The 57,671-nt window shown below is 69.5% G+C and carries 51 protein-coding genes and 1 tRNA gene (2 of these 52 running past the window's edge); 20 read left to right on the plus strand and 32 right to left on the minus strand.

Going from position 1 to position 57,671, the window contains the following annotated elements; all coding sequences use genetic code 11:
- From H5398_RS00320 to H5398_RS00370, 11 genes are all read right to left on the minus strand, one after another.
- Positions 1-13: the 5' portion of an exopolyphosphatase gene (locus H5398_RS00320; protein ID WP_182798579.1), read on the minus strand. 905 nt of this gene lie to the left of the window's left edge; only the first 13 of its 918 coding nucleotides appear in the window; it begins with the start codon at positions 11-13; its stop codon lies beyond the left edge, outside the window.
- Entirely contained in the window at positions 10-504 is a 495-nt protein-coding gene (locus H5398_RS00325) for a DUF501 domain-containing protein (RefSeq protein WP_182798580.1), read from the minus strand. The genes H5398_RS00320 and H5398_RS00325 overlap by 4 nt, the downstream gene beginning before the upstream one ends.
- Positions 505-516: 12 nt before the next feature.
- Positions 517-1,047, minus strand: a complete 531-nt coding sequence (locus tag H5398_RS00330) for a septum formation initiator family protein (protein ID WP_182781804.1) — start codon at positions 1,045-1,047, stop codon at positions 517-519.
- Between the two features lie 120 nt (positions 1,048-1,167).
- A complete protein-coding gene (eno, locus tag H5398_RS00335) occupies positions 1,168-2,448 on the minus strand; it encodes a phosphopyruvate hydratase (protein ID WP_182781803.1) in 1,281 nt (426 codons plus the stop codon).
- A 76-nt stretch (positions 2,449-2,524) separates the two neighbouring features.
- Positions 2,525-3,133: a MazG family protein gene (locus tag H5398_RS00340; protein ID WP_182781802.1), complete on the minus strand. Its 609-nt coding sequence runs from the start codon at positions 3,131-3,133 to the stop codon at positions 2,525-2,527.
- A gap of 17 nt (positions 3,134-3,150) precedes the next feature.
- On the minus strand, positions 3,151-3,654 hold the full coding sequence (locus tag H5398_RS00345) for a hypothetical protein (RefSeq protein ID WP_182781801.1): 504 nt from the start codon (positions 3,652-3,654) through the stop codon (positions 3,151-3,153).
- 91 nt (positions 3,655-3,745) lie between these two features.
- Positions 3,746-7,231 (minus strand): transcription-repair coupling factor, encoded by a 3,486-nt coding sequence (gene mfd / locus H5398_RS00350; protein WP_182798581.1) that lies wholly within the window; start codon positions 7,229-7,231, stop codon positions 3,746-3,748.
- 22 nt (positions 7,232-7,253) lie between these two features.
- Positions 7,254-7,838 carry an aminoacyl-tRNA hydrolase gene (gene pth / locus H5398_RS00355; RefSeq protein ID WP_182781799.1) on the minus strand — a complete coding sequence of 195 codons (585 nt, stop codon included), beginning with the start codon at positions 7,836-7,838 and terminating at the stop codon, positions 7,254-7,256.
- The gene (locus H5398_RS00360; protein WP_182781798.1) at positions 7,835-8,437 is read right to left on the minus strand and encodes a 50S ribosomal protein L25/general stress protein Ctc; all 603 of its coding nucleotides are present in this window, start codon (positions 8,435-8,437) and stop codon (positions 7,835-7,837) included. The genes pth and H5398_RS00360 overlap by 4 nt, the downstream gene beginning before the upstream one ends.
- A 141-nt stretch (positions 8,438-8,578) precedes the next feature.
- The gene (locus tag H5398_RS00365; RefSeq protein ID WP_182781797.1) at positions 8,579-9,472 is read right to left on the minus strand and encodes a GTP-binding protein LepA; all 894 of its coding nucleotides are present in this window, start codon (positions 9,470-9,472) and stop codon (positions 8,579-8,581) included.
- 81 nt (positions 9,473-9,553) lie between these two features.
- Positions 9,554-10,585, minus strand: coding sequence for a LacI family DNA-binding transcriptional regulator (locus H5398_RS00370; RefSeq protein ID WP_182781796.1), 1,032 nt, complete (start codon positions 10,583-10,585; stop codon positions 9,554-9,556).
- 147 nt (positions 10,586-10,732) lie between these two features.
- Between H5398_RS00370 and H5398_RS00375 the strand changes: the two genes are divergently transcribed.
- From H5398_RS00375 to H5398_RS00405, 7 genes are all read left to right on the plus strand, one after another.
- Positions 10,733-13,507, plus strand: a complete 2,775-nt coding sequence (locus tag H5398_RS00375; RefSeq protein ID WP_182798582.1) for a glycoside hydrolase family 78 protein — start codon at positions 10,733-10,735, stop codon at positions 13,505-13,507.
- A gap of 152 nt (positions 13,508-13,659) precedes the next feature.
- Positions 13,660-14,997, plus strand: coding sequence for an ABC transporter substrate-binding protein (locus tag H5398_RS00380; protein WP_182781794.1), 1,338 nt, complete (start codon positions 13,660-13,662; stop codon positions 14,995-14,997).
- Positions 14,998-15,147: 150 nt separating this feature from the next.
- Positions 15,148-16,080, plus strand: coding sequence for a carbohydrate ABC transporter permease (locus H5398_RS00385; protein ID WP_182781793.1), 933 nt, complete (start codon positions 15,148-15,150; stop codon positions 16,078-16,080).
- 5 nt (positions 16,081-16,085) lie between these two features.
- Positions 16,086-16,910 carry a carbohydrate ABC transporter permease gene (locus H5398_RS00390; RefSeq protein WP_182781937.1) on the plus strand — a complete coding sequence of 275 codons (825 nt, stop codon included), beginning with the start codon at positions 16,086-16,088 and terminating at the stop codon, positions 16,908-16,910.
- A gap of 101 nt (positions 16,911-17,011) precedes the next feature.
- Positions 17,012-18,028 (plus strand): LacI family DNA-binding transcriptional regulator, encoded by a 1,017-nt coding sequence (locus tag H5398_RS00395; RefSeq protein WP_370586015.1) that lies wholly within the window; start codon positions 17,012-17,014, stop codon positions 18,026-18,028.
- An 85-nt stretch (positions 18,029-18,113) separates the two neighbouring features.
- Positions 18,114-19,274 carry an L-rhamnose isomerase gene (gene rhaI, locus H5398_RS00400; RefSeq protein ID WP_182781792.1) on the plus strand — a complete coding sequence of 387 codons (1,161 nt, stop codon included), beginning with the start codon at positions 18,114-18,116 and terminating at the stop codon, positions 19,272-19,274.
- On the plus strand, positions 19,274-21,772 hold the full coding sequence (locus tag H5398_RS00405) for an FGGY-family carbohydrate kinase (protein ID WP_182798583.1): 2,499 nt from the start codon (positions 19,274-19,276) through the stop codon (positions 21,770-21,772). The genes rhaI and H5398_RS00405 overlap by 1 nt, the downstream gene beginning before the upstream one ends.
- A gap of 31 nt (positions 21,773-21,803) precedes the next feature.
- Here the strand turns inward: H5398_RS00405 and H5398_RS00410 are convergent, their stop codons facing one another.
- Positions 21,804-22,778 (minus strand): ribose-phosphate diphosphokinase, encoded by a 975-nt coding sequence (locus H5398_RS00410; RefSeq protein WP_182798584.1) that lies wholly within the window; start codon positions 22,776-22,778, stop codon positions 21,804-21,806.
- 5 nt (positions 22,779-22,783) lie between these two features.
- A complete protein-coding gene (gene glmU, locus H5398_RS00415; RefSeq protein ID WP_182798585.1) occupies positions 22,784-24,265 on the minus strand; it encodes a bifunctional UDP-N-acetylglucosamine diphosphorylase/glucosamine-1-phosphate N-acetyltransferase GlmU in 1,482 nt (493 codons plus the stop codon).
- 163 nt (positions 24,266-24,428) lie between these two features.
- On the opposite strand from glmU, the gene H5398_RS00420 reads away from it, so the two are divergent.
- From H5398_RS00420 to H5398_RS00440, 5 genes are all read left to right on the plus strand, one after another.
- On the plus strand, positions 24,429-26,510 hold the full coding sequence (locus H5398_RS00420) for a glycoside hydrolase family 36 protein (RefSeq protein ID WP_370586016.1): 2,082 nt from the start codon (positions 24,429-24,431) through the stop codon (positions 26,508-26,510).
- On the plus strand, positions 26,503-27,525 hold the full coding sequence (locus H5398_RS00425; protein WP_182798587.1) for a substrate-binding domain-containing protein: 1,023 nt from the start codon (positions 26,503-26,505) through the stop codon (positions 27,523-27,525). The genes H5398_RS00420 and H5398_RS00425 overlap by 8 nt, the downstream gene beginning before the upstream one ends.
- The gene (locus tag H5398_RS00430) at positions 27,515-29,950 is read left to right on the plus strand and encodes a hypothetical protein (protein ID WP_182798588.1); all 2,436 of its coding nucleotides are present in this window, start codon (positions 27,515-27,517) and stop codon (positions 29,948-29,950) included. The genes H5398_RS00425 and H5398_RS00430 overlap by 11 nt, the downstream gene beginning before the upstream one ends.
- A gap of 186 nt (positions 29,951-30,136) precedes the next feature.
- Positions 30,137-31,231, plus strand: a complete 1,095-nt coding sequence (locus H5398_RS00435) for a ScyD/ScyE family protein (RefSeq protein WP_182798589.1) — start codon at positions 30,137-30,139, stop codon at positions 31,229-31,231.
- 204 nt (positions 31,232-31,435) lie between these two features.
- On the plus strand, positions 31,436-32,833 hold the full coding sequence (locus H5398_RS00440) for a hypothetical protein (protein WP_182798590.1): 1,398 nt from the start codon (positions 31,436-31,438) through the stop codon (positions 32,831-32,833).
- A 167-nt stretch (positions 32,834-33,000) separates the two neighbouring features.
- On the opposite strand, the gene H5398_RS00445 is transcribed toward H5398_RS00440, so the two are convergent.
- Both H5398_RS00445 and H5398_RS00450 read right to left on the minus strand, forming a co-directional pair.
- A complete protein-coding gene (locus H5398_RS00445) occupies positions 33,001-33,501 on the minus strand; it encodes a DUF427 domain-containing protein (RefSeq protein WP_182781783.1) in 501 nt (166 codons plus the stop codon).
- A 45-nt stretch (positions 33,502-33,546) separates the two neighbouring features.
- Complete coding sequence (locus tag H5398_RS00450) at positions 33,547-34,767, minus strand: Gfo/Idh/MocA family protein (RefSeq protein ID WP_182798591.1); 1,221 nt, start codon at positions 34,765-34,767, stop codon at positions 33,547-33,549.
- Positions 34,768-34,958: 191 nt separating this feature from the next.
- Here H5398_RS00450 and H5398_RS00455 point away from each other — a divergent pair, with 191 nt between their 5' ends.
- Positions 34,959-35,963, plus strand: a complete 1,005-nt coding sequence (locus H5398_RS00455) for a LacI family DNA-binding transcriptional regulator (protein ID WP_182798592.1) — start codon at positions 34,959-34,961, stop codon at positions 35,961-35,963.
- Between the two features lie 30 nt (positions 35,964-35,993).
- Here H5398_RS00455 and H5398_RS00460 read toward each other — a convergent pair whose 3' ends face one another.
- The 10 genes from H5398_RS00460 to H5398_RS00495 all read right to left on the minus strand — a co-directional run bounded on the left by H5398_RS00460 (position 35,994) and on the right by H5398_RS00495 (position 44,928).
- Complete coding sequence (locus H5398_RS00460) at positions 35,994-36,620, minus strand: response regulator transcription factor (protein ID WP_182798593.1); 627 nt, start codon at positions 36,618-36,620, stop codon at positions 35,994-35,996.
- Complete coding sequence (locus tag H5398_RS00465) at positions 36,617-38,317, minus strand: histidine kinase (protein WP_182798594.1); 1,701 nt, start codon at positions 38,315-38,317, stop codon at positions 36,617-36,619. The genes H5398_RS00460 and H5398_RS00465 overlap by 4 nt, the downstream gene beginning before the upstream one ends.
- Positions 38,318-38,345: 28 nt before the next feature.
- Positions 38,346-39,092, minus strand: coding sequence for a hypothetical protein (locus H5398_RS00470; RefSeq protein ID WP_182798595.1), 747 nt, complete (start codon positions 39,090-39,092; stop codon positions 38,346-38,348).
- Between the two features lie 186 nt (positions 39,093-39,278).
- Positions 39,279-40,184, minus strand: coding sequence for a glycoside hydrolase family 43 protein (locus H5398_RS00475; protein ID WP_370586017.1), 906 nt, complete (start codon positions 40,182-40,184; stop codon positions 39,279-39,281).
- A 101-nt stretch (positions 40,185-40,285) separates the two neighbouring features.
- Positions 40,286-40,885, minus strand: a complete 600-nt coding sequence (locus H5398_RS16990; RefSeq protein ID WP_370586018.1) for a carbohydrate ABC transporter permease — start codon at positions 40,883-40,885, stop codon at positions 40,286-40,288.
- Complete coding sequence (locus H5398_RS16995; protein WP_255443429.1) at positions 40,852-41,118, minus strand: hypothetical protein; 267 nt, start codon at positions 41,116-41,118, stop codon at positions 40,852-40,854. The genes H5398_RS16990 and H5398_RS16995 overlap by 34 nt, the downstream gene beginning before the upstream one ends.
- Complete coding sequence (locus H5398_RS00485) at positions 41,118-42,080, minus strand: carbohydrate ABC transporter permease (protein WP_182798597.1); 963 nt, start codon at positions 42,078-42,080, stop codon at positions 41,118-41,120. The genes H5398_RS16995 and H5398_RS00485 overlap by 1 nt, the downstream gene beginning before the upstream one ends.
- On the minus strand, positions 42,080-42,205 hold the full coding sequence (locus tag H5398_RS17000; RefSeq protein ID WP_255443430.1) for a hypothetical protein: 126 nt from the start codon (positions 42,203-42,205) through the stop codon (positions 42,080-42,082). The genes H5398_RS00485 and H5398_RS17000 overlap by 1 nt, the downstream gene beginning before the upstream one ends.
- Entirely contained in the window at positions 42,202-43,404 is a 1,203-nt protein-coding gene (locus tag H5398_RS00490) for an ABC transporter substrate-binding protein (RefSeq protein WP_255443431.1), read from the minus strand. The genes H5398_RS17000 and H5398_RS00490 overlap by 4 nt, the downstream gene beginning before the upstream one ends.
- A 21-nt stretch (positions 43,405-43,425) precedes the next feature.
- Positions 43,426-44,928, minus strand: coding sequence for an alpha-N-arabinofuranosidase (locus H5398_RS00495; protein WP_182798598.1), 1,503 nt, complete (start codon positions 44,926-44,928; stop codon positions 43,426-43,428).
- A 136-nt stretch (positions 44,929-45,064) separates the two neighbouring features.
- Here H5398_RS00495 and H5398_RS00500 point away from each other — a divergent pair, with 136 nt between their 5' ends.
- Positions 45,065-46,090 carry a LacI family DNA-binding transcriptional regulator gene (locus tag H5398_RS00500; protein WP_182798599.1) on the plus strand — a complete coding sequence of 342 codons (1,026 nt, stop codon included), beginning with the start codon at positions 45,065-45,067 and terminating at the stop codon, positions 46,088-46,090.
- A 549-nt stretch (positions 46,091-46,639) separates the two neighbouring features.
- Here H5398_RS00500 and H5398_RS00505 read toward each other — a convergent pair.
- Positions 46,640-46,718: transfer RNA gene (locus tag H5398_RS00505), tRNA-Gln, on the minus strand.
- Between the two features lie 173 nt (positions 46,719-46,891).
- Between H5398_RS00505 and H5398_RS00510 the strand changes: the two genes are divergently transcribed.
- The 4 genes from H5398_RS00510 to H5398_RS00525 all read left to right on the plus strand — a co-directional run bounded on the left by H5398_RS00510 (position 46,892) and on the right by H5398_RS00525 (position 50,247).
- The gene (locus H5398_RS00510; RefSeq protein WP_182798600.1) at positions 46,892-48,259 is read left to right on the plus strand and encodes a DUF222 domain-containing protein; all 1,368 of its coding nucleotides are present in this window, start codon (positions 46,892-46,894) and stop codon (positions 48,257-48,259) included.
- Between the two features lie 171 nt (positions 48,260-48,430).
- The gene (locus tag H5398_RS00515; protein WP_182798601.1) at positions 48,431-49,000 is read left to right on the plus strand and encodes a DNA-3-methyladenine glycosylase I; all 570 of its coding nucleotides are present in this window, start codon (positions 48,431-48,433) and stop codon (positions 48,998-49,000) included.
- A 252-nt stretch (positions 49,001-49,252) separates the two neighbouring features.
- Positions 49,253-49,465 (plus strand): hypothetical protein, encoded by a 213-nt coding sequence (locus H5398_RS00520; protein WP_182798602.1) that lies wholly within the window; start codon positions 49,253-49,255, stop codon positions 49,463-49,465.
- Positions 49,466-49,566: 101 nt separating this feature from the next.
- Complete coding sequence (locus tag H5398_RS00525; RefSeq protein ID WP_220489073.1) at positions 49,567-50,247, plus strand: TetR/AcrR family transcriptional regulator; 681 nt, start codon at positions 49,567-49,569, stop codon at positions 50,245-50,247.
- Here the strand turns inward: H5398_RS00525 and H5398_RS00530 are convergent.
- The 5 genes from H5398_RS00530 to rsmI are packed head-to-tail and all read right to left on the minus strand — an operon-like array spanning position 50,214 to position 54,205.
- Positions 50,214-50,702, minus strand: coding sequence for a MarR family winged helix-turn-helix transcriptional regulator (locus tag H5398_RS00530; RefSeq protein WP_182798604.1), 489 nt, complete (start codon positions 50,700-50,702; stop codon positions 50,214-50,216). The two genes, H5398_RS00525 and H5398_RS00530, sit on opposite strands and share 34 nt — an antisense overlap.
- The gene (locus H5398_RS00535; RefSeq protein WP_182798605.1) at positions 50,699-51,598 is read right to left on the minus strand and encodes a 4-(cytidine 5'-diphospho)-2-C-methyl-D-erythritol kinase; all 900 of its coding nucleotides are present in this window, start codon (positions 51,596-51,598) and stop codon (positions 50,699-50,701) included. The genes H5398_RS00530 and H5398_RS00535 overlap by 4 nt, the downstream gene beginning before the upstream one ends.
- Before the next feature lie 45 nt (positions 51,599-51,643).
- The gene (rsmA, locus tag H5398_RS00540; protein ID WP_182798606.1) at positions 51,644-52,498 is read right to left on the minus strand and encodes a 16S rRNA (adenine(1518)-N(6)/adenine(1519)-N(6))-dimethyltransferase RsmA; all 855 of its coding nucleotides are present in this window, start codon (positions 52,496-52,498) and stop codon (positions 51,644-51,646) included.
- The gene (locus tag H5398_RS00545) at positions 52,491-53,357 is read right to left on the minus strand and encodes a TatD family hydrolase (RefSeq protein ID WP_182798607.1); all 867 of its coding nucleotides are present in this window, start codon (positions 53,355-53,357) and stop codon (positions 52,491-52,493) included. The genes rsmA and H5398_RS00545 overlap by 8 nt, the downstream gene beginning before the upstream one ends.
- A complete protein-coding gene (gene rsmI / locus H5398_RS00550) occupies positions 53,354-54,205 on the minus strand; it encodes a 16S rRNA (cytidine(1402)-2'-O)-methyltransferase (RefSeq protein ID WP_182798608.1) in 852 nt (283 codons plus the stop codon). The genes H5398_RS00545 and rsmI overlap by 4 nt, the downstream gene beginning before the upstream one ends.
- On the opposite strand from rsmI, the gene H5398_RS00555 reads away from it, so the two are divergent.
- Positions 54,204-55,784 (plus strand): dolichyl-phosphate-mannose--protein mannosyltransferase, encoded by a 1,581-nt coding sequence (locus tag H5398_RS00555; protein WP_255421954.1) that lies wholly within the window; start codon positions 54,204-54,206, stop codon positions 55,782-55,784. The genes rsmI and H5398_RS00555 overlap by 2 nt on opposite strands.
- A 12-nt stretch (positions 55,785-55,796) precedes the next feature.
- On the opposite strand, the gene H5398_RS00560 is transcribed toward H5398_RS00555, so the two are convergent.
- Positions 55,797-56,882: an FAD-dependent oxidoreductase gene (locus H5398_RS00560; RefSeq protein WP_182798609.1), complete on the minus strand. Its 1,086-nt coding sequence runs from the start codon at positions 56,880-56,882 to the stop codon at positions 55,797-55,799.
- A gap of 93 nt (positions 56,883-56,975) precedes the next feature.
- On the opposite strand from H5398_RS00560, the gene H5398_RS00565 reads away from it, so the two are divergent.
- A protein-coding gene (locus tag H5398_RS00565) for a uracil-xanthine permease family protein (RefSeq protein ID WP_182798610.1) crosses the window boundary here: on the plus strand, positions 56,976-57,671 show its beginning. The gene runs 738 nt beyond the window's last position; the window shows 696 of its 1,434 coding nt (coding positions 1-696); it begins with the start codon at positions 56,976-56,978; its stop codon lies beyond the right edge, outside the window.

A 57,671-nucleotide genomic window follows, 5' to 3' on the forward strand; every position in this document is an offset into this window, starting at 1 on the left:
CGGCGGTGGTCATGCGTCCTCCTGGAGGCAGGGGGTGGTCCAGAACTCGCCCAGCAGCGCGAGCGCCTCGTCGCCGAGGGGATTGACGCCCGGTCCGGCGGCGAGGGCGTGCCCGACCAGCACGTGCAGGCACTTGACGCGGGTGGGCATCCCCCCGGCCGAGATGCCCTCGATCTCCTGGACGTGCCCCAGCTCAGCGCGGTCTGCGAGGTAGGCCTCGTGGGCGCTCCGGTAGCGGGCCGCCAGGTCATCGTCCTCGGCGAGGCGCTGCGTCATCTCCGCCATCAGGCCGGAGGCCTCGAGGGTGGAGCATCCGGCGACGGCGCGCTGGCAGGTGAGGTAGTAGGTGGTGGGGAACGGCGTCCCGGTGGGCAGGCGCGGGTGGGTCTTGACCACGCCGGGCTTTCCGCACGGGCAGCGCCACGCCACCCCAGCGACCCCGCGTGGCTCGCGTCCGAGCTGTGCTTCGACCGCGGCGAGGTCCGCCTCTGTGGGCTCGATCATTGGCAGGGACTCCTAGCTTTCGGGCTCTGGGCTGGGCGCGACGGTCCGGTCCGGGTCAGCCGCGGGCGCGCTCTCCTCGACGGGCTGGTCCGCGAGCGCCACCGAGCCCCACATCCGCTCCCACCACAATCCGGTGCCCGCCGGGTCTGGGGCCTCGATGCTGGCACCGTCGAGCGGCTGCCCGTCCGCGCCGATCACCCGGTACCCCACCTCGCCGGGCATCACCCAGCCGAGCCGCACCCGCGCGACGGCGCGCACGTACTCGGGGTCGTTCCAGCGGTTGAGCTTGTCCTCCAGGTCCGCGATCTGCTCCTGCTTGAGGGCGATGTCCGCCCGGACGGCGGCGATCTCCTGGGACTGCGCGAAGTACACCCGCAGCGAGTGGGCCAGCACCAGCCCCACCCCGGCAACGACGACGAGGAGGATGGCGAGCCGCCAGGTGGCCGACAGAGCCCGCTGCGCGCGCGGCAGCGGACCCGGCTTCGGATCGAGGGCGGCCTTGGCCTCGGTGTCGGGCAGCGGCTCCACGCGCGGGCGCTGCACACGCTCCCCCGGACGCGCAGTGGTCCGGGCCCGCGGGGTTCCGCGACCCGGACCACTGGTGGTCGGTTTGTTCCGAGGAGTCTGAGGCACTGATCCAGTGTGCCGGATCAGGCCCTCAACTCAGCCCTTGAAACGCGGGAAGGCCGAACGACCGGCGTAGACGGCCGCTTCGTCCAGGTCGTCCTCGATGCGCAGCAGCTGGTTGTACTTGGCCACGCGGTCCGTCCGGGCCGGGGCGCCTGACTTGATCTGGCCGCAACCCAGGGCGACGGCGAGGTCCGCGATGGTGACGTCCTCGGTCTCGCCGGAGCGGTGCGACATCATGGTGCGGTAGCCGTTGCGGTGGGCGAGGTCGACTGCGTCGATGGTCTCGGTGAGCGATCCGATCTGGTTCACCTTCACCAGCAGCGCGTTGGCGGTGGCGGTGTCGATGCCCCGCTGGATGCGGGTGACGTTGGTGACGAAGAGGTCGTCACCGACGATCTGGACCTTGTCGCCGAGGCGATCGGTCATGGCCTTCCAGCCGTCCCAGTCCTCCTCGTTGAGCGGATCCTCGATGGAGACCAGCGGGTAGGCGTCGACGAGTTCGGCGTAGTAGTCCACCATTTCGTCGGCCGTCTTGGTGGCGCCCTCGAAGGTGTAGCCACCGTCCTCGAAGAACTCGGACGCGGCCACGTCCAGGGCGAGAGCCACGTCGACGCCGGGCTCGTAGCCGGCCTTCTTGATGGCCTCGAGGATCAGGTCGAGAGCTGCACGGTTGGACTCGAGGTTGGGGGCGAACCCGCCCTCGTCGCCGAGGCCGGTGTTGAGGCCCTTCTCCTTCAGGACGGACTTCAGCGCGTGGTAGACGCCGGCGCCCATCTCGACGGCCTGAGCGAAGCTCTCGGCGCCGATGGGGGCGATCATGAACTCCTGGATGTCCACGTTGGAATCGGCGTGCGACCCACCGTTGAGGATGTTCATCATGGGGACGGGAAGGATGTGGGCGTTCGGGCCGCCGACGTACTTGTACAGCGGCAGGCCGGCCTCTTCGGCCGCGGCGTGCGCGACGGCCAGGGACACGCCGAGGATGGCGTTGGCGCCGAGCTTGGCCTTGTTGTCCGTGCCGTCGAGCTCCAGCATGGCCATGTCCACCAGCCGCTGCTCGGAGGCGTCGATGCCGAGGATCTCCTCGCCGATCACCTCGGTGACGTTCTGGACGGCGGTGAGGACGCCCTTGCCGCCGAAGCGACCCTTGTCGCCGTCGCGGAGCTCAACGGCCTCAAAGGCGCCTGTGGAGGCACCCGACGGGACGGCGGCGCGGCCGCTCGCTCCCGAATCAAGCTCGACCTCGACCTCGATGGTCGGGTTGCCTCGGGAATCGAGGATTTCGCGGGCCTGGATGAATTCGATGGATGCCATGTGCTCCCTTTCAAGAGTGGTTCTCTTTCGTGGCCCAGCCTAGCTTCCACAGGGTGGGAAGCAGTGGCGGGACGGTTTAACTTTCCGCGCTCCGGACGCGGTTCTCGAGCTCGCGCAGCGCCTCCCTGGCAGCCGCATCGGCGTCGATCCCGTGCGCCTGCGCCCGGGCCACGAAATCCAGGATCCCGCGGCCCACGCTCTGCGCGTCCAACGGCTCGTCCGGCAACTCGACGGGGACCCCATGGGAGCGGCTGCGTGAGATCACCTTGTGAGCGCGGCCGAGCACACTGAGCGATTCGGCGATGCCCTCCAGCGCGGAGGATCGCCCCTTCTCAGCGCGCTTGCGCTCCTCCCAGCTCTGCCACATGTTCTGGGGCACGTCCTCGTCGGCGAACACGTGCGGATGCCTGCGGATCAGCTTGTCCGCGATGCCGGCGGCCACGTCATCGAGGGTGAAGCGACCCTCGTCCTCGGCGATGCGCGCATGGAAGTAGACCTGAAGGAGGAGGTCACCCAGTTCTTCCTGGAGCTCGACGTCGTTTCCGGTCTCGACGGCGTCCACCACCTCGCAGGCCTCCTCGATGAGGTGGTTGAGGAGCGATCGGTGCGTCTGCTCGGCGTCCCAGGGGCATTTGAGCCGCAGCTCGGCCATCACCTGGCGGAGCCGCTCGAGCTCAGAGGTCATGTGGTGCGAGGCTCCGGTCAGGAGGGGACCGACATCGAGCCGGTGCCGGTGACGCCCTCGCCCGCCGGGTCCCACTGGCCGTAGCGCGGGTTGAGGTCCACGTCCACGTCTTCGAACATCTGCTGGAGTACTGCGATGTCCGCGTCCTCGCCCAGCTTGGCGACCAGGATCTGCAGCTTCGAGCCCGCCGCCGCGATCCTCGCGCACTCCGGGTCGTTCAGCGCGGGGCTCTCGCCGGCGGTCTCGCGCAGCACGGCGAGCGCCTCTTCGTCGGTGACGGTCTGATCGAGATCTGCCGCGATCTCCACCGCGACGGCGCCCAGGATCTCAGACATCACCAGCGTGCGGCGATCAACCTGATCCGGGCCGATGCCGACGGACTCACAACTGGCGACGACGCCGTCCACCTGGGCCTCGGAGATGCGCGTGTCCCCCACCTGAACGGCCGTGCTCGGCATGGGGCTGCAGCCGGCGAACAGGGCCGCGGCGGCGACCAGCGGGACAACGCGCTTCAGCAACATGTGTGACCTTTCACCGAACCTTCGACCGTGCCCCAGGGCACCGCGGTCAGCCTAGCGCATCGCCCTCGGCGAGCCCGAGGCCGCCGTCGGCTCAGCCGAACAGCTGGCCCAGCAGCGTGGTGGCCCACGTCAGGTGGTCGCCCTCCGGTTTCGGGACCAGCAGCTGATCCTGGGCCGGCTTGAGCGAGGCGCCCGGATAGAGGCGCTGCAGCCTGATCTGCCGTGATTCGGGCAGGTGGACCGGTGAGAACCGCACCACCTTGCCTTGGGGCACGATCTCCTGGATGCCGTGCGCCCGGGCCAGCATTCGAAGGCGTGCCACGCCGAGCAAGGCCTCGACGGGGGCCGGCGGCTGGCCGTAGCGATCCGTCATCTCGGCGCGCACCGCCTCCAGGTTGGCCTCCGTGCGGATCTCGGCGATCTCCTTGTACATCTCCAGCCGCAACCGCTCCGAGGAGATGTAGTCCTCCGGGAGGTGCGCGTCGATGGGCAGCTCCACGCGCATCTGGGGCTCGGTCTCGGTGTCGTCGCCGCGATAGCTGGCCACGGCCTCGCCCACCATGCGCAGGTACATATCGAAGCCGACGCCCTCGATGTGCCCGGACTGGTCCTCGCCGAGCAGGTTACCTGCGCCGCGCAGCTCGAGGTCACGCATGGCGATGGCCATCCCGGAGCCGAGGTCCGTGTTGGCGGCCATCGTGGCGAGGCGCTCATGGGAGGCCTCGGTGAGCGGCTTGTCCTGCGGGTAGAGGAAATAGGCGTAGCCACGCTCCCGGGAGCGGCCCACACGCCCGCGAAGCTGGTGCAGCTGGGACAGGCCCAGGGTGTCAGCGCGGTCGATGATGAGGGTGTTGGCGCTCTGGATGTTGAGGCCCGCTTCGATGATGGTGGTGGAGACGAGCACATCAGCCCGGCGCTCCCAGAAGTCCAGCATCACCTGTTCGAGGCGGCTCTCGCTCATCTGGCCGTGGGCGGTGACCACCCGCGCCTCGGGGATGAGTTCGCGGAGGTGGGCGGCCGTCTTCTCGATGGTGCCCACCCGGTTGTGCACGAAGAAGACCTGGCCCTCGCGCGCCAGCTCGCGACGGATGGCGGCCTTCACCTGCGCGTCGTCGTGAGGCCCGGCGAAGGTCAGCACCGGGTGTCGCTCCTCGGGCGGGGTGGCGATGACGCTCATCTCCCGGATGCCGGTGATGGCGATCTCCAGGGTGCGCGGGATGGGGGTGGCGGACATCGACAGCACGTCCACGTTGACCCGCATGGCCTTGAGCCGCTCCTTGTGTTCGACGCCGAACCGCTGCTCCTCGTCGATGATCACCAGGCCGAGGTCCTTGAACTGGATCTCCTTGCTGAACAGACGGTGGGTGCCGATCACCACGTCAACCCGGCCCGTGGCCAGGCCGTCGATCACCTTCTTGGACTCGGAGTCGCTCTGGAAGCGGGAGAGTTGCGCCAGGTGCACTGGGAAGCCGGCGAAGCGCGAGGCGAAGGTCTGGTAGTGCTGCGTGACCAGGAGGGTGGTGGGCACCAGCACCGCCACCTGCTTGCCGTCCTGAACTGCCTTGAAGGCGGCCCGGACGGCGATCTCCGTCTTGCCGTATCCCACGTCGCCGCAGATCAGCCGGTCCATGGGGATCAGCTTCTCCATGTCCGACTTCACCTCGGTGATGGCGGCGAGCTGATCCGGGGTCTCGACGAAACTGAAGGCGTCCTCCAGCTCCCGCTGCCACACGTTGTCCGGCCCGAACGCATAGCCCTTGGTGGCCTGCCGGGCCGCGTACAGCTTGATCAGCTCGGCGGAGATCTCGCGGACGGCCGAGCGCGCCTTGGCCTTGCGCTTGGTCCAGTCCCCACCGCCCATCTTGTCCAGTGCGGGCGCCTCGGAGCCGACGTAGCGGCTGAGCTGGTCCAGCTGGTCCATCGGCACGTAGAGCCGGTCCCCGGGATGCCCTCGCTTGCTGGGCGCGTACTCGACGACGAGGTAGTCGCGGACCGCGCCCTGGACGGTGCGCTGCACGAGTTCGACGAACCGGCCCACGCCGTGCTGCTCGTGCACGACGGGATCCCCGGACTTCAGCTCCAGTGGAGCGATCGCGGCCTTGCGTCGGGCGGGGAGCTTGCGTTCCGTCCGGTCGGTGACCGTCTGGCCCGTCAGCTCGGCGGCGGTGATCACCTCGAGCTTCGCCTCGTCGGCGCGCCAGCCCTGACGCAGCGACGACGTCACCACCGCGACGCGGGCGGGCGTGGGCGGCCTCTCGAGGTCGTCGAGTGAGGCTGGGATCCCGGCCTCCTCCAGCACCTCGATCATGCGGGCCGCCAACCCGCGACCCTCGACGCAGAGGATCACGCCCCAGCCGTCGGCGAGCTTGGCCGAGATGTGGCGGGTGGCCACCTCGGTGTCTCCGTGGAAGGACTCCGTGGTGGTCACCTTGATGGTGCGGGAGTGCACCGAATCGGCGTCGAAGGCGTGCGGCTCGTCGTCGGCGGCGAACGGCGACAGTGACCACCAGCGGTGCCCGATCGCCAACGCGTGCTGCCGCACGTCGGAGAGGCCACAGTAGGCGGAGGCACCCAGGTCCACGGGAGATTTCCCGCCGCCGGCCGCAGCCGCCCAACTGGCCTCCAGGAACTCCTGGCTGGTCTGGACGAGCTCCGCGGCGCGCGCCCGGATCAGCTCGGGCGAGCTGGCGAGGATCAGCGAGCCCTTCGGCAGCACGTCGACGAGCAGCTCAAGCCCGTCCACCAGCACCGGAGTGAGCGCCTCCATGCCCTCGACGGCCTGGCCTTCGGCGATGCGGCCCAGCATGTCCCCGAGCTCGGGGTGCTCCGCGGCCAGCCGCTTGGCGCGGGCGCGCACCGCCGTCGTGAGGAGGAGCTCGCGGCAGGGCGGCGCGATCACCGACGATGTCGTCTCGCCCGTGGAGCGCTGGTCCGCGACGGTGAAGGACCGGATGTCGTCCACGTCGTCGCCGAAGAAGTCCACCCGGACCGGATGCTCGGCGGTGGGCGGGAAGATGTCGACGATGCCGCCGCGGACGGCGAACTCGCCGCGGCGCTCCACCAGATCCACGCGGCTGTAGGCCGCGCCCGCAAGGTCCGCCAGCAGGGTCGAGAGGGGGTACTCCTCCCCGACGACGATCCGCACGGGCGCCATGTCCGCCAGCCCCTTGACCTGGGGTTGGAGGATGGACCGGATGGGTGCGACGACGACCTGCGGCGGGGGCTGCTCGCCCTTACCCGCGAGGCGGCGGAGCACAGCGAGGCGGCGCCCGACGGTGTCAGCTCTGGGCGACAGCCGCTCGTGGGGCAGGGTCTCCCAGGCGGGGTAGTAGGCCACCGCATCCTCGCCGAGCAATCCGCCCAGCTCCGTGGTCACCTGCTCCGCCTCGCGGTAGGTGGAGGTGATCATCAGCACCGTCTGACCGGACCCCTCCGCGATGGCGGCGGTCAGCAGAGGGAAGAACGGCGTCACTGCCGTGACGTCGAGCGCGGTGACGCCCGAGCGGCGCGAGTCTGCGAGGGTGGCCGCAAGGGCGTGGTCGCGCTCGAGTGCCGTCAGTAATCCGGGGAACTTCACGCGATCATCCTTGCACCGGGTCTCAAGAGTTGAAGCGGTTCTGCGTGGCGACGAGGCCCTCGCGCACCAGCAACTCGACGGCGTCGGCCGCCACGGCCGCGTCCACCCGCAGGCCCTCGAGGTCTGCCGGCTTCATCTTCGCCAGCACCCAGGCTGCCGCGTCCTGCCTGCCCGGCGCCCGGCCGATGCCGACACGAACGCGGTAGAAGTCGCCGGTGCCGAGGTGGGCGCGGATGGATTTGAGCCCGTTGTGCCCGTTGTCCCCGCCGCCGAGCTTCACGCGCAGCCGTCCAGGATCCAGATCCAGCTCGTCGTGGACGGCGATCACGTGCGAGGGCTTGATCTTGTGGAACGCGGCGACGGCCTTGACCGCGGACCCGGAGTCGTTCATGTAGGTGGTGGGCCTGGCCAGCACCAGCTTGACGGGCGACGGCCCGGGGAGTGTCACCGTCGCCAGCTCGGCGCGCATCCGGGATTGGGAGGAAAAGGAGGAACCGTAGCGGTCCGCGAGGTCCGCTACGGCCCAGAACCCGACGTTGTGCCGGGTGGCCTCGTAGGTCGGGCCCGGGTTGCCGAGCCCGACGACGAGGTAGGTGGAATCGGTCACTCGGCCGCGACGGCGCCCTCAGCGGCAGCAGCCTCGGGCTCGTCGCCGAGGTCCTGCACCGGCGCCTGGCCGACGCTGACCACCACGACGTCCAGCGGGACGGCCGCCTCGACGCCCTCGGGCAGCGGGATGTCCCCGACCGTCAGGTGCGAACCGGAGGAGAGGCCTTCGATCGACACGACGAACTCGGTGGGGATGCTGGCGGCCGGGGCCAGGACGCTCAGGTTGTTGAGCTCGTGGTTGACCAGGGTGCCGCGCTCGGCCTCGCCGGTGAACGTCAGCGGGACGTCGACTGTGACCTTCTCGCCCGCCTTGATGAGCACGAGGTCGATGTGGTCGATGGAGTGCAGGATGGCGTGGCGCTGGACCTGCTTGGGCAGCGCGAGGAACGGCGTCTTGTCGCCCTCCACGGTGATCTGAAGCAGCACGTTGGGCTGACGCAGCGCGAGGAAGGTTTCGCGAGCCGGCAGCGCCAGGTGCACGGGATCGGTGCCGTGACCGTAGAGGACGGCGGGGGTGGAGCCGGCGCGGCGGAGCCTGCGCGAGGCGCCCTTGCCGAACTCGGTGCGGGTGGTGGCGGTCAGGTTGACGTCTGCCATGGTGAATCTCCTCAAGCTGTGGATATCTGCGCGTGCGGGCGCCGAGCGAGGAATAGAGCTAGTCGATCACGGACCCTGGGGGTCCCTCGCCAGGCAGCCCGGCAAGCTTACCCCAGCCCCTCTGGGGCGTGCCAATCGGATCTACAGGACGACCTGGTTGGGGCGCGGGGCATCGAAGCTCTTGCTGCCGCGATACATCTCCACGGACTCGCGCAGCGCTTTGAGGAAGTAGGGCGGGAAGTCCATGCCCTTCTCGTTGGCCCACAACAGCTTTGCCTCGAGGCGCCCGATCTCGCGCGCGTAGATCTCGATCTCGGCGTCGATGCCGAGCTCGGCCATCACACCGCCGAACTCCTGCTGGTAGTACTTCACGTAGTCGACACCCACCATCGTGAACGATTTCGAGCGCAGCAGCCGCGCCACCTGCACCTGCCAGGGCTTGAGCTCCTCGTCCTGCACCATCTTCTCGGCGCTCATCCTGTAGAACGCGAAGTGCCCGGGCTCCTGCTGCTTGATGGGGTGGATGATCGTCTCGGCGATGGCCGTCTCCCCCATGCGGGTGAGCTCCTTGATCAGCGACGAGTAGGCCAGCACCGCCTGCCGCTCTGTCGACGCGCCGGTCAGGTAGTAGAGCATGCGCGAGATGTCGTGGATGGGCTCCCAGTGCGCGAGCGCGCCGAGCAGCTTCATCCGGAGCGGGATGCTCATGAAGGGCTCCTGCGGCTCCATCCCGAGGTCGCCTTGAAGCTGATCCAGGAGGTAGCCGTGGGCCATCTCCTGGTCGTACCAGACGTCCTGGTAGAAGATGCGGTCCACCTCGCTCACGTTCGGCAGGACGGTCAGCAGCTCCAGGACGTTGCGGTCCACCTCGAGCTCGACGCGGGCCAGGTAGTCGATGACGTGCGCGAACCGGGTGCGGACCAGCTCCGGGTTGCGCACGGTGCGGTCCGCGGAGGCCAGGCGGATAGGTGGGTGCTTGTCACCCAGCTGGAGCACGAAGGTCCGAAGAGATGCCTCTGTGATCTTCGCGGCCATGACAGCACTCCCCTCGTTCCGCCTCAAGCATGGACCATCTCCCCAAGTGGGATGAGGTCTCGTCCACCGTGTGAGCCGGCGTCAGCGGGCCAGCGCGGCCGTGGACGAACGCTCGATCAGCTCCGGTCGGATCACGTGACGGGTCGGCGGGCGAGTGGGGTCGGCCAACTCGTCGAGCAGGATCTGGGCCCCGACGGACCCCATCTCGTCGCCGTGCTGGGCGACGGTGGTGAGCGTCACGGGGCCACCCCAGGCGTTGATGTTGGCGTCGCAGCCCATCACCAGCACCTCACCGGGCACCGGCACGCCCCCGGCCGCCAGAACCTGGATGATGGCCATGCCGGTGAGGTCGGCCACGCACACGACACCGTCAGGGCGCAGCTGAGGATCCATGGCCAGCAGCTGACGCCCGGCGACGATGCCACCCGCGATCTGCAGATCGCTGGTCTTGATGTCGAGCAGGTCGACGGCCTGCGACTCCGCGACCGCCCGGGCGACGCCCCGCCGACGCTCGTCGGCCGGCTGGAGCGATTCGGGGACCCCGACGAAGGCGAGGCGGCGACAGCCACGGCCGATCAGATGGCTGGCCGCGAGGTAGCCCACGTGCTCGTTGTCCACCAGGACCGTGGACCACGAGGCACCCGGTGTGTCGTGGTTGAGGACGACGACGCGTCGGCCGTGGGAGCCGAGCCGATCGATGTCATCGTCGGGGTCGAACTGGGGCGCCAACAGGATGCCTGCCACCCGCGTCTCGTCGAAGTAGTCCAGATGCTCGCGCTGCTGGCGCTGGTCGGTGTCGGAGTCGGTGATCACCAGTTGGTGGCCCCGCTCCCGAATGGTGGCCTGAGCGCCTCTGGCGATGTCCACGAAGAGGCTGTTGCTGAGGTCGAACACGTTGAGCCCGATGGTGTGCGAGGTAGCCCCGACGAGGGAGCGGGCATTGAGGTTGCGCACGAAGCCGAGGCGGGTGATCGCGGCCTGCACCCGCTCGACGGTCTCCGGTCGGCAACCCTGCGGCTTGTTGAGCACGTTGGACACCGTGCCGAGAGAGACGCCCGCCTCGCGGGCGACGTCGTTCATGCTGGGCAGGCGCCCCCCGGCGCGCGGATTCATAGGCAGCAATGTAGGCGCTCCGAAGATGAAACGCTCCATCCACCGCGAAACGGAACCCAGAACAGGGCTTGACGAACTCCTCCCCTCGGGCCACCATAAGATGAAACGTTTCACGAGGAAGCGTCAGTCTCAACGTCGAGGAAGCAGATGACCACCACCACACGACTCCGAGTCGAGAACCGCCCCGTCTCCCCCACTGTCCTGGGCCTGGGCGATCCCTCCCCCCGCCTCTCCTGGCAGGTCACCGACGCCCCCGACGGCTGGGCGCAGGCCGGGTACGCCGTCGAGATCGAGCGGGACGGGGCCGCCACGGTGCACGAGGCAGAGTCCGCCGAGCAGCTGTTCGTCGCCTGGCCGGAGGCGCCGCTCACCTCGCGCGAGCGTGTGGTCGTGCGCGTGCGGGCACAGGGCGCTGACGGCGAGTGGGTCGCCTGGAGCGAGCCGGTGGCCGTCGAGGCCGGGCTCCTCGAGACCACCGACTGGAAGGCCTCGTTCATCTCCCCCGCGACCCTCGGTGGCATCCTCACCCCGGCACCCCTGCTCACCACCGAGTGGGACCTCCCCAGCGAGATCGTCAGCGCACGCCTCCATGTGACGGCGCACGGCCTCTACGAGATGAGCCTCAACGGTGAGCGCGTCGGCGACGAGTACCTCGCGCCCGGTTGGACCACCTACACCCACCGTCTGCGCTACCAGACCCACGACGTCACCGGCCTGCTGCGGGAGGGCGCCAATGACGTGAGCGCCCTCCTCGGCAACGGCTGGTTCCGCGGGCGGCTCACCTGGGGCAACCGGCGAGCGCTGTACGGAGACAGGCTCTCCCTCCTCGCCCAGCTCGAGGTGGTCACCGCCGACGGCACCCGGCACATCCTCGGCACCGACGACACCTGGCGCGCCCACACCTGGCGCGTCCTCGCCGACGACATCTACGACGGCTGCACCACCGATCTGCGGATCACCGAGCCCCAGGGCGACGACGCCGTCGAGATTGTCGACGCCGACCTCAGCCTGCTGGTGGCCCCCGACGGCCCGCCCGTGCGCGTCACCGAGGTGGTGGCAGCCCAGAAGACGTGGCGCTCCCCGTCGGGCGCCCTTCTCATCGACTTCGGCCAGAACGTCGTCGGCTGGGTCCGCCTCATCGTGCGCGCGGAGTCCGGCCGCGAGGTGACCGTCACGCAGGCCGAGGTGCTCGAGCACGACGAGCTGGGCATCCGCCCTCTCCGCACCGCCAAGGCCACCGACACCTACTACCTCGCCGGCACCGGCGACGAGGTGCTGGAGCCCACCTTCACCTTCCACGGCTTCCGCTACGCCCGCATCGACGGCGTCGACGAGGCCGAGATCGTCTCCGCCGAGGCCGTGGTCATCCACAGCGACATGGAGCGCACCGGCTGGTTCGACTCCTCCCACGAGCTCCTCAACCGGCTGCACGAGAACGTGGTGTGGGGCATGCGCGGCAACTTCGTCGACGTGCCCACGGACTGCCCGCAGCGCGACGAGCGCCTCGGTTGGACCGGCGACATTCAGGTGTTCACGCCCACCGCCGAGTTCCTCTACGACAGCACAGGCTTCCTGCGCTCCTGGCTGCGCGACCTCGAGGCCGACCAGTTCGACGACGGCGGCGTGCCCATCGTGGTGCCCAACGTCCTCGGCGCCATGGTGGCCACCGCGTGGGGCGACGCTGCGGCGATCGTGCCGACGGTGCTGCACGAGCGCACCGGCGACGAGGCCGTCCTGGCCCGCCAGCTGCCGAGCATGCGCCGCTGGGTGGAGTTCCTGGACAACGCCGCCGGCGAGGACGGCGTCTGGTCCGGGGGCTTCCAGTTCGGCGACTGGCTGGACCCGACGGCGCCGCCGGAGGAGCCTGCCCGCGCCAAGGCGGATCCGGACGTCGTCGCCACCGCGCACGTCTACCGCAGCGCCGACTTCACGGCCCGAGCCGCGGCCATCGTGGGCGACGCCGACATCGAGGCCTACGCCCGTTCCGTGGCAGACCGGGCCCTGGCCGGCTTCCGGCGCGAGTTCGTCACCCCAGGCGGGCGGATCCTCAGCGACGCGCAGACCGTGTACGCGATGGCGCTGGTGTTCGACCTCCTGGAGAACGACGCGCAGCGCGAAGCTGCCGCCTCGCGACTGGCCGACCTGGTGCGGATCTCAGGATTCCGGATCTCGACGGGCTTCGTCGGCACCCCCCTGGTCACGGACGCTCTGGCCGACAACGGCCACGTGGAGACCGCCTACCGGCTACTGCTGCAGACCGGCTGCCCCTCGTGGCTCTACCCGGTGACCATGGGCGCCACCACCATCTGGGAGCGTTGGGACTCGATGCTGCCCGACGGCACCATCAACCCCGGCGAGATGACCTCGTTCAACCACTACGCCCTGGGCGCGGTGGCGGACTGGCTGCATCGCACCGTCGCGGGCCTCGCCCCCGCCGCACCGGGCTACCGGCGGATCCGGATCGCGCCGCGCCCCGGCGGCGGCCTCACCCACGCCTCCGCCCGCCACCTGTCGCCCTTCGGCGAGATCGCGGTGGGCTGGAAGCGAGAGGGCGACGAGGTGGTGGTCTCCGCGACGATCCCCCCGGGGGTGACGGCGGAGGTGGAACTGCCCGGCGTCGCCGTCGAAGTTGGTTCCGGCACCCACGAGTGGCGCGTCAGGTCGCCCGAGCCCGCCTACGGCCCGCCCGCGACCGTGCGCGATCTCATGGACGATCCCGCCCGATGGGACCGCTTCGTGGAAGGCACCATCGCCGCGCCCCTGCGGGGCATGGTGCACTTCACCGACGAGGCCTCGGTGGCCGACCGGATGGCGGCGCACCTCGATGACCGCGTGGAGGTCCTGGTGGACGCCTTCACCCTCGGCGGGAGCGACGACGGCCGCGACGAGATCCTGGCCGTGGTGCGCGAAAGCCTCACCTGACGAAACCTCAGTTGGCTACGGTCGACGCCTCACGGCGTCGGCCGTGACCAAACTGAGACCTACAAACGCTTGACAGGCCCAGGGCCGACATTTTAACCTTTCAACATGCAGATGAAACGTTTCATCTGATTGAGTCCAACGGAGGGCACTACATGAATCTCAAGAAGACCGGAATCGCCAGCATGGCGATCGTCGCGGCCGCAGCACTGGCCGCCTGCAGCCCCGGATCTCTCGGCTCCGCCGAAAGCGAAGCCCCCTCGGGGAGCGGCGCCCCTGCCGCTGAGGCCGTCGAAATCACCCTGCTCGTCGACAACTCCGAGACGTCCCTCAACACTGCCAACGCCATCGCCGAGGGCTTCAACGCGGCGCAGTCAGAGGTGGTCGTCGAGGTCGAGTCCCGCCCGCAGGGCGCCGACGGTGACAACATCGTCAAGACCCGCCTCGCCACCGACGAGATGAGCGACGTGTTCTGGTACAACTCCGGATCACTGCTCCAGGCACTGGACCCCACCACCACGCTGGTCGACCTCTCCGGCGAGGCCCTTGCCGAGCGTGTCGACGACACCTTCAAGACCGCCGTGAGCAGCGGCGACGCCATGTTCGGCGTCCCCGTCGGCCAGGCCATGGGCGGCGGCATCCTCTACAACAAGGCCGTCTACGCGGACCTCGGCCTCGAGGTCCCCACCACCTGGGACGAGTTCATGGCCAACAACGAGGCCATCAAGGCAGCCGGCATCGATCCCGTCATCCAGAGCTACGGCGACACCTGGACCTCGCAGTTGTTCATTCTGGCCGATTTCTACAACGTGACCGCGGTTGAGCCCGATTGGGCCGAGCAGTACACCGCCAACCAGGCCAAGTACGTCGACGAGCCCGCGCTCAAGGGATTCCAGCGGCTCCAAGAGGTCTACGAGGCCGGCTACGTGAACGAGGACTTCGCCACCGCGAAGCTGGATCAGGCGCTGAACCAGCTGGTGACCGGCTCCGGCGCGCACTACCCGATGCTCTCCTTCGTGATCAACACCTACGTCGGCCTGTCGGACGACGCCGCTGAGAACATCGGCTTCTTCGCCCAGCCGGGCGACGACGCGGCCAAGAACGGCCTCACCGCCTGGACCCCGGCCGGTCTCTACATCCCTAAGACCACCGAGGGCGATCAGCTCGAGGCGGCCAAGAAGTTCGTGGACTGGGTGGCCACCCCCGAGGCCTGCGACGCGCAGACCGCCGCGGTGACCCCCACCGGCCCGTACCTGGTCGAAGGCTGCGAGCTCCCCGCCGACCTGCCGGCCGCAGTGGGAGATCTCCAGACCTACTTCGACAACGGCATGGCCAGCCCGGCTCTTGAGTTCCTGTCCCCCGTCAAGGGCCCGAACCTCGAGAAGATCACCGTCGAGGTCGGCTCCGGCATCCGCTCCGCCGCTGACGGCGCCCAGCTCTACGACCAGGACGTCGAGAAGCAGGCCCAGCAGCTGGGCCTCGAGGGCTGGTGATCCACCCCGGCCCGTGAGGGCCGGCACACACCCGCGGAGGGTGGGGGTCGTTCGCTCCTCCCCCACCCTCCTCCCTTGTCCCCGCGACACTGAAACCAGCGGCACCGCAGCCGCCCACGACGACGTGACCTTCAGCCATCAGGAGCCTCCATGTCCGCCATCCACTCCCCACCGCGCGCGGCTGCCGGGCCGCAGTCGGCCGCCAAACCTCGCATCTCCCCCGTGCACATCGACAAGAGCTACCCGCTGTGGTTCTTCCTACCGGGCGGCATCGTGTTCATCGCCCTCTTCATCGTCCCCACCGTCCTGTCCTTCTACTTCGCGTTCACCAGGTGGACGCTGTTCAAGGCCACGTTCGTCGGCTTCGACAACTTCGTCACCTTCTTCAGCGAGCCCGGCCTCGTCGGCGCGCTGATCAATACGCTCATCTACGCGTTCGTCACCTCGGGCGCCAAGGTGGTGCTGGGCATGCTGCTGGCCGTCATCCTGGTCCAGCAGATCTGGGCGCGCGGCTACCTGCGCTCGGTCACCTTCTTCCCGGTGCTGGTCTCGGCCGTCGGCGTGGGCCTCACGTTCCAGGTGCTGCTCAACCCCACGTCGGGCGTGGTCAACGCAGCCCTGGGCGTGGTCGGCATCGAGGGCCCCCGTTGGCTCGTCGACCCCAACATCGCGCTGCTCACCGTGGCGGCCATCGACGTCTGGAAGGGCATCGGCCTGGCCACACTGATCTACATCGCCGGCCTGGTGGCCATCCCCCAGGAGTACTACGAAGCCGCCAAGGTGGACGGCGCCAGCGCGTGGGACATCTTCCGCAGCATCATGCTGCCGCTCTCGTTCCCCGCCACCTCGACGGTGATCATCCTGTCGCTGATCGGCGGCCTGCGCTCCTTCGACCTCATCTGGACCACCACCCAGGGCGGTCCCGGCTTCGCCTCGGACGTCATCGCCTCGGTGATCTACAAGCAGTACCAGGCGGGCTTCTACGGCCTCTCCACCGCGGGCAACGTCATCCTCTTCATCGTCGTGACCGCGATCATCTACCCGCTCTCGCGGTGGCTCAACTCAAAGGAGGTGGCCCAGTGACCAGGATGAAGCCCATCGGCTACATCATCGGGATCATCGGGATCGCGCTCACCAGCGTCATCTTCCTGCTCCCCTTCGCCTTCATCCTGCTCACGGCCATGAAGCCGCAGAAGGAGGCCAACCTTCTGCAGTTCTCCTGGCCCGAGCAGATCGTGCTGTGGGAGAACATCGTCACGGTCATCCAGACCCGGGACTTCATGCTCATCATCGCGTTCATCAACTCCACCATCCTCACCGTGGCCAGCGTCACGCTGATGGTGATCTTCGGCGCGATGGTCGCCTACGTGCTGCAGCGTCGCAAGAGCTGGCTGAACCCGTGGATCAACGGTCTCGTGCTCGCCGGCCTCATCATCCCGCCCGCCGTCGTGCCCACCATCTGGGTGATGCAGACGCTCGGCATCTTCAAGACGCTGCCCGGCCTGATCCTCATCGAGGTGGCGTTCGGCCTGTCGTTCACCGTCCTCATGATGCGTGCGTTCATCGCCGGGATCCCCAAGGAGATCGACGAGGCGGCCATCGTCGACGGCGCCGGGCCGATGCGGCTGTTCTTCCAGGTGGTCCTCCCGCTGCTCCGGGGCGTCATCATCACCGTCGTGGTGGTGCAGTCGGTGTTCGTGTTCAACGACTTCCAGAACCCGCTCTACTTCCTCCCGGGGGACCAGAACGCCACGGTGCAGCTGACGCTGTTCAACTTCCAGAGCCAGTTCAACACGTCCTACAACCTGCTGTTCACCAACATCATGCTCATCACCATCCCGCCGCTGATCATGTACATCTTCTTCCAGCGCCAGATCGTGGCCGGGATGACATCGGGAGCGGTGAAGGGATGACCATCGCGACGGGGTCGTCGTCGCGGCGCCCTCGTCGTCCGCGGCCCGAGGGGGGTCGGCGCGTAAAGTATGCGCAGCCCCCCGAATCCGAACGGAGTCCGGTGAACCATCCGCGCCTCAGCATGCGTGACGTGGCCGAGATGGCGCGCGTGTCCATCGGCACCGTGTCCAACGTCATCAACAACCCCGAGCGGGTACTCCCGGCAACCCGTGAGCGCGTGGAAGAGGCCATCCGCCACCTTGGCTGGGCGCCCAATCAACAGGCTCAGGCGCTGCGGGCCGGGAAGAGCAAAGTAATCGGGCTGGCCGTGATGGACGTGGCCAACCCGTTCTTCGCCGACGTCCTGCGCGGCGCCCAGGGCAGGCTGGAGGAGGCGGGCTACGCGGCCACCATCGGTGACTCGGACAACCGCCCTGAGCGGGAGGCCTCCGCGCTGCGCTCGTTCCGGGACCAGCGGGTCCGGGGCGTGATCCTCGGGCCGATCGGCGCCACGCCACCAGAGGTCGACGCCCTGCTCCAGGCGCGCATCCCCACAGTGCTGGTGGACCGGGCCCACGGCGGGACAGGCTGCACCGTCGGCGTCGACGACGTGGCGGGCGGGCGGATCGCCGCCGAGCATCTCATCGCCCAGGGGCACACGGCGCTCGCCTTCGTCGGCGGCCCGTCGTCGCTGGCGCAGGTCAGGGATCGACGCGAGGGTGCCGAGCGGGCCGCGGCTGCGGCCGGCGTCAGCATTCTCGCGATCTCCGTCGACGCGCTGGACTTCGCGTCGGGCCGTGCGGCGGCGGAGCAGCTGGCGCTGCTGTCAGCCTCGGAGCGCCCCACGGGGATCTTCTGCGCCAACGACATGATCGCGATCGGGCTCCTGCAGGGCCTGGTGGCGGCCAGGATCAGAGTCCCGCACGACGTTGCCATCGTCGGCTACGACGACATCGACTTCGCCGCCGCCGCGGCCGTGCCGCTGTCTTCCGTGGCGCAGCCGAGACGCGAGCTGGGGTCATCCGCGGCAGAACTTCTGCTGCAGGAGCTGGAGGACCAGGACCACGGCCGCCCGCACGAGCACCGCACGATCACCTTCACCCCCACCCTGGTAGCCCGGGCGTCAAGCGTCTCGTAGTCCCCCGACGTTGACCCCACACCCACAGAGTTGTATCGTTTCAATCAATCGCCTGAAACGATTAAAGCGCGAGGAGGCGCCCACCATGATCAGCACCATCAGCAAGCAACTCGAGGACCAGGTCATCGAGGTCCCGTCGTGGGCCTACGGCAACTCGGGCACCCGGTTCCGCGTGTTCGGCACCCCCGGCACCCCCCGGACCATCCAGGAGAAGCTGGCCGACGCCGCCCAGGTGAACCTGTACACCGGCCTGTCGCCGAAGGTCGCCCTGCACTACCCCTGGGACAAAGTCGAGGACTGGAGCGCGCTCAAGACCTACGCCGCCGATCTGGGCGTCGAGCTCGGCACGGTGAACTCCAACACGTTCCAGGACGAGGCCTACAAGTTCGGCAGCCTCGCCCACAACGACCCAAAGGTCCGCCAGATGGCGATCGACCACCACCTCGAGTGCCTGGGCATCATGACCGAGATCGGCTCGCAGGACCTCAAGATCTGGCTCGCGGACGGCTCCAACTACCCCGGCCAGGGCGACATCCGCCGTCGTCAGGACTGGTTGGCAGACTCCCTGGCCAAAATCTACAGCCAGCTCGGCGCGGAGCAGCGCCTGGTGCTGGAGTACAAGTTCTTCGAGCCGGCCTTCTACCACATGGACGTGCCGGACTGGGGCACCTCCTACGCGCACGTCAACGCGCTCGGCGACCGCGCGCTGGTCTGCCTCGACACGGGCCACCACGCGCCTGGCACCAACATCGAGTTCATCGTCGCCCAGCTGCTGCGCCTCGGGAAGCTCGGCTCGTTCGACTTCAACTCGCGCTTCTACGCCGACGACGATCTCGTGGTGGGCGCGGCCGATCCGTTCCAGCTGTTCCGCATCCTCTGGGAGGTGCGCCGCGGCGGCGGCCTCGACCCGGCCAACGGCGTGGCGTTCATGCTGGACCAGTGCCACAACGTCGAGGACAAGATCCCCGGCCAGATCCGCTCCGTGCTCAACGTCCAGGAGATGACGGCCCGCGTGCTGCTCGTCGACGCCGACGCCCTGCAGGACGCCCAGGACTCCAACGACGTCCTCGGCGCCAACGCCATCATGATGGACGCCTTCTACACCGACGTGCGGCCCATGCTGGCCGAGTGGCGCGAGTCGCGGGGGCTGGCTGGCGACCCCATGAAGGCGTTCGCCGATTCGGGCTACCTCGCCAAGATCGCTGAGGAGCGCGTGGGCGGGGCTCAGGCGGGCTGGGGAGCCTGATGCCGAAGCAGTCCGTCATCGCGGTGGACCTCGGCGCGACGAGTGGCCGGGTGGTGCTGGCCACGTTCGCCGAGGGTCGCGTCTCGCTGAACGAGGTGCACCGCTTCTCCACCGCCGCCCGCCAGACCGACGACGGGCTCCGGCTCGACGTGGTGGCGCTTTTCGACGAGATCCAGGCGGGCATCGGCCGCGCGATGGAGGCCGCCCCGGACGGGGTGGCCGCGCTCGGCATCGACTGCTGGGCCGTCGACTACGGGCTCATCGGCGCTGACGGACTGCTCGAACTCCCCTTCAACTACCGCGACCCCCGCACCGAGACAGGCCGCGCCCTGGTCCGGGAGAGGATCTCCGAGGAGGAGCTGTACTCCCGCGTCGGCCTGCAGGACGTGCCGTTCAACACCGTCAACCAGCTGGCCGACGACCTGGCCTCCGGCCGCCTGGAGCGCGCCACCCGCTTCCTCATGCTGCCCGACCTGCTCGGGTACTGGCTGACGGGCCGGCAGGTGGCCGAGCGCACCAACGCGTCGACCACCGCCCTGCTCGACCCCCTGACCGGCCAGTGGGACTGGGACCTGATCGAGCGCCTGGGCCTCCCCCGCCGGATCTTCGCCGACGTGGTCGAGCCGGGCGCCGTCGTCGGTCCGATCACGACGGGTCCGGCCGCCGGCGTGCCGCTGGTGGCGGTGGGCTCGCACGACACTGCCTCCGCCGTCGTCGGCGCACCGCTGGAGGCCGACGACGTGTTCATTTCGTCGGGCACCTGGTCTCTCGTCGGCATGGAGCTCGACGCGCCGATCCTGACCGAGGAGTCGCGGCAGGCCAACCTCACCAACGAGGGCGGCGTGGACGGCACCGTCCGCTACCTCAAGAACGTGATGGGGCTGTGGATCCTGTCCGAGGCGGTCCGCACCTGGGCGGCGTCCGGCCGCGAGTACGCGGTCCCGGACCTGGTGGAGGCCGCCCGCGCCGTCACCGACGCCCCGCACTTCGACGCCACCCACCCCAGCCTCCTCCCACCTGGCGACATGGTGAGCAGGGTCAAGGCGCTGGCCGGCGGCGACGGGCGGCTCGAGGACCCCGCTGTGTTCACGCGCGCCCTCATCGAGTCCCTGGCTGATGCCTACGCCGGCGTGATCTCCGAGCTCGCTGCGATCACCGGCCGCTCCCCGCGCCGCGTCGTCGTGGTGGGCGGGGGTAGCCAGAACAGGCTGCTCGCGCAGCGCACTGCCGACCGCACATGCCTTCCCGTCTCGGCCGGCCCCGTCGAGGCCACCGCACTCGGCAACTGCCTGATCCAGGCCCGCTCCGTCGGCATCCTCTCCGGCTCCCTCTCAGACCTCAGAAAGACCGTGATGGCTTCCACCACCGTGACCCAGTTCCTTCCCCGCCCCGAGCTCGAGCTCGCCGAGATCACCGCGCTGTCCCACGAGTTCGGCGCGAATCCCGCATTCACCCGCGCGGGCGGCGGCAACTCGTCGGCGAAGGCCGACGGCGTGCTGTGGATCAAGCCGAGCGGCGTCTCGCTGGCCTCGATCACCGCCGAGGACCTGGTGCCGCTGGACATGCAGGTGCTGCTGAATTCCCTCGACGCCCCGGACCCCGACCCGAGCCTTGGCGACCCGGTCAACCACATCGCCGGGCTCGCCCGCCGCGACGACGGCCCCCGCCGTCCGTCGGTGGAGATCCTGTTTCACGCGCTTATCCCGGACACCTACGTGTTCCACACGCACCCGCTGCTGATCAACGCCATCACCTGCAACGCCGACGGCGAGCACCTGACTGCCGAGATGTTCGGCAACGACGTGCTCTGGGTGTCCTACGTGGACCCCGGCCTTCCGCTTGCCCGCGAGATCGCGGCGCGGCGCGAGGACTTCACCTCACGTACCGGCCAGCCGGCGCCCAAGGCGACGTTCCTCATGAACCACGGCCTCATCGTCGCCGGCGACAACCCGGACGACGTGCGCGCCGAGAGCTACCGGATCCTGGCCAGGATCGAGGAGGCGGTGGCCTCGGCGTCCGCCGGCGAGCCCTCGACTCCGTCCGGTGCGGACCTGGGCGCCGTCGCGGAGGCGTTCCGCGCGGCCCTGGGCGCGGTGGCTGTGGCCACCGACGAGGGCGGCATCGCCCGCAGCTTCCCGGCCACCGAGGCCGGTGCGCGGTTCCTGATCGAGGGCCCGCTGATCCCGGACCAGATCGTCTACGCCGGTTCGTTCCCGCTCGTGGTGACTACTGCCGACGAGCTGCCGGGCGCGCTGGCCGCGTTCCGCGAGGCGCGCGGGGTGGACCCGGTGATCGTGGTGGTGCCCGGCGCCGGCGTGGCCGCGGCGGGCGACTCCGAGAAGTCCGCCACCACGGCGCTCCAGGTCTATGTCGACGCCCTGACCGTTGGTCAGGCGGCTACGGCGCTGGGCCGCGTGCGGGCCCTCAACGAGGCCGAGCGCCGCTTCATCGAGACCTGGGAGGCCGAGGCGTACCGCCAGCAGGTCGCCAAGGCCTGACGGCGCCCTCGCGGCGACGCGGCGGACGAAACTACGAGACGCCCCCGAAGAGCGAGGTGACCGAGCCGTCGAGGAACACCGCGTTGATGGCCTTGGCGATCAACGGAGCGATGGACAGCACCGTCAGGTTGTTGATGGGCTGCTCCGTGCGGATGGGCAGCGTGTTGGTCACGATGATCTCCGAGACGTTCGCGGCGTTGAGCCGCTCGACCGCGGGGCCGGAGAAAATGGCGTGCGTTGCGGCGGTGATCACCTTGGACGCACCCCGGTCATGCAGGGCCTGGGCTGCCTGCGCGATGGTGCCGGCCGTGTCGATCATGTCGTCGACCAGCAGGCACACCTTGCCCTCGACATCGCCCACCACCTCATGCACGGCCACGGTGTTGGCCTTGTCGTGGTCACGCCGCTTGTGGACGATGGCCAGCGGGGTGCCGAGCACGTCGGTCCACATGTCGGCCAGCCGCACCCGGCCCGCGTCAGGCGAGACCACGCACATGTTGCCCACGTCGTAGTTCTTCTTGACGTAGTCCGAGAGCACTGGCAGCCCCCACAGGTGGTCGACGGGGCCGTCGAAGAAGCCCTGGATCTGGGCGGCGTGGAGGTCTACGGACATGATCCGGTTGGCGCCTGCAGCCTTGTACAGGTCCGCGACGAGCCGCGCCGAGATGGGCTCGCGGCCGAGGTGCTTCTTGTCCTGGCGCGCGTACGGGTAGAAGGGCGCCACCACCGTGATCCGCTTGGCGGAGGCCCGCTTCAGCGCGTCCACCATGATGAGCTGCTCCATCAGCCACTCGTTGACCGGCGCGGTGTGGGACTGGATGACGAAGGCGTCGCAACCGCGCACGGACTCCTCGAACCGGACGTAGATCTCGGAGTTGGCGTAGGTGAGCGCCCGCGTGGGCACGATGGGCTCGTCCATCAGGGTGGCCACCTCCTGCGCCAGCTCGGGGAAGGCCCGCCCACTGAAGAGCATGAGGTGCTTGTTGTTCTTGGCGATCTGGGACACGTCGATCAGGCCTTCTTCTTCGCTCGGGACTCCAGCACAGCCGGGTGGATGCTGCCGTCGTGCTCGGCCGCCGCGGCGGCCGCCTTCGAACCAGGACGGCGATCGGCCGTCCAGCCGTCGATGTTGCGCTGTCTGCCGCGCGCCAGCGCGAGGCTGCCGGCCGGCACGTCATCGGTGATCGTGGAGCCGGCGCCCACCAGGGCACCCGCCCCGATGTCCACCGGTGCGACGAGCACCGTGTTGGAGCCGACGAAGGCGTTGCGCCCCACGTGGGTGGTGGACTTGTACACCCCGTCGTAGTTGGCGAAGATCGTGCCGGCGCCGATGTTGACGCCCTCGTCGATGACGGCGTCGCCCGCGTAGGTGAGGTGCGGCACCTTGGCGCCGTCACCGATCACCGCGTTCTTGGTCTCGACGAAGGTGCCGATCTTGCCGCCCTTGCCCAGTTCGGTGCCGGGCCTCAGGTACGCGAACGGGCCGACGGTGGCGTTCTCGCCGATCACGGCGAAGGACCCGTGCGTGCGAATCACCTCGGCACCGGGGCCCACCTCGACGTCCATGAGCGTGGTGTCCGGGCCGATGATGGCGCCCTCCCCCACCGTCGTGGCCCCTTGGAGGATGACGCCGGGCATGAGCACGACGTCGCGGGCGAGGTCCACGTCCACGTCGATCCAGGTGCTGGACGGGTCCACCATGGTGACCCCGGCCATCATCCACGCGTCGCGGATCCGGCGGTTCATTTCGAGGTTGATCCGGGCCAGCTGGACGCGGTCGTTGACGCCCTCGGTCTGCCACACGTCATCGATGAGGTGGGCGCCCACGCGCTGCGAGCGTGAGTGGGCGTAGGTGAGCACGTCGGTGAGGTACTGCTCGCCCTGGGCGTTGTCGGTGGTGAGTGAGGCGAGGCCTTCGCGGAGCGTGGCGGCATCGAAGACGTAGATGCCGGAGTTGATCTCGTCGATGGCGCGCTGCTCGTCGGTGGCGTCCTTGTGCTCGACGATCCCGGTCACCGCGTCCCCGTCGCGGATGATGCGGCCGTAGCCGGTGGGGTCCTCGACGCGCGCGGTCAGCACCGTGACCGAGTGGTGATGGGCGCGGTGCACGGCCACCAACTGGCGGAGGGTGTCTCCGGTGAGCATCGGCACGTCCGCGTAGGTGACCACCACGTCGCCCTCCAGCTCACCGAGACCCGCGAGCCCGCAGGCGACGGCGTGTCCGGTGCCCAGCTGGTCGTCCTGGACCGCCGTGGTGACCGCCTCGGAGAGCTTCTCGAGGTGGTCAGAGACCTGTTCGCGCAGATGCCCCACCACCACGACGAGGTGAGCCGGGTTGAGCGCGGCGGCCGCGGAGACGGCGAAGCTCAGCATCGGCTTGCCCCCCACCTCATGGAGCAGCTTCGACTTGGCGGACTTCATGCGGGTCCCGCCGCCTGCGGCGAGGACGACTACGGCCGCGACGGGCGCGAGGTCGCTGTCAGTGGTGGACACGGGTGTTTCTCCTTCGGTCGCCGACCGCGAGCTCCCCCCGGGGCTCACCCGGTCAAAATACCAGCCCCGCGCCCGCCACTGCGCGGACTCCGGGCGGGCCGTCCTTGAAACCGTTATCAGAGATGTGGTTGACTGGCCGCGACCGCGCGACAAGGGAGTGACCGTGACCGAACTGACCTGGGGGCACGCAGGGCTGGCGCTGACCTTCACCACGGCGCCGGAAGGGCCGGTGGCACTGACGTCGGCAGTGGCTGACGGCTTGGAGGTCACCTCCGCCGAGCCTGTCGGCCTCGTGCAGATCCTCACCACCACCTCGGGGCACGCGCTGGCCAGCACCCGCGTCGGCATGACAGCCCTGGGCGAGCGGCTGCGCTACCTCACGCATGAGGCGACCACGGACGGAGCCTGGCACCGTCTCCGCCTCACCCTCTCCGGCGACGGGATCCAGGCCGACGTGCTCCTGGCCTCCCCGGACGGCGTGGCCGCGTTCTCCTCCGAGGTCACCGTCACGGCCACCGGGGAGGCGCCGGTCTGCCTGCGGTCGGTCTCCTCCTGGGCCGCGCCTCTGGGCGTGCGCGACGCGGGCTCCTGGGAGTTCCACAGCGCCGCCAGCGACTGGCTGGCCGAGTCGCGGTGGAGCGCCCGCCCCTTCCGGCCGGACCTGTTCCCGGCCATCGCGGCCCACCTCACCGGCGTCCGGCCGAGGGGCGCCGCGACACTCGTCTCCCGCGGCACCTGGTCCAGCGGAGAGCACGCCCCGGTGGCCGCCGCGGCCTCGGACTCCGACGGCGCGGCCTGGCTGTGGCAGGTGGAACACAACGGGCCGTGGCGGATCGAGGTGGGCGAGGAGCACGACGACTTCGCCGTCGCCCTGTCGGGCCCCACGGAACTGGACCACGCCTGGTCGCTCGTCATCGCCCCCGGCGAGTCCTTCACCACCGTCAAGGCCGCCGTCGCACTCGGCGCCACCCTCGACGACGCCGCCGCCGCGATGACCCGCTACCGACGCGCCGCACGACGGCCGCACCCGGACAACCAGCTCATGCCGGTGTGCTTCAACGACTACATGAACACGCTCAACGGCGACCCCACCACCGACAAGCTCCTCCCCCTCATCGACGCCGCCGCGGAGGTGGGCGCGGAGGTGTTCTGCGTGGACGCCGGCTGGTACGACGACTCCGGCCACTGGTGGGACAGCGTCGGCGAGTGGCTGCCGTCGACCACCCGCTTCCCGGGGGGGCTCGACGAGGTGCTCGGCCGGATCCGGGGCCACGGCATGACGCCCGGCCTCTGGCTCGAACCCGAGGTGATCGGCGTGCGCAGCCCGATGGCGGACCGGCTGCCCGCTGAGGCGTTCCTGCAGCGGCACGGGCAACCGATCGTCGAGCAGGACCGCTACCACCTGGACCTGCGTCACCCCGCGGCACGCGCCCACCTCGACGGCGTCGTCGACCGTCTGGTGGGCGACTTCGGCGTGGGCTTCTTCAAGCTGGATTACAACATCAACCCAGGTTCGGGCACGGACCACGCGGCGCCCAGCGTCGGCCACGGCCTGCTGGAGCACTCGCGCGCCGTGCTGGCCTGGCTCGACGGCGTGCTCGACCGACACCCCGGGCTGATTCTGGAGAACTGCGGCTCCGGAGGCATGCGGGCGGACTTCGCCATGCTCAGCCGCCTTCAGCTGCAGTCCACCTCGGACCAGCAGGACTTCCGGCTCTACCCGCCGATCGCGGCGTCGGCGCCGATGCAGATGCTCCCCGAACAGGCCGCCAGCTGGGCCTACCCGCAGCACGGGATGGACCCGGAGGAGATCGCGTTCTGCCTGGTCACCGGCCTGGTCGGCCGCATCTACCTCTCCGGCTACCTCAACACCATGTCGGGTCCGGAGCTGGCGCTGGTGCGGGAGGCGGTGGACGTGGCCAAGGCTCTCCGCTCCGAGCTCCCGCACGCGCTCCCCTTCTGGCCGCTCGGGCTGCCTGCGTGGACGGACCCGTGGGTCGCCGTCGGACTCCGCACCGGAGACGACGCCCTCGTCGCGTTGTGGAAGCGGGAGGAGGCCGACGGCGTGGCGCTGCCGGTCCCCCGCCTCGCGGGCCGCCCCGCGACCGTCACGACGGTGTTCCGCCAAGCCGCGGACGGCTGGGACCTGAGCTGGGATGCCACCTCCGGGACCCTCCACGCCGACACCGCCCTGACCACCAGCGCCCGCCTGATCCGGCTCACGCCCTCGGACCGCCGTGGGTGAGGCGACGGCACCCCCCGCGACCATCAAGGACGTGGCCGCGCTGGCCGGGGTCTCGGTGCCGACGGTGTCGCGGTACCTCACCGGCGCCGCGCGGATCAGCGACGACAAGCGCGCCCGCGTCGCCGCCGCCGTCGCGAAGCTGAACTTCACGCCCAATCCCGCCGCCCGGGCGCTGGGTGGGCGGGCGCCCGGGGTGGTCGCGGTACTGGCGGGCAACACGTCGCGCTACGGCTACGCCGAGACCCTCCGGGGCATCGAGGAGGCGGCGCGGGCCGACGGCCACCTCGTCACCATCACCGCGCTCGACGGCGCCGGGGAGAAGGAGCTGGGCGCCGCCGTCGGCCTGGCGTTGTCCCAGCCCGTGGCCGGGGTGATCGTGCTGGCGTTCGACCCGGCGGGCGTGGCGGCCCTCAATGGCCTGCCCGGAGGGGTGCCGGCCGTGGCCCTGTCCGGGGGTCGTTTCGACGGGAGGGCGCAGATCGTGATCGACGAGGACGCCGGCGCGTTCGCGCTGACCTCCCACCTCCTCTCCCTCGGACATCCGACGGTGCACCACGTGCGCGTCCCCTCCCCTGAGGGCGAGGGCGGCCGGACCGAGGGCTGGCGGCGGGCGTTGCTCGCGGCGGGCAGGCCGGTGCCCGCCATCATCGAGGCGAGTTGGGAGCCTGCCGAGGCGCGCCCCCTCGGCCGAGCGCTCGCCGGGCGCGACGAGGTGACAGCCGTGTTCTGCGGCAACGACGAAGTGGCCATGGGGGTGATGGCAGGCCTCCGCGACCGCGGGGTCAGGGTTCCGCGGGACGTGAGTGTCGCGGGGTTCGACGACCATCCCCTGGCGCAGCTGTGGGACCCGGCGCTCACCACCGTCGCGCAGGACTTCGCCGAGCTGGGCCGCCGCGGCTGGCAGCTCCTCCGTGACCGTGCCGTCGGAGAGTCCCTGATCACCCTCACCCCAGACCTCATCCTGCGCGCCAGCACCGCCGCACCCCGCCCCGGAAGGCCCGCCCGTGACCATTGACCGACTCCTCGTGGATTGCGCCTCCCCCGTGGGCTCCTTCCGCGGCGGGGCCTCCGGGACCCTGTACGGCCTGGGCGACGACGGCGTCCCCACCGCCGCGCTGCTCAACGGCGCCCACCTCACCAACACCAGCCAGAAGGCGCCGTTCGGGACGCAGCACCCCAGCGGCGACGCGCTCGCCGTCGAGGGCGCCTTCTTCGCCAAGCACGGCCGCGACATGTACATCTACATCCAGGACCACTACCCGGACTGGCCCTACCACGGCGGCCGGCGCCCCGGCGATGGCCCGGACGACGCCTGGGCCTTCCTCGAGGTGGTGGAACGGATCACCGAGGCCGTCGCCACCCGCTCGGCCCGGCCCCGCGACTACGTGCTGATCCCCTTCAACGAGCCCGACGGGGGCAACTGGTACCCGGAGTGGCCGGAGCATCGGGAGCAGTTCCTCGCCGACTGGCTGACAGTCGTCGGCGTCATCCGCGGGGTCTGGGCGCGTCACGGCCTCGGCGAGCCGAGGATCGGCGGGCCGGGCGACATGCAGTGGCAGCCGGAGCGCACCGCCGACTTCCTGGACTTCGCCGTCGTGCACGGCTGCCTGCCGGAGGTGTTCATCTGGCACGAGCTGGGCATCGACAACCTCGGCACCTACCGCGGCCACCTGCGCGAGTACCGCGCGATGGAGGCCGAGCGCGGGATCGAGCCCATCGACGTCAACATCACCGAGTACGGCATGCTCCGCGACTTGGCCGTCCCCGGCCAGCTGATCCAGTGGCTCGCCATGTTCGAGGACACCAAGGTGGACGCCCAGATGGCCTACTGGAACTACGCGGGCAACCTGTCGGACAACACCGCCCGCGCCCACGGCGCCAACGGGGGCTGGTGGATGCTCAAGTGGTACGGCGACCTCGAGGGCTCGACGACGGTTGCCGTGACGCCGCCGGAGCCGGACGCGCCGGACACGCTGCAGGCGATCGCGGCCGTCGACGCGGCCAATGCGCGCGCCACGGTCCTGTTCGGCGGGACGGACCGGAAGGTGCTGCTGGAGGTCTCCGGGCTGGACCCGGCGTTGTTCGGTGGCCGCGTCGACGTCGAGGTGCGGGAGGCGGTGCTCACGGGGGTTGACGGTCTCCATGCGGCGCCGCGGTTGGTGTCGTCGGGTCGCGGGGTGCCCGTGGCCGACGGTGGGTTCAGCCTCACCGTCGCCCCGTACGACCGGCACTGCGCCTATCAGGCGCTCATCACCGCCGCCGCGGCCGGGGCGTCGGCCCCTGATCCGTGGTGCGCGACGGTGGAGGCGGAGGACACGATCCTCACGTCGGCCGAGGTGTCGCGGTACGATCCGAAGGCCGCGGAGGGCTGGCAGTTCCTGGCCTCGGGTGGCGCGGACGTGTCGTCGTTCCGGGAGGTCTCCTCGTCGGCCGCGTGGACGGTCGAGGTGCCCCGCGACGGGACATATCGCTTCCAGGCGATCGGCAGCGCCGCAGGCGAGGCCGGGCGCCACGCGCTGTTCGTCGACGGCATGTTCGCGGCCTTCGTCGAGTATCCGGCGAGCCTCGCGCTCAACGAGCGGTCGCGGGGGAAGTACCGCGGGAGCGCGGAGACGATGGTGCGGCTGGGCGCGGGGCGGCGCGAGTTGTCGCTGCGGACGAGCATCGACGGGGTCTCGCTGCTCCCGGGTGCCGAGGTGACGCTGGACCGGCTGGTGCTCATGGATGCCACCGACGGCGATCCCGCCACCTACCCGGCGAGCACGTTCAGGCTGTTCGACGGCGCCCAGCTGGAGTGGCCGACGGGGGGCGCCGGCGGGGCCAGGCTGGCTGGGGCCGGGCGGGCCGACGTGTACGCGTCGGCGTGGAAGTCTGGCTATCACGATCTGGCGGTGCGGATGGTCGACGACGGCGGGTGTGGGGTCTCGCTCCGGGTCAACGGCCAGGACGGCGGAAGCGTCGGTGTCGCGGCGGGAGCGGCAGCCGGCGTCGCCCGGGTGTTCCTGGCCCAGGGCATCAACGAGATCGAACTGAGCTGCCCGGGCGGGACCGCCCTGGTGCGGTCGCTGGTGGTGACGCGTACCGCTGACGTCGATGTGGTCCGGGTGCCCTGGCACGGGGGCGCCACCCTCCCCCGCGACGGGGCCCTGGCGGCGGCCGGCGAGTTCGTCGTGGTGGTCACCTACGCCAACGCGGAGCTGCGGGGCAGCCACGACTACAACCCCCAGGTGGTGGACCGCCGCCTGGAGGTGTGGGAGGGCGCGAGCCAGGCGGGCGACGCCCACGTCCGCTACACCTACTCCTGGGACAACTTCTGGGAGCGGGCCATCCCCGTGACTCTGACCACTGCCGACCAGCCGCTGCGTCTGCTCAATCCCACCGGCGAACCGCCGCTCATCCGGGAGGTGGGAGTCGCACGTCTGAGGCACCCGACGCACTGATCCTCACGCGGATATGGGCGGCGACGGAACGAACGGTGGCTCAGTTCCCCGCTGGCGTCCGCATACCCCACCCGGGTTGCACCGGGATACCTTGACACCAGCGCGCCTCCCCACAAGCCTTCCCCTCAGGGGGCTTGAGCATGATGTGGGCCCGGGCTCCCACAGTCACCGACCAGAGGAGCCTCGATGAAGAAGCGCACACTGGCGGCTGTGCCGGCCGCCCTGATGGTTCTCGCCTCCGCCTCACTCGCCCAGGCGGCCCCGCCTTCGGGCGATCCGACGACGCTGGCCGATGGGCTCGTCACCCCACTGCACCTGGCAGTCGGCCCCGGCAAGGCGGTCACCGTCTCGGAGGAGTTCGTCGGCAGGCTCACCACCGTCGCCGGTGGCGACACGACGTCGCTCTATGACGCACCGGACTGGGATGTCGCCGGCAGCGACTACCGCGGCAGCAGACTCTTCTTCGTAGAGAGCCAGGGCGCGGGCCCTGAGGACCCAAGGCCGATGGTCGGCTCGCTGAAGTCCATCGACTCCCACGGCGTCGTGATGACGATCACCGACCAGCTGGCCCAGTACGAGATCGACAACAATCCCGACCAGGACGTGCAGTACGGCCTGTCAGCCGAGGATGCGGCGGCCAACCAGGAGTGCGTTTCGGAGCTGGACGCGCTGGGCATCCCTGCCAGCTACACAGGCGCCGACGTCGACGTGGACAGTCACGTCTACGCGGTGGCGGTGGCGGGCAATACCGCCTACGTGGCCGACGCGGGAGCCAACGCGGTCTTCTCGGTGAACCTCAGGTCAGGAGCGATCAGCACCCTGATGGTGCTGCCCGCCAGTATGGCAACCATCACCGAGGAGGCGGCCGAGGCCCTCAATGTGCCATCGTGCGCGGGTCTCAGCTACGGCTTCGAGGGGGTGCCCACGGACGTCGAGGTCGGCCCCGGCGGGCGGCTGTTCGTGTCGGCGCTGCCCGGGGGCCCCGAGGACGCGAGCCTCGGCGCTCGCGGCTCGGTGTACCGGGTGAACGCGGCGACGGGCGCGTACAGCCAGTACGCCGACGGCCTGATCACCCCCACTGGCATCGCGCTCGATGGCGCCGGCAACCTTTACATCGCCTCCCTCTTCGGCCCAGGAATCTTCATGGTCCCCGCCGGTGGTGGCGCCGCCGGCCTGTTCCTGGAGGCTGAGGGCGCCGCGAACGTCGAGGTCAGCGGGTCGACGCTCTACGCGACCGTCGGAGCCTTCGGCAACGGGACCCTGATCTCGCAACGCCTCTAGGGACCTGGGAGACCCGAGTGGGGTCTGATCAGGCATTACTCGTCAATACTACGTTCGGTAGGAGTTGGTTGCCTGTTCGCCTCCTGTGATGATCGTGTTCACCTGGACCCGTTGGGATGACGGTGAACCACCTCGCAGATCCGACGCCCGCCTCCCAGGCGGAGACCGCCGGATGCGGGACCGATCACCACAGGAGGATTCCCCATGTCCCGACGTCACTTCAGCCTGGTCGCGGCCGCCGTCGCCGGCATCCTTGCGCTCACCGCGGTACCGATGGAGGCCAGCGCCACCACCACCGATCTCGACTACAAGGTCACCAGCCCCTACGCGGGTGTCGACTGGAGCTGGTACCAGTACAAGGCCGGCTTCCACAACCACACCACCGAGTCCGACGGCGGCAACACCGCCCGCCAGATGCTCGAGCAGGCCTACGCCCTCGGCTTCAACGTCTACTCCATGACGGATCACAACTTCGTCAACACCACCTGGGACCGCACCGACACAGCCAAGGCGATCGCGAATCCCGAGTACTACCTCACCACCGAGCGCATGATCGAGATGAACACCGGCGCCGACCGCGGCGGGCTGCCGGGCATGATCGGCACCGGACACTCCGACGAACAGTCGGTCAAGGACCACCTCAACACCTTCTGGACCGACTGGAACAACGGGAGCCACGCGACGCTCGAGTCGAAGATCGCCTACGTCGACGGGCTCACCGCGGCCGAGGGCGCGCTCGAGCCCATCATGCACATCAACCACCCCGGCCGGTACTACGGCGGGAGCAACACCGCCACCGGCGGGGCCGCCGCCACCGACCCCGTGAAGGTGGCCCGCTACGTCGGCCTGTTCGAGGCCTACCCGGACACGTTGGTGGGCATGGAGATCGTCAACAAGGTCTCCGACGGCGACTCCTATTCCGACCGGATCCTGTGGGACTCCGTCCTCCAGGAGACCATGCCTGAGCTCAACGTGCCCGGCTTCGCCAACGACGACGCCCACTCCACGGGCGCGCTCGGTTACGACTACAACCGGCTGCTCATGCCGGAGCTGACGGAGGCCGACGTCCACGCCACCATGCGCTCGGGCGCCTTCTACTCCACCGCCCTGGTGGCGAAGCGCGAGTTGGGCGCCAACTTCAGGGGTGACCGCACGCTGCCCGCCCCGACGATCACGAACATCGAGGTCGACGAGGTGGACGACACCATCACCATCGAGGGCACCCACTACACCTCGATCGAGTGGATCGCCGACGGTGAGGTGGTGGCCACCGGCAACACCGTGGATCTCGACGACGTCGCAGCCGGGGCGGACAACTACATCCGCGCGCAGCTCAAGGGCGACAACGGGATCTCGTTCACCAACGCGTTCGGACTCCAGGTGAACGCCTCCTCGAACAACGGCTCGTTCCTCTCCGACTCCGAGGCAGCCGTGGCAGCCCTCGCGACGATGGACCGCACGACGGCGCAGGTGAAGGTGACCCGGAAGTTCGGCGCCAAGCAGGGCGCAAAGCTCTTCGAGGTGGAGATCACCACCATCGTCGACGGCGAGCCCGAGACCACCCTGGTCAAGGTGGACGCCGTCTCCGGCGCGATCGTCTGATCTCTCGTCGGCGCCTCCGGGGACCCGTCTTCATGACCGGGCCCCCGGAGGCGTTGCCGCCGGCGGGGCCTTCGAGCTGGAGGTGGCGTGAGCTGATCCTCAGGTGAGATGACCCCAACCGGCCCGCGCGGAGTTCCCTCCCCGCGGGCCGGTCCAGTCTTGGGTGTTCACCAACCCATGGAGCCGGGCACGCCCTTGAACGGGCCGGTCACGGCCGAGGTGACCCAGCCCCCGTAGAACCCGCCCGGCTGGGGCGTCACCGTCTCCCCGCCCACCACGCAGGCATCCATCGGGCCGGCGTAGAGGGCAACGTGATCGAGGAGCGCGGCAAAGGGGGCCGTCGGCGTCGGGTAGTACCATGCGGCCGACGGCGCCGTGCGACCACCGCCGTGCACGTCGAGGTAGCGGGCCGCGCCCTTCCACTCGCAGAACGATCGGCCGTCGGCCGGCCGCAGGGCGCCCTCCACGAAGCTCGTCCTGGGCAGGTAGTACGTCGGTGGGTGGCTGGTCTCCAGGACCTGCCAGGATTCCGACGTCCTACAGATGACCTCGCCGCCGAGCACTACCTCGATCGGCAGGGCGCACTTCCGCAGGGCCGGTGGGCGGGGGTAATCCCATACCGACTCCTGCCCGGGGCCGGTCCGGTCGGGACGTGGTCTGAACACCATGCCTCGACGATAGCTCGGGCGCTCAGACCGCCCCCGGGTGTTGGGTCAGTCCCAGCCGGGATCGGCCGGGCCGTCGCCGTGGTCCGGGATGGGGAGCCGTGCCCCGTTCTGGCGTGCGGACTCGAAGGCGATCACGCCGGGCAGGGTAAACCGGGCTGCGCGCCACGCGTTCACCGGGGGCTGAGTGCGGGTGGTCACGGCGCGGACGAAGTCGTCGGCGAGGTAGTGGTGGCTGCCCTCGTGGCCGTTGTGGGCGCCGTCGAACTCGCGCGGGAGCCGCGAGCGGTCCTGGACCTTGGCGCTGCCTGAGGCGAAGCTCTGCATGAGCGCGGGGTCGACGTCGCCGAAGCCCTCGGGCAGCTCGCCGGGGCCGGTGGCGAGGAGGTCGCTCACGTCGAGGGTCTCGCCCTTGGCGTAGTCCTCGCCCTCGGTCTTGACGCTCAGGGTGGCGCCGTCGCCGGACTGCTCGAAGACCTCCTCGGTGCCGTAGAAGCGGAATCGGGACTCGTGGCCCTTCCAGTAACCCACTCGGCGGAACTCGTTGGTGCGCATCGCGCCGCCGTCGGCGAGTTCGAACAGCGCGGTCATGTTGGAGAAGTCGTTGCCCCAGCGGGAGATGGACTTGTCGAAAATGCCGTCGGCTCCGTGGTCGACGATGCCGAGGCACGACACGGAGGTGGCGTAGGTGGGCAGCGCCCCGAGCACCCCGCCGACGGCGTGGGTCGGGTAGAGCATGGGCGGGAAGCTCGCGGTGGGCTTCCAGTCCTCACCGCCGCTGAACTGGTAGGCGGCGGAGAAGCCGTTGTCCATGTCGTGGACGTAGTCCCCCTCGGAGTAGAAGACGCGCCCGAAGGCCCCCTCGGCGATCCGCGCGCGGGCGTAGATCACGGCCGGGTTGTAGTAGCTGGTCTCCCCCATCATGTAGATCAGCCCGGTCTCCTCGACCTTGGCGACGATGGCGGAGATCTCCTCGGCGCTGATGGCCATCGGCACCGCTGAGTAGACGTTCTTGCCCGCCTCGAGCGCCTTGAGAGCCAGCTCACCGTGGCTCCAGCGTTGCGTCATGATGGCGACGGAGTCCACGTCGGAGGCCAGCAGCGCGTCGACGTCCGGGAAGCTGCCGGCGAGGCCGTACTGCTCGACATGCTGCGCGGCCCGCTCCGGGACGAGGTCGGTCACGTAGACCTCCTCCACGGCAGGGTGCAGCTGCCAGAGGCTGATGAAGCTCCGGGCGAACTGCCCGGTTCCGATGACACCGATCTTCATGAGTGTGCAGTCCTTTCGACTGAAGGCGTGGGGGTGTGGATGCGTGGGCCGCTGCGACGCGGTGCCCACAAAGTTACCCGGGTAACCATGTGTGACGCAAATTCCCTTAGGATGGCCTGGAACGCCAGCCCAGACAGGGAGGTTGACCGGTGACCTCGGAGCCCACCCCGCCCCGAAGCAGGCCGCGCGCCGTGACGCGGACAGATGTCGCGCGCTACGCGGGCGTCAGCACGGCGGTGGTCAGCCACGTCGTCAACGGCGGCCCGAAGAAGGTATCGGAGGCAACCGCGCGGCGGGTCCGTGAGGCGGTGGACCACCTGGGGTACCGCCCGAACCGGACCGCGCGCGCCCTGTCCCTGGGCAGCACCAGCACGCTGGGCCTGGTGGTGGGTGACACCACCAACCCGTTCTACGCGGAGTACACCAGGGAACTGCAGCAGGCCGCAGCCGATGTGGGCTACGCCCTGCTCATGACCGCCGGTGGACCCGGCCCCGACGCCCACCTCCGTTCGATGCTCGACCTCTGCGACCGCCAGATCGACGGCCTGATCGTGACTCGGGCCACGGCGATGGGCGGGCTCGACGAGCTGCGCCGCCTCGGCGCAAGCCAGCCTGTGGTGATCATCGACTCGGCCTCGCCCGTCCCCGATTGCGCCACCGTCGGACCGGATGCCGCCGATGGGATGGCGATGGCGGTCGGGCACCTGCTGCGCGTCCACCACCATCAGAGCGTCTCCCTGATCATCGGTGAGTACGTCACACCGGAGGCCGACGGCCGAGAGGAAGGCTGGATGCGGGCGCATGCCGGGCACGAACAGCACCCCGGCCGGGTGGCGCGCACCTCCTTCACGCGCGACGGCGGTTACCGCGCCGGGCTTGGGCTCCTGGGCAGCGATGACCGGCCGACGGCTGTTGTGACGAGCTCCGACCTGCAGGCGATCGGCCTGTTGAGGGCTTGCGGTGACCTGGGCCTGCGGGTCCCGGAGGACGTCGCCATCGTGAGCTTCGACGGCACCGAGGAGACCCGGTTCACGGCACCTCCATTGACCACGGTGCGGCAACCTGTGGCGGCGATGGCCACTGAGGCGATCGACCTTGTGGTCCACGCACGCCCGGCTGCCCACGAGACGTTCCCGATGGATCTCGTCGTCCGCCGCTCCTGTGGGTGCCAGCCCCCGCTCCCCGGCGGGAGTTGAACAATGCCGGTGCCACTGTGCGCGAGGTCCCTAGGGGTTGAGGTGGGCGCGGATGATCCGCGCCGCATCCGCTCGGTCCGTCGCGGCGAGCTTGAGCAGGATCGTGCTGACGTAGTTGGCGACGGTCTTGGTCGACAGGCCGAGCCGTGCGGAGATCGCGGGATTGGCCAGGCCTCGTGCGAGCAGGTCGGCGACGACGAGCTCGCGGGCTGTGAGCCCGCCCGGCAGCGCTGCATGCTCGCTGCCCGGGCGCGCCGCGAACGAGGGTCGCTCAACGCCGCGACCGATCCACAACGCGCCGGCACTCGCGGCCTCCACCGCAGCGATGAGGTGCTCGGGCTCGGCGTGCTTGCCGAGGTAGCCGGCTGCCCCTGCGTGTAGGGCCCGGGCCACCGAGGCCTCGTCGGAGAACAGGGTCACGACGACGACGGCCACGTCAGGGTGTTCCGCCGTGATACGGGCGGTCGCTTCGAAACCGTCTCCGTCGGGCATCGACAGGTCCATCAGCACGACCTGCGGCTTGACCTGCGCCACGACGTCGAGGGCCTCGAGCCCGCCGCGTGCCTGCCCGATGACCTCGTGCCCCGCTGCCGTCAGCAGAGCGACCAGGCCTCGGCGGAAGACGGGGTGGTCGTCGACGACGACCACGGTGGTCATGACGCCTCGACCGGGAGGTCGACGAGCAGGTGGCACCCGCGCACGGTCCGGTCGTAGCGGGCCGTGCCGCCGACCTCGTCGGTGCGCTCTGTGATCGACAGCATGCCGATGCCGGCGCGCACGTCAGGGGGCAGCCCCGGGCCGGCGTCGCTCACCCGCAGCCTGAGGTGCCCGTCGTCCAGTCGCAGCTGGATGAGCACCGGTGCGGCACCGTGCTTGCGGGCGTTGGTGACGGCTTCCTGGATGATCCGCAGCGCCGCGAGGTCGACCGAGGCAGGCAGGTCGAGGTCGTCGGGCGCGTCGATCCGCACGTCGGGCCCGCCGACGCGGTCGCGCAGGGCCGCGACGAGCCCGTGGTCATCGAGCACCGGCGGCCGCAGGCCGTAGGCCAGCTCGCGGGACTGGTCGACGGCCATCCGCAGCTCCCGGTGCAGCTGTGAGGCCTCGGGGTCGCCGGTCCGCGTGGCCAGGGCCGCGGCGCTCAACGCGATTCCCGACAGCGTGGGGCCGAGGTCATCGTGCAGCTCACGACGGATGCGGCGCCGTTCCTCCTCGCGGGCAGCGACCGTGCGGGCGCGGGACTCGCGCAGCGCCACGACCGTGCGCGCCGCGTCGAGCGCGGGGGCGGCCTGGGCGAGCAGCCCGTCGACGACTCGACGGTCGCGGCGCGTCAGGGTGCTCTCGCCGCGCCGGGGCGGCAGCTCGAGCACGGCCAGCACCTCGCCTCGGTACTCGACGGGGAAGCTCTCCGAGTCTGAGGTTGTGGACGCGTCCGATCCCAGCCCGACGGGCTCGAACCACGAGCCGCTGATGCGCCCGCGGTCAAGGAACAGGGCGCCGGTGAACGCCTGCAGGACCGTGCTCGGAGTGTCGTGCTGGCCGATGGGCGTGTTGAGCGCCGACAACATCCGGGTGACGGCGCGGTCGGGGTCCGGCCGCCCCCGGTAGAGGAGCCAGTCCCCGACGTGCAGCATGCCGAGCGCCACCGGTGCCGCGACGACGGCGACGACGACGAGGCGCACCCACGTGGGCCCTGGTAGGACGAGCATGACGACCGCCAGCGCGGCTACGGTCCCCAGGGAAACCACCGTCGCCCGCAGGAACTCGTCGACGTCCAGCGCACGCGGGGCGAGCACCCCCACGGCAACCGCGACGAGCAGGGGGAGCACGGCCAGCTGGGCGGCGACCGCGGAGCCGGTCGACCCCTCGCCGATGGACCCGTACGCGGCCTGGGTGGCCGCGTACGACGCCATCGTCAGCAGAGTGCCGAGGATGACCCAGCGGACCGCCGCTCGCTCCTCGGTGGAGGAACGGCGACGGTAGCGGTGGACCTGGGCGAGGAGCAGCAGCAGCTGGCCGTTGACGACCAGCGCCCACCACGGACTCTCGCTCCACGTTCCGCCCGTGGCGAGGTCACCCACTGCCGCGACGGCCAGGGCGCCCACTGGGAGCCACAGCCACCGCGGGGTCATCACGCCGTCGGGATAGACGCCGACGAGGAGCGGGAAGGCGGCGAACCACAGGGCGGCTGCACCCGGTACGACGATCGCGGCGAACAGGAGCAGGCACGCGAGCACAACGAGCCACTGAGGGCCGCGCGGCATCCGGCGCAGTGACCCGAGCAGAAGCACGGCCAGGACGAGCACGACCGCCGTGGTGACGATCCCGCTCGCCTCGACCAGCGCGTCGTGGGTCATGGGCCGATGATGACATCTACGGCCGCGCTCAACGCCGTTTCCGTGACTTCACGAGCAGGGCGATGCCGAGGACGAGGGATCCGAGGACGGCGACGAGGATCGGCCATGGAGTCGCGAAGGGGACAACGGCCTGGTAGAGCGGGATCGCGGCGAACACGCCGAACACGACGCTGAGCGGCCGGCCGATGAGGCCCGAGCGTCGCCCGGTCGTTGCCAGCAGGGCGTTCCAGCCGACCGAACCGATCCCCACGACGAGCAGCCCCGCCGTGACGGCCAGGTAGGAGGCCTGGAGTGACGCAGCCTGGATCTCGCTGTCCGAGGAGACGTCAGCCAGGCCGGCGCCCACCGAGGTGTACATGCTCAGCCCGTGCCCGGCCACCCAGAACCACGCGCTGGCACCGACGAGCGCCATGGCGAACCCGACACTGCTGAGGACGCCGTTCGCGGCACCTGTGAGGCGCATCGCACGCCACAGGGCGAGGACCATGACGAGTGAGGCCGCGCCGATGGCCGAGAACACCACGGCATCGAAGCCGCCGACCCACGACACAGCCTCGAGGGCCGCCATGTCAGGGGTGTCGTCGGCCCCGCTGCTCGCGAGCCAGCCGACGAGGAGCGGCTGGAACAGCCAAAGGGCGAACACGGCGATGCCGGCCCACCCGGCCATCCGGGTCAGGGACCTGACCTCGTCCGAGTCCTTCGCTGCGTGCGTGCCTGGGTGGGTGGAGGTGTCGCGGTGGGGCTCGGCGTTGCCGAGCAGATCTGCGGCGCTCACGGGAGCATCCCCTTTCGTCGGAAGCGATGGCTTCAGACTCCAGGAGAGTGTTCCCGGGAGAGAAGTGACACTGGATCACAACTTCACCGCGACGGCGTGCCCAGCAACCGCCCGTTCTCGATCTGGGACGCTGACAAGGACCGGTGGGTCCCGATCAAGAGCCGCTACGACCTGCTGTTACTCCCGCTAGTCCTGGAGGTCCAGTTCTCTGGCCGGGGGGTCCACCTCGACGGAGGCCCCGTCGAAGCTGACCCTGGACAGCCACATCTTCCGCCCCTCAAGGGAGTCACCGACGAAGCCTGGCTTCCAGGCGTGGTACACCATCCACCACTGCCCCTCCCTTAGAAAGAGCTGGCAGTGTCCCGGTCCCGCGGCCACCTCGTTGGTGGACAGCACCGGCTCGGGGTCCTTCACGAAGGGGCCCAGCGGCGAGTCTGCCACGGCGTGCCCCACCGCGTACTTGTCAGATCCGTAGTCGTTGGCTGAGTAGAGCATGTGATAGACGTCGTCGACCTTCACGACAGCCGGCCCCTCCACCAGATGACCCTCCCAGTACAGGTCCTGCTTGAACAGGTCGGTCACCTCACCGTCGATGGCCATGCCATCAGCGCTGAGCGGAGCGACCTTGATGAAGGTGTCGACACCGATGGCGTTGCCGTCGTTCTTCCAGTAGAGGTAGGGCGTGCCGTCCTCGTCGAGGAAGGGTGACGCGTCGATGGAGCCTCCCTCGTCGATCTCACAGATCAACGGCTCAACCGACTCGTCGACGTACGGCCCGGCCAGCGTCTCCGACGTGGCGACGCTCACGCACCGCCAGGCGGGGTCCGGCGCCTTGGTGGTGTAGTAGAGCCGGTAGGTGCCGTCCGACCATTCGATGATCTCCGGCGCCCACACCTTGCCGGACGAGGACCACGGAGCCACGCTCGGCAGCGCGTCGACTCCCTGGCTCCATTCGACGAGATCGTCGCTGTGAATGGTCTGGACGTTCATTCCGTTGCCGTTGGTGGCGATGGCCAGGTAGCCGTCGGCATCCAGCAGCACCTGAGGATCGGGGAAGTCGAGCGGGTAGACGGGGTTGGTGGGCTGCGCCACGGCAGAGTCTCCTTCCGGGGAGGGTGTTGGCGTCGCTTGAGCACCACACGCCGTGAGCAGCGAAATGCCGATCAGGGCGACCAGAGGTCGACGGGTGCGGGTCACTTGATCCCCGAACTCGCGACGCCCTCGATGATGTAGCGCTGTACGAACACGTAGAGGAGCAGGACGGGGACCGCCGCGATGGTCGCGCCCGCCATGATCACCGGGTAGTCGATCGTGTAGGCACCCTGGAGACGCGAGAGCCCGATCGGGATGGTGAGCATCTCGGTGGAGAACATCACGTACAGCGGCCACACGAAGTCGTTCCAGTTGGCGAGGAACGAGATCACCAGCAGCGTCACCACGGCCGCCCGGGCGTTGGGCAGCACGATGCTGAAGAAGATCCTCCACGGTCCTGCCCCATCGATGCGGGCGGACTCTTCAAGCTCCATGGGCAACCCCAGGAAGAACTGGCGCATGAAGAAGACGCCGAAGGCCCCAGCTGCGCCCGGCACGATGAGGGCGAGGAATGAGTCCAACCAGGTGAGCCGCGACATCATCTCGAAGTTGGGCATGAGGAAGATGAAGCCGGGCACGAACAGCGTGGAGATGATCACACCGAACATGATGTTCTTGCCCGGAAAGGTGAGCCTGGCCAAGGCGTAGCCGGCCATGGAGCAGACCGTCACCACGAGGATCGCGTGGCCCGTGGCAGCCACCATCGAATTGAGGACCAGCGCAGCACGGGCGTGGTGGAATCGGCCGCGAAAAGCACCTCGTAGGCGCGCATCGTCCACTCCTGCGGCAGGATCGTCGGCGGCAGACTCTGCGATTCGATCCTCGTCTTGAAGGAGGTAAGAATCATCATCGCGACCGGTCCGACGAACACGATGGCCAGGAGGGCCAAGGCGAGCCAGAAGAACGGGTTGCGGTTTCGATTGCTGGCCTTCATCAGAGGGCCCCTTCCTTGACGTCGAGCTTCCGCTGTCGCTTGAGGTCCTTCGCCTCACGCGCGGCGTCCTTGTCACGCATCAGCCAGAAGTTGAGCACGGAAACAAGCGCCAGAGCGATGGCCAACAGGTAGCTCATCGCAGCCGCCTGCCCGGCCCGGTTCTGCCCGAAGCCGACGCCGGTGATGACCATGATGGCCGTCATCGTGGACTCCGTAGGACCACCCTGGGTGATCAGGTAGGACTGGCCGAACATGTTGGCGCTGGCGAGGACGGTGGTCACCATGATGAAGATCAACACCGGGCGCAGGCCTGGCAAGGTGACATGGATGAACCGCCTCCACGGGCCGGCGCCGTCGAGGGCCGCCGCCTCGTAGAGGTGGGGCGGGATGTCACTCAGGCCCACCATGTAGATGATGGCGTTGAAGCCCATGGTCCACCAGACCGTGACGCCCACGAGCGCGATCCAGGCCCACGGCTGATCGGTGGTCCATTGGATGCTGACCCCGAAGATCGCGTTGATGAGGCCGAAGTTGCCGTCCAGCAGGTAGCGCCACATGACGCCGATCACCGCGACACCCAGGACGTAGGGAACGAAGTAGACGGCGCGGAAGAAGGTGCGGCCGGGGAAGGCCGAATTGAGCAGAACCGCCAGGCCCAGTGGGACCGCCACGAGGAAGGGGACGCTGGCCAGGGTGAAGATCGCCGTGTTGCTCATGCCGCGCCAGAAGGGCTGGAACTGCACCGCCAGCGGGTCGAACAGGTCGGCGTAGTTCAACAGGCAGATGAATGGGCGCGCCTCCAGGGTGAAGTCCCAGTCGTGCAGCGACATCCAGAACCCGTAAATGGCGGGCAGGACGACGAACACGCCGAACAACAGCAGGTAGGGCGCCAGGAAGAGGTACGCGGTCAGCGGCGACCCGCCGGCGCTACCTCGGCGCCGGCGGGTCGGGCTGGTGGTCATCAGGCGTACTTCTTCGCGTTCGCCTCGAGGATCTTGTTGGCGCGCTCGGAGGACGCGTTGAGCGTCGTCGCCACGTCCTTCATCCCCAGCGTGATCTCGTTGACTGCCTTGTCGAACTCGATCATGGCATCGCTGATTCCGGCCACGGCCGGCGTGAAGCGCAGGTCGTCGATCTGCTTGGCCAACTCGGCCTGGTGGGTGAGCTCGGCGAACTCGGGCGATTCGCGCACCGAGTTGCGAGCCGGGATCTGGCCGCCCTTGGCCCACTCGAGCGACTGCTGGGAGATCCAGTTGAGGAACACCCGCGAAGCCTGGCCTTGTTCTCGTCGGCCGACTTCTGCGTGGGCAGCACGAACTGGTGAGAGCCAGCCCAGGCCGCCTTCTCGCCGCCGATGTTGGGCAGGACGGTGACGCCCCACTCCAGGTCCTTCTTCTCCGAGAGCGTGTTGATGGACCAGATGCCGTTCCAGTTGAAGGCGGTCTGACCGTTCTGGAGCGCGATGAAGTCCGCGTCCTGACCCACCTTGGGGTTGGAGTAACCCTCCTTGACGAGGTTCTGCCACCAGGTGAGTGCCTTGACCGCCCCCTCCTCGCCCCAGGCCGCCGTGGTGGCGTCCTCGGAGAACAGGCTGCCGCCGAACTGGTAGATCAGCGACTGGCGGGTCAGTCCACCGGTGAAGGGGAACGGCGAGGCCCAGTGACCGGCGATGCCCTTGCTCTTCAGTGCGTCAAGGGCGGACATGTAGGCGTCGTTGTCCATCGGAGGGGCTTCGGGATCGAGCCCCGCGCTCTCCATGACCGTCTTGTTGTAGAAGAAGCCGAGCGGGTGCACGTCCAGCGGGATCGCGTAGCGGACGTCCTTGAACACGCCGGCCTCCCACGGCACCGGGGCGAAGTCGTTCTCGGTGAGCTCGAGCGCGGTGGCCACGTCGTCGAGCGGCTGGATGACCTTGCGGGCTGCGTTGGTGGCCACCGAATCGACGTGCATGACTGCGATGTCGGGCCCGTTGCCGGACTGAACCGCGGTGGGCAGCTTGGTGTAGTAGTCGCCCCACTGCATGGTCTGCATGGTGACTGCGATGTTCTCGTGCTCGGTCTGGAACTGGTCCACGAGCGTCTTCATGTACGCGCCGTCACCACCGGTGAAGCCGTTCCAGAAGGCGAGCGTGACAGCAGGGCCGTCGTACCCGGCCGCGCCTCCGTCACCGGTGGCCGAGGCGCCGGTGGTGGGAGTGGTGGCGCTCTGTCCACAGGCTGCGAGTCCGGCGGTGGCACCGATGGCGAGGCCGGTGCCGAGCAGTCCACGTCGACTGATCGAATTCATGAGTGTTCCTTTCCAGGGTGTTCAGGCTGACCGGACGGACAGCCGGACGCAGTGCCACGACACTGCGGGGAGGGTGAGTGTGAGGAGGGATTCGTTGATGGAGCTGGCGCCCTGCTTCGGGGCCACCCGCTCGTTGCCGGCGGTATTGGTGAGGGAGGGGTCGTCCTCGTGGAGCAGGATGTGCTCGACGAGCTCCACCTCGCCAAAGGCGCTGAGGTCGACGGTGGAGGTGAGGTCGTCGTGCTCGGAGCGATTGACGCAGAACAGGACGAGGTCGCCGGTGGCTTCGTCGATGGTCGCGGTGGACCAGATCTGATCCACCTCACCGAAATACGGGGTGTCGATCTTCGGGCATTCGACGCGTAGGTCGAGGACGTCCCCGCGGGCGTATCTGCTGGTCAGGGCGAACGGGTGGAAGATCGTCTGCCGCCACGCCGGGCCGTCGGGTTCGGTGCGGATGGGGGCGATGATGTTGACGAGTTGTGCCTGGCAGGCCATGGCCACCCGGTCGGTGTGGCGCATGAGCGTGATCAGCAGAGACCCGACTACGACGGCGTCAGCGACGCTGAAGACGTCCTGGATCAGCGGGGGCGCCTCTTGAACCTCGATGGAGCGCTCGCCGTCGAAGCGCTCCTGGAACCAGACGTTCCACTCGTCGAAGGAGACGGAGACCTTCTTGTCCACCTTCCGGGCCGCAGCCACCGCATCCGCGGTGGCGGTGACGGAGCGGATGAACCGGTCCATGTCCTCAGCGCATGCCAGGAACGAGGTCATGTCGCCGCCGACCGGCTCGTAGTAGGCGTGTGCTGAGATGTGGTCCACCACGTCAATCGAGCGGTCAAGAACCTCGTGCTCCCACGCGCCGAACGTGGGAATCATCCGGTTGGAGGAGCCGCAGGCCACCAGCTCGAGCGTGTCGTCGAAGCGCCGGAACGCGCTGCCCACCTCCTCTGCTGCCCGCCCGTAATCGGCAGCGGACATGTGCCCGATCTGCCACGGCCCGTCCATCTCGTTGCCGAGGCACCACACCTTCACACCCCAGGGCTCCTCGCGGCCATTGGCGGCCCGTTGAGCAGCGAGCGTGGTGCCGGTGCCGTTGACGTAGTCCAGGTACTCGACGGCGTCCTCCAGCCCGCGAGTGCCGAGGTTGACCGCGAGCATGGGCTCGATCTCCAACCGTTCGCACCAGGCGAGGAAGTCATCAGTGCCAACCTGGTTGGTCTCGATGGAGCGCCAGGCGAGGTCCAGGCGACGGGGCCGCTGGTCCTTCGGGCCCACCCCGTCCTCCCACTTGTAGTTGGAGACGAAGTTGCCGCCGGGATAGCGGACGATCGTCGGCGCCAGTTCGCGGACCAGCTCGGCCACGTCCTGACGGAAGCCGTGTTCGTCTGCGGTGACGTGCGTGGGTTCGTAGATGCCGGTGTAAACGCAGCGGCCCATGTGCTCGACGAACGTGCCGAAGATCCGGCGGTTCAACGTGCCTACGCGGTAGGAGGGATGGATCGTGATCTGGGACTCGGCCATTGAGCGCCTTTGCAACGGGAGTAATTTCCTACCTCTGAGTCTGCATCCTCCACTGTCCTGTGCGCAAGTCTGCAGAGGTCACGATTTTACAACGGTAGTAGATGCGCGACTCGGCCTGGACGGTTAGGCTGCAGATATGGCGGTGAGACTGCGCGACGTGGCGGCCCGGGCGGGAGTGTCGCTGAAGACTGTCTCGAACGTCGTCAACGGCACTGTCAACGTTCGCGAACCGACCCGCGCCAAAGTTCAGGCCGCCATCGACGAGTTGGGCTACCGTCCCAACCTGTCGGCCAGGAACCTGAAGTATGGACGCGGCGGGTTCATCGCCCTCGCCGTCCCCGAGTTGGCCATCCCCTACTTCACCGAACTCGCGGCCAAGTTTGATGCCGCCGCCGCTGAGCTGGGATTCATGATGCTGCTCGACATCACCCGGGCAGACCCAAGCGTCGAGCGGGTGGTGCTGAGCGGGGTTCAGTCACACATGATCGATGGCGTCGTCTTCTCGCCGATGAGTCTCGACCGAGCGGAGATCGAGGCCAACATCCGCTCTGACGTCCCCGTCGTCTTCCTGGGTGAACGTGCCATCCCGGACGGGGTGGACCACGTGGCCGTGGACTCCGTGGCCGCGGCCCGCTCCATGACACAGCACCTCATTGACATCGGGCGGACCCGAATCGCCACCATCGGGCGGAGCCACGGCGTCACCACTGGTTCAGTCCGACAGCAGGGCTACGCCCAGGCCATGGAGTCCGCCGGCATGGAGGTCGACCCCGCCTACCTCAAAGGCACCAGCGACTACAGCCGAGAGGCGGGCCGAACTGCGATGCTGGAGCTGCTCCAACTCCCCACACCGCCAGATGCGGTCTTCTGTTTCAACGACGTCATGGCCGTGGGTGCACTCAGGGCCTGCACCGAGGCGGGCGTCAGAGTCCCGGAGGACGTCGCCGTCGCCGGATTCGACGATATCTCCGAAGGTCGGTACAGCACGCCCACCCTCACCACCATCACCCCAGACATGGACATCCTCGTGCGCGAGGTGTTGCGCATCCTGGTGCGCAGGATCGAGGGCTACACGGGCCCGGGCGAACGGATCCACATCCCTTGGACTCTCACGGTGAGGGAGTCCACGCGAGGCCGTCGTCCGAGCATCCCCCCGCGCTGAGACTCGTGCGGCCATAGGGGAGGCGACGTCCGGCGCCGGGCATCTGTTGCCATCCACAGGGATTCATCCGTTTGTGAGCGGGATTTGTGAGCGACACCCTCGGGGTCACGAGACCCGGCTGCTTGTGCGGTGGATCTGGTGGCGTAGTCGACACCAGATCCGCCCCCTAGCCGGGCGGCCGAGAAGCCGGATCGCTGCACCCGGCGGGACTTTGAGCTCCCGCGAGGGTGGGGGATGCAGGGCGGCTGCGCGTCGCGATGCCCAACCCGAGGATCACCAGACTGGCCTCCCGCGTGAACAGACTGAGACCAGGGCCGCCCTGTCGGCACACGCCCGACCCGGCCACGCCACAGAGAAACGAGTGCAGGGAGGTGGGAGTCGAGGCCCGGGCGGCCTCACCACCCAACCCACAACAGACTCTCCGCAGCGAAAAGACCCTGGACGGCGGCCGCCCGCGCCACGGCTCACGTCTCCCGGCACCGTCGACGGGTCACGTCGGGTTTCTTGGAGTGTCGGGCCAGGCTTCGCTTCATCAGACCAAGGCCTGGGCTCCCCGGGCAGGAGTCGAACCTGCTGCGCTAATCCTGATTCAAAGTCAGGCGGGCCCTACCGAAAGACCAACCGGGGAACGGCCCCGAAGGGCCTTGGCCGAGTCTATACAGCCGAACCCTGGGCGACCACCCGCGGTCAACGCACCCGGACCCTCCCAGCTCGGACACTCAGAAAAGTCGTCAAAAAAAACGTTGCCCGGAGGGTTCCGGGAGGCCGAAAATGTCGGAGGTCGTTTCTATCGTGAAGGGCATGAAGACAACGGAGGCGCAGCACCTGGCAGACCAGTTGCGCGCCAATCGGATGACGAAACGACGAGCCGAAGCCGACGAACTACGGCTGGTCTCCCAGCTGGCCGTGGGCTATCACCTGGACACCGAAGACGCGGGCCACGAGGCCCTCTACGAGCAGGACCTCCGGGTCGGCGGCGAGGGCTGCCCGTTGATCTCGGAGTGGTTCGGCCTCGAACTGGCCGGGCTCCTGGGATGCACCACACGCCAGGCCGTCAGCCTGACCGGCCGCGCACTCAACCTTCGCTACCGGCACCCCACGCTGTGGACCGCCGTCCAACAACTCCAGGTGGATCCCCACCGCGCCGCCGCGGCCGCGGGTCGCTGCGAATCTCTGCCCCAGGAGGTGGCAGACGCACTGTCCGCACGATGGCTGAAGCAACAGCACAGGCTCAGCTGGACTGCGTCGATGAACCTGATGGACAAGCTGATCATCGACGTCGCGCCCCAGCTCGCCGCCGAGGAGGAACGCCGGACCCTGGAAGCCCGACACGTGTCGATCTACGCGTACAGGGAGGGCTCCATGCAGGTCTCGGCCCAGCTCGACGTTCTGGATGCCAAGTACCTCGACGCCGCCATCGAGCAGATCGCCGCCCTCCTCCCCGCGGCGGACCCAACCTCCGCCGGCGTCTCCAAGGCCGAGCTGCGGGCACGGGCGCTGGGCGCTCTGGCCCACCCCGCCTATGCGCTGGCGCTGCAGCAGCAGGCCGCCGGTCAGCCGGCCCTCCTCGACCCCGCCGCCCCAGGTCCCATCGCGGACCAGGATCCGGACGCGGAGCGCCACCGCCCACACCCAGCCGGCTGCACCGGGCACACCTGCGGCACCATCACCGCACCCCTGGAGAAGCTGCGCCCCGTCACTCAGGTGTTCGTTCACATCCCGGCCGCGTCCCTGGCCGGCCTGGACGGCCCCGCGCGGGTCGAAGGCGCCGGCTCCCTCACGCAGGACACGCTGCGCCTCCTCCTCGGCGACAAGCAGGTGGTGGTCCGCCCGGTCATCGACCTGCCGGAGATTCCGGCCGAGGATCCCTATCGCCCCAGCCACCGGCTCCGCGAGGCGGTGATCCAGATATTCCCCACCGACGCCTTCCCCTACTCCCAGACACCCAGCCGCGGCCTGCAGCAGGACCACACCGTCGCCTACCGGGCGTCCGGACCGCCGGGGCAGACCTGGACAGGCAACCTCGCGCCCCTCAGGACGCGCATCCACCGGGCCAAGACCGCCGGTCACTGGCTCGCCCACCTGCAGAGTCCAGGCTGTGCTTTGTGGCGAAGCCCACTCGGCTACCTCTACCGCGTCACCCCGCACGGCACCGTCGCCCTCAACTGACCCCGGGCCTCCGCCCATTCGGCTCAGCCCGCCACCGAACCGGTGAGCGGGCCAGGAGCGCGCGCCCCAAGACGCGACGACTTATCCCCAGCCCGCGAAGTCGTCTGGGACATCGCCACGCGCGCGGCCCACAGTGGGGGCACACTCGAATCTCTGAAGGGAGATCAACTCATGGACAAGGTGCGCTGCTTCGGGGCGGGCGACGGGCTGTATCAGGCCTACCACGACGAGGAGTGGGGGCGGCCCGTGCCGGACTCACCGGACGAGGCGGCACTGTTCGAGCGCCTCTGCCTGGAGGGGTTCCAGGCCGGCCTGTCCTGGCTGACCATCCTGCGCAAGCGCGAGGCATTCCGCGCCGCCTTCGCGGGGTTCCGGCCGGCGGCGGTCGCGGAGTTCGGCGAGGAGGAGATCGAGCGGCTCATGGGCGATGCCGGAATCGTGCGCAACCGGGCCAAGATCACCGCGGCCATCGGCAACGCCCGGGCGCTGCTGGACATGCACGACGGCGGCCTCCGTCTGGCGGACCTCGTGGCCGAGCACGCCCCAGAGCCCCGCGATCGTCCACCGCTCACGTTCGCGGACGTGCCGGCCCAGACACCAGGAACCGTCGCTCTGAGCAAGGACCTCAAGAAGCGCGGCTTCCGCTTCGTGGGCCCCACCACTCTGTACGCGCTCATGCAGGCGGTGGGAATGGCAGACGACCACATCCAGGGCTGCTGGCTGGCTCAGCCCACGGCCTAGTGCGGAGCCCCACCCCCCAGGCCCAGACGCGCCGAAGGCCGGCCCCTCACGGGGCCGGCCTTCTCGGTGGGGTTCGAGTCACTTCTTGGACTTCTTGGACTTCTTCGACTTCTTGTCCTTCTTGGACTTCTTATCCTTCTTCGCCATGATGTCACCTCCTGTGCGTCAATGTCTCGTTGACAAAGGAGTCAACCATCACTTGACGCTTCTGTCAAGTATCCATTGACGCGTGTCGCGATATACGATGCGCACATGGCGGAGAAGAGTCAGGGCGATGCACGAGCCGCGGCGCTCGGCGCCCTTGACGCCGCGCGCCTCGCCCGCGAAGCGGCGGACCTGGCCGAGAACGCCGCCGTCCGCGACGCCCGCAGGGCCGGCGCCTCCTGGTCCCGCATCGGGGAGCTCTACGGACTGACGAAGCAGGGCGCCCAACAGCGGTTCAAGCGGGCCACCGGCCCCGAGTGACAGGCGTGGATCCGCCGTCGGGGCCGACCTCTGGCGGCCGTGAGACAATGGCACCCGTGTCCACCCGCCAACCTGCCCGCGCACGCCGTTCCCGCACCCGGATGACGGCCACGCAGCGCCGCGAGCAGCTGCTGGAGATCGCCCGCGAACTCTTCGCCGAGCGCGGCTACGAGGGCACCTCGGTGGAGGAGATCGCGGCGCGCGCCGGAGTCTCCAAGCCCGTGGTCTACGAGCACTTCGGCGGCAAGGAGGGCGCCTACGCCGTGGTCGTGGATCGGGAGACCCAGGTGCTGCACACCTCCATCAGGAGCGCACTGACCACCCCCGGTGCCGGATCCCGAGAGCTGCTGGAGAGGGGCGCGATGGCCCTCCTGGACTACATCGACGGCTGCCCCGACGGCTTCCGGATCCTCTCGCGGGACTCGTCGACGGGGCAGGCGAGCGGCTCGTTCGCCTCCATCCTCAGCGACATCGCCGCACAGGTGGAGGACATCCTGGCGGGCGAGTTCGAGCGCACCGGGCACGATCCCCAGTTCGCCGGCCTCTACGCCCAGGCCCTGGTCGGGCTGGTGGCGCAGACGGGTCAGCAGTGGCTGGAGAACCGCGAGCCGTCCCGGCAGGTGGTGGCGAGCCACCTCATCAACCTCGCCTGGAACGGCATGGCCCACCTTCAGGCCGAGCCGAGGCTGATCATGGAAGGCATCGACCGGCGCCGCGCCGGCACCGCGCCCGAAGCTGAAGCCGAGGATCAGACCGAGCCGATCAGCAGCCGCCTCAAGTAGTCGGTCATCTCCGCCCGGTCATGCGGGTCCCACTCCGCGAGGAGCGCCTCCTCGAGCATCAGCAGCGACAGCAACGCCGCATCCACAAGCTCCAGCCCGGCAGCAGTGAGCGTCACCAGCATCCCGCGACCGTCGTAGGGATCGGGATCCCGCGTCACCGCTCCGCGCGCCACCAGCCGGTCCACCCTGTTGGTCATCGTGCCCGAGGTGACGTGGGTCTCGCGCAACAACTGCCCCGGCGAGAGCCTGTAAGGCTCACCGGCCCGGCGCAGGGCGGCGAGGACGTCGAACTCCCACCCCTCGATGGCGTGGGCGGAGAAGGCGCGCTTGCGGTGACCGGCCAGGATGCCGGCCAGGCGGTCGATGCGCGACCAGATGTGCATCGGTTCCAGCGCCAGATCGTCGCGCTCGCGCGCCCACGCGGTCACCACCTCGTCGACCTCGTCGCCGGTCATCCGAGCACCTGCGCTCCCTGCACCGGCCCGTAGGCGCGGCGGACGGCCCGGACCCCGCTGAAGACGCCGAGCACCTCGGCCAACTCATGGCTGTGCGCGTCCGAGCCTGCGAGGAACGCGCACGTGGGCCCCGACCCGCTGACGATGGCGCCCAGCGCCCCGGCGCCCAGGCCGATCTCCAGGGTGCGGGCCAACGTGGGTTGCAGCGAGATCGCGGGCCGCTCCAGGTCGTTGATGAGCGCCGCCCCCACACCCGGGGCGTCGCCGGCCCGAAGCGCCTCGAGGAGCGCCACGGGGATGCTCGTGTCCTGGGGGCTGCACATCCGGTCGAACTCCTTGAACACCGCCGGCGTGGACAGCCCGGTGTGGGAGAGGGCCAACGTCCAGTGGAGGGTGCCGCTCGACATCACCGGGGTGAGGATCTCCCCTCGACCGGTGCCGATGGCGGTGCCGCCCAGCAGCAGGAACGGCACGTCCGAGCCGATCTGGGCAGCCAGGTCGTGCAGCTCATCCCGCGTGGCGCCGAGCGCCCACAGCGCGTTGCACGCCACCAGCACCGCGGCCGCATCGGCCGACCCCCCGGCCATGCCGCCGGCCACCGGGATCCGTTTGCGCACCAGCAGGCTGACGCCCACGTCGTGGCGCCCGAAGTGCCCCGCGAGCAGCTTGGCCGAACGCATCGCCAGGTTGGTGTCGTCGATGGGGAGGAACGCGGCGCCCTCGCCCTGGAACGCGAGCCGGAACTCGCCCGCGGGAGCCGCTTCGGCCACCACCTCGTCGCCGAGGGAGACGGCCTGGAAGACGGTGCCCAACTCGTGATAGCCCTGGGCGTCGGTCCCGCCGACCCGCAGGGCGAGGTTCACTTTCGCGGGCACGCGAACCCTGACCGCCGTCACCCCATGAACGTAGCGCAAACCGCGCCGCGGGCCCAGTGGCGTCCGTCAGCCAGAGACCCGCTCGGCAATCGCCGCGAACGCGGCCACGTCCAGCATCTCGCCGCGCAGCTGGGGATCCACACCCGCCGCCTCGATCAGCTCCGACGCTGCCGCCGACGACCCGATCACCCCCGCCAGGGCGGCGCGCAGCATCTTGCGTCGCTGCGAGAACGCCGCGTCGATCACCCGGAAGGTGTCCTCGCGGGACGCCGTCGTCGCGGGCGCCGGGCGGCGCGTGATCCGCACCAGGCCGGACTCCACATTGGGCACCGGCCAGAACACCTTGGGCGGCACCGTCCCCACCCTCGCGGACTCGGCGTACCAGGCCACCTTCGCGCTGGGCACGCCGTAGACCTTGCTTCCAGGCGGCGCCACCAGGCGGTCCGCCACCTCCAGCTGCACCATCACCAGCCCATCGGTCCAGTCCGGGAACAGCTCGAGCATGCGCAGCAGGACCGGCACGGAGACGTTGTAGGGAAGGTTGGCCACCAGCGACGACGGCGCGGGCCCCGGGAGCGCGTCCACCTGGAGCGCGTCCGCGGCCACCACCGTCAGCCGCTCGGCGGCATCCTCGCCCATCCGCTCGCGGACGGTCCGCTCCAGCCGCGCGGCGAGCCGATCCTCGATCTCGACGGCGACCACCCGGGCACCGGTCTCCAGCAGCCCCAGCGTCAGGGACCCGAGCCCGGGCCCGATCTCCAGCACCACATCCTCGGCCGTCACGCCGGAGAGGGCGACGATCCGCCGGACCGTGTTGGGGTCCACCACGAAGTTCTGCCCCCGCTGCTTGGTGGGGCGCAGGTCCAGCTCCGCCGCGATGCGGCGCACCGAGGCCGGGTCCAGCAGTCCGAGCTCAGGCATCCGTCCCCCACTCCCCGTACGCCGCGGCAGTGGTGGCGACGATCCGGTCGCAGAACTCAGCCAGCTCCACCCCGAGCAGGTCCGCAAGGAACCGGACGGTGTGCGGCAGCAGGTAGGGCGCGTTGGCCTTGCCCCGCTGCGGCGCGGGCGTGAGATAGGGGGCGTCGGTCTCGACGAGGACGCGGTCCAGCGGCGTCGCCAGCGCGGCCTCCCGCAGCGCCCCGGCGGAGCCGAAGGTGACCACCCCGGGGAACGACAGGAACGCGCCGCGCTCCACGCAGCGCCGCGCGAAGTCGGCGTCGCCGGAGAAGCAGTGCATCACCACCCGGCCGGGGAGGCCCTCGTCGTCGAGCACGCGAAGGATGGCGTCGTGGGCGTCGCGGTCGTGGATCACCAGCGTCCGCTCGTAGGTCTTCGCCCACCCGATGTGCGCCCGGAAGGACACCTCCTGAGCCTCCTGGCCCGCCGCTTCGCGCGTCCGGAAGTAGTCCAGGCCGGTCTCCCCCACCGCGACCACCTCGGGCGCCGCGACCAGCGGCTCCAGCTCCGCCAGCACCGCGGCGAGACCCGCGGCCCCGTCGCGGAGGAACACCCGGGCCGCGTCGTTGGGGTGCAGCGCCACTGCGGCGCGCACCGCGGGCTGGCGCTCGGCCAGCTCGATCGCCGCCCGCGACGACTCCACGTCACAGCCCACCTCGATCACCCGCGACACCCCCACCTGGGCGGCCAGCCGAAGAGAGTCACCCACCGGCAGACCCGAATACTCGTGGGTGGACCACAGGTGGGTGTGGTTGTCGACGACGGGCCGGGGCAGCGCCTCCGGCAGGGGCGGCAGGCCGAGGGTGTCGAGGGGATTCACTTGGCGCTCTCCTTGTCTGCCAACGCAGCCGCGTACAGCTCCTTGCGGTTGGCTCCGGTGACCTTCGCCACGTCCGCCACCGCCTCGGACAGTCTCGCACCACCGGCCCGCGCCCGCCGCACCAGCTCCAACGCGTCGTCAGCCGATGCCGTCGACGGCGGCGCCCCGGCAACCACGACGGTGACCTCGCCGCGCACCCCGCCCCCAGCCCACTCCGCCAGCTCGGCCAACGGCCCGCGAATCACCTCTTCGTAGGGCTTGGTGAGCTCGCGGCACACGGCCGCGGGACGGTCCGGGCCCAGCTCGCGGGCGCCGTCGCGGAGGAACTCCTCCAGGCGGTGGGGGGCCTCGAAGAACACCATCGTGCGCTCCTCGCCTGCCAGGGCCGCCAATCGACGGCCCCGCTCGCCGGCCTTGCGGGGCAGGAACCCCTCGAAGCAGAACCGGTCCACGGGCAGCCCGGAGACGGCCAACGCGGTCAGCACCGCGGAAGGCCCGGGCACGGCGGTCACCCGAAGGCCGGCGTCGATGCAGGCCACCACCAGCCGATACCCCGGGTCGCTGACCGACGGCATGCCGGCATCGGTCACCAGCACCACCCGCTGCCCCGCCGCGACGGCGGCCGCGAGCTCGACGGTGCGGGAGGCCTCGTTGCCCTCGAAGTAGCTGACCACCCGCGCCGTCGGCTCGATCCCCAACCGCTTGGTGAGCAGGAGGAATCGGCGGGTGTCCTCCGCCGCGATGACATCCGCCGAAGCCAGGGCGGTGCGCAGGCTCTGGCTGGCGTCGTCGGAGGACCCGATGGGCGTGGCCGCCAGGATCAGGGCTCCGTCGGGAAGGGGGTGCATGAGCTCAGCCTATGATGCATGGGTGCTGACCACGCTCCAGGCTCTCGACGACGGCCGGCTCCGCGACCGCACCGCCGGATGGGTGGTCACCCTCAGCATCACGCTGATGGCGTTCCTGCTGCGCTTCCACAACCTGGGCCAGCCCCACGCCATCATGTTCGACGAGACCTACTACGCCAAGGACGCGTGGGCGATCCTGCAGTCCGGCTACGAGCGGCAGTGGGTCGAGGACGCCAACGACATGATCCTGGCCGGGGACCTCTCCGGCATGAAGGAGGCGGCCGCCTACATCGTGCACCCGCCGGTGGGGAAGCTGCTCATCGCGGCCGGCGAGGCGATGTTCGGCATGAATCCCTTCGGCTGGCGGTTCATGGCGCTGATCTTCGGCACGCTGCTGGTGTTCTTCACCATCCGGATGGCCCGGCGCCTGTCGCGCTCCACGCTGATCGGCGGCGTCGCGGGGCTGCTGATCACCTTCGACGGCTTGGCCTTCATGATGAGCCGCATCGCCCTGCTGGACATCTTCCAGGCCACCTTCGCGGTGGCGGGTGTCGCGGCGCTCGTGGCGGACCGGGACTGGATGCGCCACAAGCTCGCCGCCCACCTGCGGGCCCACGACCTGCCGGACCTGGGCGGCTCGTTCGGGCCCCTGCTGCTGTGGCGGCCCTGGCGCGTGGCGGCCGGAGTGATGCTGGCTCTGTCGGTCTCCGTGAAGTGGAACTCGCTGTTCCTCATCGCCATGTTCGGGATCGTCGTCGTCTTCTGGGACCTGGGCGCGCGGCGGCTGGCCGGCGCCGGGCGCGCCCAGTGGTGGTCGGTGCTGGTGGACGCCCCGATGGCGTTCGTCAACCTGGTGGTCGTGGTGGTGCCGATCTACCTCGGCTCCTGGTTCGGCTGGTTCACTACCGACGGCGGCTACTACCGCGGCTGGGGCGCGGACAACCCGGAGGACCCCGTCGTGCAGCGCTTCGGCGAGGCGCTCGGCTCACTGTGGCACTACCACGTTGAGATGTACCGCTTCCATACCGGCGACGGGATGATGGTGGATGCCACCCACTCCTACGAGGCCCACCCGGCCGGCTGGCTGTTCCTACAGCGCCCCATCGCGATCTACGCCGTCAACGACATCGAGCCGGGGGTGGACGGCTGCGAGGCCGTGGGCACCACCTGCGTGAGCATCGTCAACGGCATCGGCACCCCGTTGTTGTGGTGGGCGGCGGCGCTCGCGCTGGGCGCGGGGCTGGTGTGGTGGCTGATGGGCCGGGACTGGCGGTTCTCCGTTCCGCTGCTGGCCGTCGCGGCCACCTACCTGCCGTGGTTCCGCTACGCCGGCCGGCCCCTGTTCTTCTTCTACGCCATCATGATCATCCCGTTCAGCGCCACGGTGCTGGCGATGGCCCTGGGCAAGATCCTAGGCCCGGCCCACCATCCTCGACGGCGCGTGCGGGCGATGGCGGTGGGCGTGCTGCTGGCCCTGATCATCCTCAACTTCGCGTTCTTCTACCCCATCCTCACCGCTGAGATCATGACGCGGCCGGCCTGGCTGATGCGCATGTGGTTCGGCAACGCCTGGATCTAGGCGGTCTCCGGACTAGCCCTCCGCGCCGCGCTGCCTGAGCAGCCGGGACCCGTAGGCGCGCATCCTGCTGAACCGCGGCAGGGCGTTGGCCGGCGAGTCCCCCAACAGCAGGCCGGCCAGGTAGTAGCCGCTGGCGGTGCCGTTCATCAGCTCACCGCGACCGTTGCCGCGCGCGTAGAACCCGCCCGGGATCGCGGAGGCACCGACGACGGGGCGACCGTGGTCGCTGGGATCGATGGCCATCCGGCCCGTCTCGAGGGCCGAGGCGCCCAGCTCCGAGCGCGCCCACTGCGCCAGCCCCGCCGTCGCGGCGTCGATCGACGAGAGGCTCACCTTCTGGCCCACCACGAGGGCGGCCTCCCCCACCGGTCGGATCATCCACGCGGGCCCAGTGGCGTGCAGGCTCACCTCCGTGCGGGGGCGGGCGGGGATGCAGCGAAGCACCGGAACCCACTGCGCCGGGCCGATGCGCGCAGCCCTCCCCCACGGGCTGACGCCCAGAGTGTCGATGACCGCGACCCCGCCCACGTCGCCGGCGTCGCGCACCCAGGCGAGGTTGTTGCGGAACCCGATCCGCGTGATGCCCTCGCGTCGCGTCAGGTGCGTCACGGTCACCTCGTGCACCACCTGCGCACCCGCAGCCACTGCGGCCGCCCTCAGCAGCCTGGCGTACTCATCGACGTCCACGCACAGCGCCTGGGTGACCAGCGCCGCCCCGCCGGGCCAGCGATCGACCTGCGCCTCCGCGCCCGCGGTGCGGAACAGCTCCGCCACCTCCCGCGTCTCCCGCTCGTCGCCCCCGGGCAGCGAACTGTCGCGGAGCGTCATGGTGGTCAGGCCGGGATGGATCTGCCTGATCTCCGCCATGGCGGCGAGGTTGCGCCGGGCGTGCTCCAGCGCGCCCGCGACCCCGTAGGCGATGGTCATGGTGGCCACGGTGGACGCGTGGCCCACCGCCGCGACCCCGTGTCCGATCGCGGCGCTGCGGAACTCCTGGTTGGGGTCGAGCACCAGCACGTCGTAACCCTCTGCCGCCAAGCGGCGGGCCACGGTCAGCCCCGCGACGCTCGCCCCCAGGACAACCACGTCGTGTGCCATGGGTTCAGCCTAGCCCGAGACCACGACGGCGGGACCGGTGACAGGCCCGCCACGCGAAGGCAGTAAAGTCTGGCCGACGAAAGGAAGCGCCCCATGTGGAAGCTGCACAACAACGGAATTCTCGCCCCGGACGCGGTGGTGAAGCCGACGGAGAGGCTCAGCTGGGGCCGCACCGTCGGGCTCGGTGCCCAACACGTGGTGGCGATGTTCGGCGCCACGTTCGTGTTCCCGCTGCTGATGGGCCTCAACCCGCAGCTCGCGGTGATGATGTCCGGCGTCGCGACGCTGGTGTTCCTGTTCGCGGTCCAGCACCGGGTGCCGAGCTACCTGGGATCGTCGGCCTCCTTCGTCGGCGTGGCCACCGCGATCTACACCGCCGGCGGTGACCCCGCGGACCTGACGGGTGCGCTGTTCGTGGTGGGCCTGACCCTCTTCATGGTGGGTCTCATCATCCACTTCGCGGGTGCCCGCGTGATCCACAAGGCGCTGCCGCCGGTGGTCACCGGCGCCGTCGTGATGCTGATCGGTTTCAACCTGGCCCCTGTGGTCGCGTCGGTCTACTGGCCGGTGGATCCGTGGGTGGCGTTCACCGTGATGCTGATCGTGATCGCACTGAGCATCGGGCTGCGTGGCTTCATGGGCCGCATCGCCATCTTCCTGTCGTTGATCATCGGATACGTCCTCAGCTGGGTCTTCGACCTGGTCCTCGGGCCCCTCCAGCGCGTCGCCGAGGACGGCACGGTCACCGAGCAGCTGCGCGTGAACTGGGCCCCGGTGGCGGAGGCCAAC

The organism is Tessaracoccus sp. MC1679, from assembly GCF_014164775.1.
GTDB lineage: Bacteria > Actinomycetota > Actinomycetes > Propionibacteriales > Propionibacteriaceae > Arachnia.

Bases quoted from the DNA above. Each gene is read 5' to 3' on its own strand.
- H5398_RS00365 (WP_182781797.1), bottom strand. From the start codon at position 9,472: ATGGCCGCGAAGATCACAGAGGCATCTCTTCGGACCTTCGTGCTCCAG.
- H5398_RS00445 (WP_182781783.1), bottom strand. From the start codon at position 33,501: ATGGTGTTCAGACCACGTCCCGACCGGACCGGCCCCGGGCAGGAGTCG.
- H5398_RS00390 (WP_182781937.1), top strand. From the start codon at position 16,086: ATGAAGCCCATCGGCTACATCATCGGGATCATCGGGATCGCGCTCACC.
- rsmI (WP_182798608.1), bottom strand. From the start codon at position 54,205: ATGCACCCCCTTCCCGACGGAGCCCTGATCCTGGCGGCCACGCCCATC.
- H5398_RS00495 (WP_182798598.1), bottom strand. From the start codon at position 44,928: ATGGCCGAGTCCCAGATCACGATCCATCCCTCCTACCGCGTAGGCACG.
- H5398_RS00530 (WP_182798604.1), bottom strand. From the start codon at position 50,702: ATGACCGGCGACGAGGTCGACGAGGTGGTGACCGCGTGGGCGCGCGAG.
- H5398_RS00560 (WP_182798609.1), bottom strand. From the start codon at position 56,882: ATGGCACACGACGTGGTTGTCCTGGGGGCGAGCGTCGCGGGGCTGACC.
- H5398_RS16995 (WP_255443429.1), bottom strand. From the start codon at position 41,118: ATGAAGGCCAGCAATCGAAACCGCAACCCGTTCTTCTGGCTCGCCTTG.
- H5398_RS00450 (WP_182798591.1), bottom strand. From the start codon at position 34,767: ATGAAGATCGGTGTCATCGGAACCGGGCAGTTCGCCCGGAGCTTCATC.
- H5398_RS00525 (WP_220489073.1), top strand. From the start codon at position 49,567: ATGACGGCCACGCAGCGCCGCGAGCAGCTGCTGGAGATCGCCCGCGAA.
- H5398_RS00435 (WP_182798589.1), top strand. From the start codon at position 30,137: ATGAAGAAGCGCACACTGGCGGCTGTGCCGGCCGCCCTGATGGTTCTC.
- H5398_RS00405 (WP_182798583.1), top strand. From the start codon at position 19,274: ATGCCGAAGCAGTCCGTCATCGCGGTGGACCTCGGCGCGACGAGTGGC.
- H5398_RS00465 (WP_182798594.1), bottom strand. From the start codon at position 38,317: ATGACCCACGACGCGCTGGTCGAGGCGAGCGGGATCGTCACCACGGCG.
- rsmA (WP_182798606.1), bottom strand. From the start codon at position 52,498: ATGCCTGAGCTCGGACTGCTGGACCCGGCCTCGGTGCGCCGCATCGCG.
- eno (WP_182781803.1), bottom strand. From the start codon at position 2,448: ATGGCATCCATCGAATTCATCCAGGCCCGCGAAATCCTCGATTCCCGA.
- H5398_RS00380 (WP_182781794.1), top strand. From the start codon at position 13,660: ATGAATCTCAAGAAGACCGGAATCGCCAGCATGGCGATCGTCGCGGCC.
- H5398_RS00325 (WP_182798580.1), bottom strand. From the start codon at position 504: ATGATCGAGCCCACAGAGGCGGACCTCGCCGCGGTCGAAGCACAGCTC.
- rhaI (WP_182781792.1), top strand. From the start codon at position 18,114: ATGATCAGCACCATCAGCAAGCAACTCGAGGACCAGGTCATCGAGGTC.
- H5398_RS00460 (WP_182798593.1), bottom strand. From the start codon at position 36,620: ATGACCACCGTGGTCGTCGTCGACGACCACCCCGTCTTCCGCCGAGGC.
- H5398_RS00440 (WP_182798590.1), top strand. From the start codon at position 31,436: ATGTCCCGACGTCACTTCAGCCTGGTCGCGGCCGCCGTCGCCGGCATC.
- H5398_RS00510 (WP_182798600.1), top strand. From the start codon at position 46,892: ATGAAGACAACGGAGGCGCAGCACCTGGCAGACCAGTTGCGCGCCAAT.
- H5398_RS00370 (WP_182781796.1), bottom strand. From the start codon at position 10,585: ATGAATCCGCGCGCCGGGGGGCGCCTGCCCAGCATGAACGACGTCGCC.
- H5398_RS00520 (WP_182798602.1), top strand. From the start codon at position 49,253: ATGGCGGAGAAGAGTCAGGGCGATGCACGAGCCGCGGCGCTCGGCGCC.
- H5398_RS00555 (WP_255421954.1), top strand. From the start codon at position 54,204: ATGAGCTCAGCCTATGATGCATGGGTGCTGACCACGCTCCAGGCTCTC.
- H5398_RS00345 (WP_182781801.1), bottom strand. From the start codon at position 3,654: ATGTTGCTGAAGCGCGTTGTCCCGCTGGTCGCCGCCGCGGCCCTGTTC.
- H5398_RS00490 (WP_255443431.1), bottom strand. From the start codon at position 43,404: ATGAATTCGATCAGTCGACGTGGACTGCTCGGCACCGGCCTCGCCATC.
- H5398_RS00385 (WP_182781793.1), top strand. From the start codon at position 15,148: ATGTCCGCCATCCACTCCCCACCGCGCGCGGCTGCCGGGCCGCAGTCG.
- H5398_RS00515 (WP_182798601.1), top strand. From the start codon at position 48,431: ATGGACAAGGTGCGCTGCTTCGGGGCGGGCGACGGGCTGTATCAGGCC.
- H5398_RS00485 (WP_182798597.1), bottom strand. From the start codon at position 42,080: ATGACCACCAGCCCGACCCGCCGGCGCCGAGGTAGCGCCGGCGGGTCG.
- H5398_RS00340 (WP_182781802.1), bottom strand. From the start codon at position 3,133: ATGACCTCTGAGCTCGAGCGGCTCCGCCAGGTGATGGCCGAGCTGCGG.
- H5398_RS17000 (WP_255443430.1), bottom strand. From the start codon at position 42,205: ATGATCGAGTTCGACAAGGCAGTCAACGAGATCACGCTGGGGATGAAG.
- H5398_RS00360 (WP_182781798.1), bottom strand. From the start codon at position 8,437: ATGGCAGACGTCAACCTGACCGCCACCACCCGCACCGAGTTCGGCAAG.
- H5398_RS00500 (WP_182798599.1), top strand. From the start codon at position 45,065: ATGGCGGTGAGACTGCGCGACGTGGCGGCCCGGGCGGGAGTGTCGCTG.
- H5398_RS00375 (WP_182798582.1), top strand. From the start codon at position 10,733: ATGACCACCACCACACGACTCCGAGTCGAGAACCGCCCCGTCTCCCCC.